This window comes from Pseudomonas sp. YNh, from assembly GCF_037993085.1.
Classification (GTDB): Bacteria; Pseudomonadota; Gammaproteobacteria; order Pseudomonadales; family Pseudomonadaceae; genus Aquipseudomonas; species Aquipseudomonas putida.
Window position 1 is genome coordinate 1 of sequence record NZ_JBBMRJ010000008.1, and the last position, 55,177, is coordinate 55,177.

Below are 55,177 nucleotides of genomic sequence, written 5' to 3' on the forward strand. Positions count from 1 at the left end.
TGGCTTCTTCGAACGCCACCGTGGCACTGTGATGCCTCGGCGGGGGCGAGTCCATCGATTACAAGACCAGAAAAACGTTATGGCGCGATGCGCTTCAGGTCATTCAACAACCCCATCAGCTGCTGCAGCTTCTCTTCACCAAACTGCGCCTGAATCTTCTGGTAGTTGGCCTCCATGCCTTCCTTCATCGAGGCAAAGCACGCCTCCCCTCCTTCGGTCAGGCTGACGAACACCCGTCGCTGGTCCTGCGCGGCCTTCTGCCGCCGCACCAGCCCGTCTCGCTCCAGGCGCCCCAGTACCCCGGTCATGCTCGGCTTGAGGATGCAGGCCAGTTCCGCCAACTGGTAATTCTCCAGCTCGCCGTGCTGCTTGAGGATGCGGATTACCCGCCATTGCTGCTCGGTCAGGTCGTGCTGGTTCAACAGCGGCCTGAAAAATGCCATCGCGGCTTCTCGGGCCTGCAACAGGCTTAGCGTGAGCGAAGGTTGCGTCTTGGTCATGGTCAAACCTGTGGCTTTTTCTCAATTCACGAATTTAAGGGCATGCACGATGGAAAGTGCAATCTGTTCCACGGAAAACCCATTCAAGCCCGGCGCGCGGGCTGCGACCATCCGCTGTAAACAACAACAGCACCCGGGTGAGCCGCCATGGCCATTTCACTGCAATTCTGCCTGCCGCTGGCGGTACTCCCCGGGTGTGAGCTTGGCGTAGCGGTTGAAGAAGCGGCTGAAATAGGCCGGGTCCTTGAAGCCGAGCTGGTAACAGATTTCGTTGGCCGTGCTGCCGGAAAACAACAGCAAACGCTTGGCCTCCTGCATCAGCCGTTCCAGCACCAGGCGCTTGGATGGCAAGTCGGCGATGCGCCGGCACACATCGTTCAGCCGTGCCTCGGTCACGCCAATCTGCTGCGCGTAGCGGGCCAGCGGCCAATGCTCAAGGTAATGCGCTTCGATCAGGGCATTGAAACGGTGGAAGATCTTCAGGTCTTCATGCCGCGCCGGGGTCGATTCCAGCGAGTTGGGGCACAGCCGCAGCAGGCTGATCATGATCAGGCGGGTCAGCGACTGCAACGCCGCCTCGCGACCCGGTTGCTGCGTGGCAAACTCGTCACTCAACGCGTCCAGCCAGCCTTGCAGGCGCTGCGCCTCGGCCTTGTATTCGGCCGGCAGGTTGCCCAGCGCCACACAGGCCGGCTGCACCTGCATGCCCGCCGGCAGCAGGCTGGCGTCGGCTTCGATCAATTGCCACACCAGTTGCTGGCGCACCGTCAGCACATGCCCGTCGCTGTCCGCTTCGGTGACGAACGCGTGCGCCACCGTGGGTGGCGTGAGGAAGAACATCGGCCCGGCCTCGATGTACTGCTGGTCATCCAGATACACCCGTACTGTGCCCGACTTCACGTAATGCACCTGGAAAAACCGGTCATGCCGGTGCACCGGCATGTTGCGCCCGAAAAAGCCCGCCAGGTTGCCCAGCCGGTCGTAATGCACCTCGCTGTCGCTGTAGCGCTGGTCGTAGACCTGGCCAATGTTGATGTTCGGTATCGGATGCCGGTCGCTCATGGCTGCTTGCTCGCAAATCGCTTGACCCTGTTGACGATGGCCCATGGTGCCTTGCCTTGCCGGCAGGCGCCACTGGCCACCCCTTGACCATCGTTAACATATTAACTATAACATTAACACATTAACGAAATCCGCAGGACGGCCACCGCCCTGCACTGCCAGGAGAAGAGCATGAGCCATGCCCTGCATGACGTTGCCAGCGGCACCCTGTTCGGCGTCGCGCTGAACTACCAGGGTTTGCTGCAGCAGCACCAAGCGGCGTTCGTGGAAGCACCGTACAAGCAACTGCCGGTCAAGCCGGTGTTGTTCGTCAAGACCCCGAACACCCGCAACCAGCATGAAGGCCAGGTGGTATTCCCGGCCGGCGTGCAGCGCGTGCAACCCGGCCCGGCGCTGGGAGTGGTGATTGGCAAGGACGCCAGCCGCGTCAGCGTGGCCGATGCCCTGGAGCATGTGGCGGGCTACACCATCGTCAACGAAGTGAGCCTGCCCGAAGACAGCTACTACCGCCCTGCAGTCAAGGCCAAGTGCCGTGATGGTTTTTGCCCGGTCGGCCCTGAACTGGTGCCCGCCAGCCAAGTGGCCAACCCCGATGCCCTGGGCCTGCGCCTGTATGTGAACGGCGAACTGCGCCAGCACAACAACACCGCCAACTGCGTACGCACGGTGGCGCAGCTGATTGCCGAAATCAGCGAGTTCATGACCCTGCACGCCGGCGACATCCTGATCACCGGAACCCCCGAGGGCCGCGTCGATGTACAGCCAGGTGACCGCGTCGACATCGAGATCGACGGCCTGGGCAAGCTGACCAACCACATCGTCGCCGAGTGAGGAATTACCTGTGAAACACGCCCGTATCCAGTTCGACGGCCAGGCCCACGATGTCACGGTCGAAGACGATCACCTGCGCCTTGCCGACGGCCGCCTGGTCCATAAGGACCAGGTCACCTGGCTGCCACCCGCCACCGGCAGCATGTTCGCCCTGGGCCTGAACTACGCCGACCACGCCAGGGAGCTGGCCTTCGCGCCGCCCACCGAACCGTTGGCTTTCATCAAGTCGCCAGGCACCTACACCGGCCACAACCAGGTCACCTGGCGCCCGGACAACGTCGAATACATGCACTACGAGTGCGAGCTGGTGGCGGTGATCGGCAAAGCGGCGAAGAACGTCAAGCGTGAGCACGCCCTGGCCTACGTTGCCGGCTACACCGTGTGCAACGACTACGCCATCCGCGACTACCTGGAAAACTACTACCGCCCCAACCTGCGGGTTAAAAACCGCGATGCCACCACCCCGGTCGGCCCGTGGATCGTCGATGCGGCCGATGTGCCAGACGTCAGCAACCTGAAGCTGCGCACCTGGATCAACGGTGAGCTGAAGCAGGAAGGCACCACCGCGGACATGATCTTCGACATCCCGCACCTCATCGAATACTTCTCCAGCTTCATGACCCTGCAACCGGGCGACATGATCGCCACCGGCACGCCAGAAGGCCTGGCCGATGTGGTGCCGGGTGACGAAGTGGTGGTGGAAGTGGAAGGCGTCGGTCGCCTGGTCAACCGTATCGTCAGCGAAGCTGACTTCTTCAAGAACAACAAGGCATGAGCAGCATGATCAAGCACTGGATCAACGGCCGTGAGGTCGAGAGCAAAGACACCTTCGTCAACTACAACCCCGCCACCGGCGACGCCATCTGCGAAGTCGCCAGCGGCGGCGCCGAGGAAGTGGCCCAGGCTGTGGCTGCGGCCAAGGAAGCCTTCCCCAAGTGGGCCAACACCCCGGCCAAGGAACGTGCCCGGCTGATGCGCAAGCTGGGTGAGCTGATTGAGCAGAACGTGCCGAAACTCGCCGAGCTGGAAACCCTCGACACCGGCCTGCCGATCCACCAGACCAAGAACGTGCTGATCCCGCGTGCCTCGCACAACTTCGACTTTTTCGCCGAAGTGTGCACGCGCATGGACGGCCATACCTACCCGGTCGACGACCAGATGCTCAACTACACCCTGTACCAGCCGGTGGGTGTGTGCGGCCTGGTAAGCCCATGGAACGTGCCGTTCATGACGGCTACCTGGAAGACTGCGCCGTGCCTGGCGCTGGGCAACACCGCCGTGCTGAAGATGAGCGAGCTGTCGCCTCTGACCGCCAACGAACTGGGCCGCCTGGCGGTAGAAGCCGGCATCCCCAACGGCGTGCTGAACGTGATCCAGGGGTACGGCGCTACCGCCGGCGATGCCCTGGTCCGCCACCCCGATGTGCGCGCCATTTCCTTCACCGGCGGTACCGCCACCGGCAAGAAGATCATGCAGACCGCGGGCCTTAAAAAGTACTCGATGGAACTGGGCGGCAAGTCGCCCGTGCTGATCTTCGAAGACGCAGACCTTGAGCGTGCGCTGGACGCCGCGCTGTTCACCATCTTCTCGCTGAACGGCGAGCGCTGCACCGCCGGCAGCCGCATCTTCATCCAGGAAAGCGTGTACCCGCAGTTTGTCGCCGAGTTTGCGGCGCGCGCCAAGCGCCTGATCGTAGGTGACCCGACCGACCCGAAAACCCAGGTCGGTTCGATGATCACCCAGCAGCACTATGACAAGGTCACCGGGTACATCCGCATTGGCATCGAAGAAGGTGCACGCCTGGTCGCCGGGGGCCTGGAGCGCCCGGCCAACCTGCCGGCGCACCTGGCCAAGGGGCAGTTCATCCAGCCCACCGTGTTCGCCGACGTGAACAACAAGATGCGTATTGCCCAGGAAGAAATCTTTGGCCCGGTGGTGTGCCTGATCCCGTTCAAGGACGAAGCCGAGGCGCTGCAACTGGCCAACGACACCGAGTATGGCCTGGCCTCGTACATCTGGACCCAGGACATCGGCAAAGCCCATCGCCTGGCCCGTGGCATCGAGGCCGGCATGGTGTTCATCAACAGCCAGAACGTACGCGACCTGCGCCAGCCGTTCGGCGGCGTGAAAGGTTCCGGTACCGGGCGTGAGGGCGGGCAGTACAGCTTCGAGGTCTTTGCAGAGATCAAGAACGTGTGTATTTCCATGGGTAATCACCACATTCCCCGCTGGGGCATCTAACCCTCTGTGCGGTTTACACCGCCCGTGTAGGAGCGGCCTTGTGCCGCGATGGGGCGCGCAGCGGCCCCTGGATTTCGGCCTCGCCGCAGATATCGCCGGGGCCGCTGTGCGCCCCATCGCGGCACAAGGCCGCTCCTACAAGGGACCGGGTCAGCCCCAAAACAACAACAGCGTCTTATCGGAGACCCCCATGGGCAAACTCGCTCTCACTGCCAAGATTACCCATGTACCGTCCATGTACATGTCCGAGCTGCCAGGCCCGCGCCAAGGCTTTCGCCAGGCGGCCATCGACGGGCATCACGAAATCAGCCGCCGTTGCCGTGAGCTGGGCGTGGACACCATCGTCGTGTTCGACACGCACTGGCTGGTAAACGCCAACTACCACGTGCTGTGCGGGCCGCATTTCGAGGGCGTGTACACCAGCAACGAACTGCCGCACTTCATCAGCAACATGCCCTACGCATTCCCCGGCAACCCCGAGCTGGGCAAGCTGCTGGCCGAGGAGTGCAACCGCTTCAACGTCGAAACCATGGCCCACCACGCCACCACCCTCGCCCCGGAATACGGCACCCTGGTGCCCATGCGCTACATGAACCAGGACCAGCACTTCAAAGTGGTCTCGGTCTCGGCACTGTGCACCTCGCACTACCTGGCCGACAGTGCCCGCCTGGGCTGGGCAATGCGCAAGGCTGTAGAAGACCACTACGACGGCACCGTGGCGTTCCTGGCCAGCGGCTCGCTGTCGCACCGCTTCGCGCAGAACGGCCAGGCGCCGGACTTTGCCACCAAGGTATGGAGCCCGTTCCTCGAAACCCTCGACCACCGTGTGGTGCAAATGTGGCAGGACGGCGAGTGGGAAGCGTTCTGCGGGATGCTGCCGGAGTACGCCGCCAAAGGCCACGGTGAAGGCTTCATGCACGACACGGCAATGCTGCTGGGTGCGCTGGGCTGGTCCGATTACGACGGCAAGGCCGAAGTGGTCACGCCCTACTTCGGCTCTTCCGGCACCGGCCAGATCAACGCGATCTTCCCGGTCACCCCGCAGGACGGTGGTGCCATCCCCGCTGCCCAGGCCGCCAACCCGGCCGCCGTGGTGCCCACCAGCCGCCTGTAACCCACCCGTTCGCGGCTGGTCGCCCTGGCGGGTGGCCAGCCGCCCCTCACCGAGGAGGCCCCCCATGCCACACCTGGTTCTGCTCTACACCCCCGACCTGGAAACCGACGCCGACATCCCCGGCCTGTGCCGCGCCCTGGCCGACACCATGCTCGAACAGCGCGATGCCGAAGGCAAAGCCGTGTTCCCCACTGGCGGTACCCGCGTGCTGGCCTACCCCGCCGCCCATTGCGCGGTGGCCGACGGCAAAGGCGAATACGGCTTTCTGTACGCCAACCTGCGCATGGCTACCGGCCGTAGCGCCGAGGTGCACAAAACAGTGGGCGACAGCTTGCTGGCAGTGTTGAAAGCGCGCCTGGACCCACTGCTGCAACAGCGCCCGATCGGCATCACCGTGCAGATCGACCACAGCACCGCCCAGGTCTACGACGCCAAGCACAGCACCTTGCACCCACTGTTCAACCGCTAGCGCGCCGGCTCAAACCACGCCCTCCCCGACTCATTACAGAACAAGTACAAAAACATGAGCACACTCGAACAAGCCTCGCCGTGCGAGGCAAACGCTGAACGGGCCGACAGTACCCATCGGGCAGTCACCTGGCGGCTGATGCCGCTGCTGCTGGTGTGCTACCTGTTCGCCCACCTGGACCGCATCAACATTGGCTTCGCCAAGATGCAGATGAGCCAGGACCTGCACTTGTCCGACACGGTCTATGGCCTGGGTGCCGGGCTGTTCTTCATTGCCTATGCGCTGTTCGGCGTCCCCAGCAACCTGATGCTCGACCGCGTTGGCCCACGCCGCTGGATCGCCTGCCTGATGGTGGTGTGGGGGCTGTTGTCGACCAGCATGCTGCTGATCGAAAGCAGCAGCGCGTTCTACCTGTTGCGCTTTGCCCTGGGCGCGGCCGAGGCCGGGTTCTTCCCGGGCATTCTGGTTTACCTCAACCGCTGGTACCCGGCCGGGCGCCGCGCCCAGGTCACCGCGCTGTTCGCCATTGCCGTGCCGTTGGCCGGAGTGGTCGGCGGGCCAGTGTCCGGGGCCATCCTGGCCTTCATGCACGACACGGCCGGGCTGCGTGGCTGGCAGTGGATGTTCCTGCTCGAAGGGGCGCCGGTGGTGTTGCTGGGCCTGGTGGTACTGGCCGTTTTGCCGGAGCACTTCGAGCAGGTGAGCTGGCTGGATGAGCAGCAGAAAGCCACGCTGCGCGCGCAATTCGGTGAGGAAGAACAGCGCAAGCCCGTAACCTCGTTCGGCGCCATTTTCGCAAGCCGTGCGCTGTGGCTGTTGGTGGCCGTGTATTGCGCGGTGATGCTGGCGGTGAACACCCTTGCGTTCTGGATGCCCAGCCTGATTCACAGTGCCGGTGTGGCCAGCGACGCCAGTGTCGGCCTGCTCAGCGCTGTGCCGTACGTGGCCGGCTGCGTGTTCATGCTGGCGTGCGGCCGCTCCAGCGACCGCCAACGCGAACGCCGCTGGCACCTGTGCGTACCGCTGCTGATGGCTGCCATCGGCATCGCCATTGCGGCCATTGCCCCCGAGCAGGCGCTGCCGGTAATGGCCGGCCTGGTGCTGGCCGGCATGGGCGCCAGCGCTGCGCTGCCGATGTTCTGGCAACTGCCGCCGGCGTTCCTCAACGCCCGTACCCAGGCCGCCGGCATTGCCCTGATCAGCTCGCTGGGCAGCATCGCCTCGTTCTTCACGCCCTACTTCATCGGCTGGGTGCGCGACACCACCCACAGCACCAGCCTGGCCCTGTACGTACTCGCCGTCTTCATCGCCCTGGGCGGCCTGCTGGTGCTGCGCACCCAGGCTGCCATCGTCAACCCTTGAATCAAGAGACCGCCCCCATGCTAGACAACGCTTTCATCCAGCACGCCGCCGACCGCCTCGACCAGGCCGAACGCTCCCGCGAGCAAGTGCGCCAGTTCTCGCTGGAGCAACCGGCAATCACCATCGAAGACGCCTACGCCATCCAGCGCGCCTGGGTGGCAAAAAAGATCGCCGCCGGGCGCAAGCTGGTGGGCCACAAGATCGGCCTGACCTCGCGCGCCATGCAGGTATCGTCGAACATCACCGAGCCCGACTACGGCGCCTTGCTCGACGACATGCTGTTCGACGAAGGCAGCGACATCCCCTTCGAGCGCTTCATCGTGCCGCGGGTTGAAGTGGAGTTGGCGTTCATCCTCGGCAAGCCGCTGAAGGGCCCGAACATCACCGTGTTTGATGTGCTGGACGCCACCGAGTGGGTGATCCCGGCGCTGGAAATCATTGACGCGCGCATCCAGCAGGTGGACCCGCAAACCCAGGCCACCCGCAAGGTGTTCGACACCATCTCCGACAACGCCGCCAATGCCGGCGTGGTGATGGGCGGGCGGGCCGTGCGCCCCACCGAAATCGACCTGCGCAAAGTGCCGGCGGTGCTCTACCGCAATGGCGTGATCGAGGAATCCGGGGTCAGCGCTGCCGTGCTCAACCACCCGGCCAAAGGCGTTGCCTGGCTGGCCAACAAACTGGCGCCGTACGACGTCACCTTGCAGCCCGGCCAGATCATCCTTGGGGGTTCGTTCACCCGCCCGGTCGCCGCTCGCCCAGGTGACACCTTCCACGTCGACTACGACATGCTCGGCTCCATCGCCTGCCGCTTCGTTTAAGGACCTGCCCATGGACATGCCCATCAACCACTTCAAGCGACGCCTGCACAGCGGTGAACCGCAAATCGGCCTGTGGCTCGGCCTGGCCGATGCCTACTGCGCCGAGCTGGCGGCCAATGCCGGTTTCGACTGGCTGCTGATCGACGGCGAACACGCGCCCAACGACCTGCGCGGCATGCTCGCCCAGTTGCAGGCGGTGGCACCCTACCCCAGCCAGGCAGTGATCCGCCCGGTGATCGGCGATACCGCGCTGATCAAGCAGGTGCTGGATATCGGCGCACAAACCTTGCTGGTGCCGATGGTGGAGACTGCCGAACAGGCGCGGCAACTGGTCAAGGCCATGCATTACCCGCCCAAGGGCATTCGCGGGGTGGGCAGCGCGCTGGCGAGGGCTTCGCGCTGGAATACCGTGCCCGGTTACCTGGACCACGCCGATGAGCAAATGTGCCTGCTGGTGCAGATCGAGAACAAGGAAGGCCTGGCCAACCTGGACGAGATCGTTGCGGTGGAAGGTGTGGATGGCGTGTTCATCGGGCCTGCAGACCTGAGTGCGGCCATGGGGCATCGCGGCAACCCCGGGCACCCGGAGGTGCAGGCGGCGATAGAAGACGCGATCGTGCGCATTGGCAAGGCGGGCAAAGCCGCCGGCATTCTCAGCGCGGACGAGAAACTGGCGCGACGCTACATCGAGCTGGGTGCGGCATTTGTGGCGGTGGGTGTGGATACCACGGTGCTGATGCGCGGGCTGCGCGAGCTGGCGGGGAAGTTCAAGGATACAGTGGTAGTCCCCAGTGCCGGGGGTGGTGTCTACTGAGGCTTCTGGTTGGATGGCACCGGCTTTGCCGGTGTTCGCGGCTAAAGCCGCTCCCACAGGGACCGCGCCGAAGTTGCTACTGGCGCTGGACCTGTGGGAGCGGGTTCACCCGCGAACACCGGCACAGCCGGTGCCATCCAAAGCGATGTTCAGATGTTGATAAGGGCCTTGAGCACGGTCTTGAAAGTCTCCAGCTGCTGTTCACTGAACTGCCCGAACACCTTGTCCTGCTGTTGCCGGGCAATGGTCCACAACGCCTCGGTCTCGTCCACGCCCTTCACCGATAGCCGCACTCGCCCTTCGTCATCGGCAATCAGCCCTTTGCGCTTGAGGTTGGCGACCGCTTCCTCGATCTCCCGCGCCGGCATCGCCACTTCGCGTTGCAGGTCGTTCAGGCTCAGGCCAGCATCGTTCTCCAGCACCATCAGCATGCGTGCCTCGCTGGTGCGCAGGCCGGTGCACAGCTGGCGTGGCTGGTAGTCAGCCTGATAGGCACGCAACGCCTGGGTCATCAGGTAGTACAGGTTGTGCTGCAGGCGGCCCTGGAAGTGGCTGCTCGGTGCCTGCCCCTCTGCGCCTTGGGTCATGCGGGTATGCGGCAGCACCATTGAATAGGCGCCCTGGTGATACAGCAGCGGCGAGCGGCCAAAGTCATCAAAGGCCACTACCTTGCCCACCAGGATCCAGTGATCGCCACCGTCCAGCTGCTGGTACTTTTCACACTCAAAGCGCGCCGCGCAATCGGCGAACAACGGCGCACCGCCAGTGCCGGTCTCGTAGTCGATACCGGCAAAGCGATCTTCCTTCGGGCGGGCAAAGTTGTTGGACAGGTCGATCTGGTCCGCAGCCAGAATGTTCACGGCAAAGTGCGAGGCCTCTTCGAACACTTCATGGCTGGTGGAGCGCTTGTCGATGCTCCACAGGATCAGCGCCGGGTCCAGCGACACCGAGTTGAAGCTGTTGGCGGTAACGCCGACCTTGCGGCCACTGGGGCCGGCGGCAGTCACCACCGTCACGCCGGTGGCGAAGTTGCCCAGGGCGCGGCGGAAGGCACGTGAATCGAAGGTTTCTTTGGACATGCAAGACTCCCGGGCAGGCCTGGCAGCCTGCCCTGTTTGTTGTTGTGCTTGTAGGGGATGGGTGAAAACAAGTGGCGGCTCAGACCATCGCCGGGTCAGGCTCCAGGCCCATCAGCTCGCGGCCGAGGATTTGCGCACACACGTCGTAATCGGTGTAGGCATGGGCACCGGTCATGTGCGAATCGCGGAACAGCCGCTGCAGTTCGTTGCTCTCGAACCAGGCGCCACCACCGGCCGCTTCCATCAGGCGGTCGACGGCCTGGATGCACATCTTCACGGCGTAGCCCTGGTTGGTACGCCAGAACGCCAGCGTGCCACGCGACGGGTATTCGTGACGGGCACTGTGCTCGGCAATTTCGTCCCAGCTCTTTTCCAGCAATGCCCGGGCAGCGGCCACCTGATGGGTCGACTCGGCCAGGCGCATCAGCGCCGGGGTGGCGGCGCCCACGGCAGCACCGGTGTAGGCACGCACGCGGTTGCGGGTTTTCTCGCGGAACACCTCCAGCATGCGCTCGGCAACGCCGAGGCTGACCGTGGAGAAGCCGCTGGCAAAATACGGGCGATACGGGGCGAAGAAAATCTTGCTGTCGGGGTACAAACCAAAGCCCGCCGACTTGCCCTCCATCATGTCCTTGGCCTTCTGGATGCGGTGCTCGGGCACGAAGGCATCACGCACGATCAAGGTCTTGCTGCCGCTGCCGCGCATGCCCACGGCATACCAGTCATCACGGATTTCATAGTCGCTGCGAGGCAGGATGGCGAAGCAGTAATCCTGAGCGCCTTCGGCATTCTTTCGGCGGAAACCGAGAATCGCCCATTCGGCGTGGTCGCAACCGGAACTCCAGCCCATTTCGCCGCTGAACGACACGCCACCCTCAACCTCTTCGGTGCGGCCGAACGGCGCGATACTGCTGCTGGCGGTAGCATCCGGGTCGCTACCCCACACCTCCTGTTGTAGCCTGGGCGAGAACATTGCCATCTGGTGGCTGTGGGTGCACAGCAGGCTCATGGCCCAGGCTGTGCTGGCGCAGGCCCCCGCCAGCAAGGCGATGCACTGGGCGAACTCCGGCAGGGTGATTTCCATGCCGCCGAAGTGTTTGGGCAAGAAAGCGCGGTGCATGCCGATGCTTTTCAGCAAGGCGATATTCTCTGCCGGCACACCGCGGTCCTGCTCTGCACGCATGGCATTGGCGGCAATGGTCGGCAGGACGGACTTCAGGTCTTCCAGCAGGGGGTTTGGCTTTTTCATGAGCGGTCTCTTTCTTATTGGATTCGAAGACGCGATCAGTATGTGAGCGGCGATTGGGTGGCGGAATGCACGTTACGAGGGGAACATTGCACTTTCCATGGCGCCCGGAAATTGCCTTGCGACAAGCATTGACCCGTGCATTTTCGATCACCACAATCCCACCCTCAAGACGCGCGCGGCCCGCCGCGCCCCTGACGGAGTGATGCTGTTGAAAGACCTTTCCCCTTCTGCGGTGCGTGTGTGCGATGCCGCCGTCGGCCACTTCGCCGAGTACGGTTATGACGCCTCTTCGCTGAACGAAATCGCCCAGTTGGCGGGCATGCGCAAGGCATCGCTGTATGCGCATTTCGCCAACAAGGACGCCTTGTTCGTGGAGGTGTTCCAGCGTGCGCTTGTGCAGGAAACGGCCTTTGTCGAGCACGGCTTTGCGCAGGAAGCCCGCGACGGCCTGGCGGCGGGGCACTGGCTGGCCCTGCACCTGGCCGAACGTTATCGCGACTCGGCCGAACTGCGCTTCGTGTTGCGCACGGCGTTCCTGCCCCCGGCGGGCATCAAGCCGATTGTCACTTCGGGCTTTGAACAATACCTGGACGGCATACGCGAAGGGTTCAGCGTGGCCCTGCAAGCTCGCCACGGCTGGGCGCATGAGCAGCACAGCCGCCTGGCGCTGTATGCCGATGCCTACCTGGGCATCATCGACAGCCTGTATGTAGAGCTGATGTACGCAGGCCCCGACGCCTATGAGCGGCGCGCGGCAGCACTGCTGAAAGTGCTGGAAGACTCGCTGTCACTCAACCGCTGACGCCTGGCGCGTCAGGGTTTGATCTTCTTCATTTCACCCAGCAGCTGCATCAGCTGCTGCAGCTTGTCATCGCCAAACTGGGCGAGGATCTTGTCGTAGTTGCGGGTCATCTCCTCGCTCATCGCCAGAAACGCTTGCTGGCCAGCCTCGGTCAGGCTGATGAACACCCGGCGCTGGTCTTCCGGCGACTTGCGCCGCGCCACGATGCCGTCACGCTCCAGGCGCTTGAGCACCCCGCTCATGCTGGGCTTGAGGATACAGGCCAGCTCCGCCAACTGATGGCTTTCCAGCTCGCCTTGCTGGCGCAGGATACGGATTACCCGCCATTGCTGCTCGGTCAGGTCATGGGCATTCAGCGCCGGGCGGAAGAACGCCATGGTGGCTTCGCGCGCCTGCAGCAAGGTCAGGGTCAGGGAGGGTCTTGGTGTGGTCATGCGGGCTCAAGGAGGCTGGAAATAGCAAACCGGCGAGTATGCCAGTGCACAATCATTAATACATTAATAGAATGATTTCTACCCATTTCCAGTCAGCAGGCGGCGTCATGATCACCCTCGAGAGCCCCACCTACTACTCGGCGACCAAGAAGTACAACCTGAGCTTCCCAACCCTGGAACGCGACATCGAGGCCGATGTCGTGGTGATCGGTGGCGGTTTCTCCGGCATTAACACCGCCCTGGAGCTGGCGGAACAAGGCGTGACCAATATCGTCGTGCTCGAGGGCCGTTATCTGGGCTACGGCGGTAGCGGGCGCAACGGCGGGCAGATCATGGCGGGCATCGGCCACGACCTGGAGAAGATCCGCAGCAGCGTCGGTGATCAGGGCGTGAGGGATATTTTCGAAATCAGCGAACTGGGCGCCGGCATCATCAAGGACCGCATCGCCCGCTACGCCATCGACGCAGACTTCTGCCACGGCTATGGCTACATGGGCTTCAACCGCCGCCAGGAACAGACCCTGCGCAAATGGGAGAAGGCCTTCAAGGCGATCAATACCCGCGACGAGATCCGTTTTCTCGGTGGCAGCGAAGTGCGCCAGATCATCGGCAGCAACGCCTACAGCAGCGCCCTGCTGCACATGGGCGGTGGCCATGTGCATTCCCTGAACCTGCTGCTGGGCGAAGCGCAGGCACTGGTCGGCCATGGTGCGCGCATCTTCGAACACAGCCCGGCCCTGGAAGTGACCTACGGCGAGCGCATCACGGTACGCACCGGCCGTGGCTCGGTACGCGCCAGCAAGCTGCTGTGGGCGTGCGACAGCTTCCTCAACGAGCTGGAGCCGCAGTTGCACGCACGCACTATAAATACCTATGCCTTCCAGATGATGACCGAGCCATTGCCGGATGAGCTGATCGAGCGCATCAGCCCGATACGCGGGGCCTACAGCGACATCCGCCCGGTGATCGACTACTACCGGGTCACCCGCGAGAACCGCCTGCTGTTTGGCGCCGCCACGCCCTTCGTCGAGCACTTCCCGCTGGACCTGAAGGCGTGGAACCGCGCGCTGATGCTGAAGATTTTCCCCTACCTGAAAGACGTGCGCATCGACCTGGCCTGGGGCGGCCCGATGGCCACCAGTGCCAACCTGTTTCCGCAGATAGGCACCCTCGACAACCGCCCCAACGCTTTCTATGTGCAGGGCTACTCCGGCTTTGGCGTCACGCCCAGCCACATCATTTGCAAGATACTCGCCGAGGGTATGCAGGAGGGATCGAAGCGCTATGACCTGGTCAGCTCGGTCAAGCATGCGCGCATCCTCGGCAAGGACCATTTCCGCCCGCTGCTGCTCACTGCCGGCAAGACCGTGCACCAGCTGTCGGGCTACTTCAACGGCCGTCGCTGAACCGCCGCCAAGTGACTTGGGGGCCTCATCGCCGGCAAGCCAGCTCCCACAGGTACATCACAGGCCTGAGGATGCGTGAAATACCTGTGGGAGCTGGCTTGCCGGCGATGAGGCCCGCACAAGCAGCACCATCACACTCAAACCATCGCCTGCGCCCGGTAGTCCTTGGGCGAGCGTTCGAACTGTTTCTTGAACGAGCGGCTGAAATGCGCCGAGTCGGTAAACCCCCACTTGTAGGCAATCGAGGTAATCGACTCGCTCCTGAAGAACGGGTTGGCCAGGTCATCCGCACTGCGCTTCAGGCGCGCCCGCTGAATGTAGCGGCACACACTATCGCCCTCCTCCTCGAACAGCCGGTACAGGTGACGCACAGAGATGTTCAGGCGACCGGCCAGGTTGGACGGGGTCAGCCCGGGCTGTGACAGGGACTCGTCGATCACCTGCTGCACGTAGCCCCGCAGGTTGGCCCCGTTCAAGGCCCCAAGGTTGCCCAGCGCTTCGCCATGGCGCTCGAAGCCCGGCTCCAGCAGGGCAATGAAGGCGGTCTGCAGCGCGTCGCCCTGGGCCCCATCACCGCTTACATTGCCGTCCTTGCACAGTTGGTCCATCAGCACATGCAGCATGCGCCCGCAGGCGTTGCTCGAGGAGATCTTGCCAAACATCGGGCCGCTGCCTTGCACATACTTGCGTACCTGCTCACGCGACAGGGCCAGCGAGACATGTTCGATCAACCCACTGGGGGTGATTTCGCAGCGCCCGACCGAATCCATCAGCAGCAGCTCACCCGGCGCCAGGCTGACCTGCATGCCCCCCTGGGACACGGTGGAATGCCCCGCACGCTGGCTGACCAGGAAACAATGCTGGTCATCGTCAAGGGTCGGGTTTTCGCCCAGCCGGCGGATGTTGCCGGCATTGGTTCGCAGGTTGGCCAGCGGCAAGCCGGCACGGGAAAAGGTAGAAATCTCGCCGATGAACAGCGAGTGATTGGACGCAAGTTCCGTCTCGAAACGGCCACAGATCTGTTGCATGGCCGTGGTCCAGCGTTCCAGCCCCTGACGGTTGGATTGTTGAGTATGCATGGCTGCCCTCGACGCAGGATTTGTTCTTATGCGCACATTGTTAACATGTTATCTATGTGCGCACAACTGTCATCATTCGTCGCTAGATACAGCAAGGCGTATGCCAGTTTGCGTCAAAGGTTGGGCAGCAAAGTGTTGAACTGGGCCAGGCTGGCCATCAGGTGCGCCCGCTGTTGCGGGCTGATGGGGATGTAGCGGCGAAACGCCGGCATGCGGTTGACCACTTCGCTACCGCCCATGTGCTCCAGCGTCAGCAGCCATTGGCCGTCGCGCCAGGCCAAGGTCAGGCGCTTGAAATCCAGCGGCATCAGCGCCGCCACCAGTGCGGCCTGCTGCAGCAACCGGTCGCGCAGTCGGGCGAAGCGCGCCCGCTCGCCCTTGCGGTACACACAGGCCAGACCGGTACGGCGTAGTGCACCGGTATGGCGCAGCTCCAGGCTGACCTCGCCCCCTTGCGGAGCAGGCAACTGCAGCTGGAACTCACAGGTGACGATGTGCATCAGCAGGTGGGCCTCGACGCGTTCGTGCACCCTGGCCTGCCAACCCTGGGCCGGGTCGTGGATCACCCCGGCCGCCACCAGGTTCTGCTGCCCCAGGTTGCGCGCCAGGCATGCCAGCGTGGCGCCTGGGCGATACCCGGAAGGCGCCCGGGGCGCCAGCAAGCGTTCACGCAAATTTCTGATCATGCAGCACGTGCTCCACGGCGTGGCCAGGCTCGGCAGCAAACTCTTTCTCGAGCACATCCTCGACCCGCGCCGGCTTGAACGGGTTGACCTTCTGCACGCACAGCGTCCAGAACAATGCATAGGCCGCAGTGGCGCCAAGCATGATGGCGAACGGCACGTAGACATCGGCAGGGTTCATGCCCGGCGGTGTGATGAACGCCATGCCGATGAGGATACCGCTGCTGGAGAATATCTGCGGCAACGGGAACAGCGGCGAGCGGTAGGCACGCGGCAGGTCCGGGCGGCGAATGCGCAATATCACCACCGACAGGGTCACCAGCAGGTAGGCGGTGCTCCAGGCGCACACGGCGGCCAGCACCAGGTGCAGGATGTTGTCCGGGTTACCGCCCAGGTACCAGGCATGCAGGCAAGGGATCAACGCCACCACCAGGATGCACAGCAGCGGTGTCTTGAAGCGCGGGTGCAGGTAGGTGAACACCTTGGGCAACGCGCCGTCCACCGCCATGCCGTAAAGAATGCGTGGCACACCGGCCATCAGCGTGTTGATGGTGGCCGCGCCGGCGAACAGGAACCCGATACCCAGCCACACTGGGCCAATATCACCCATCACCTGCTCGGCGAAGCGCGGGATGGCCATGGGCGTGTCCAGCAGGTGCACGCCACTGGCGGCATCCAGCACCACGTTTTCCACCTGGCGCTTCATCGCCGCTCCGTAGATGAACATGCAGCTGGCCACGCCAAACAGGCCCAGCGCCATGGCACGCGGCAGCACCCAGGCCGAGCGACGCAGTTCGGGGGCAAGCGGCGTGACGAACTCGCAGCCAACGAACATGAACATGGCCATGCCGACCAGCGAGAGGATGGTCATCAGGTCGGTGCCCACCAGCGACACGCCGAACGGGCCGTCCAGTTCCACTGCGGGTGCGGCGATCAGGCCAAGCACGCCGAACACCATCAAGGTGGTCCACATGCCGAAGGTGAGGACCACTTCCGCGCGGCTGAAGGCGCTGACGCCAAAGGCATTGAGCACCGCAAACGCCACCACGAAGCACACCCCCAGCAGCCACGAACCGCCGGCGGATTCCGCCAGGGTATTGAGGTGCTCGAAGTTCACCAGCGCCATCACCCCCGACAGGATGGTTTCGGCGGTACCGGCGAACACATGCACGATCAGGTAGGCCGACAGCGTGCCGGTAATGGCGAAGAAGCGGCCCATGCCACAGTTGATGTAGTCGTATACCGAGCCCGTGGTCGGCAGGATCGACGCAGCCTCGGCAAAGGTGGTGGACTGCGCCAGCATCATCAGTGCGGCGATCACCATGGCCACGGCGAAGGCGCTGCCGCCGATGCCAAAGCCCATGGTCGCGGTGAGGATCACCGGGCTGGCCATGATCAGCCCGACAGTGCTGGCCAGTGCGGTGGGGAAACCGACCGTGCCGCGGTTGAGGTGCTCGGTGAGCTTGTTATTGAGTGACATCGTATGCCCCGGCTTGTTTTTGTGGCGTTGAACGAGTGATTACTGTGCGCTGCCGGTGGCATGGCGTCTTGCCGATGGCTGCCGCCGGGCTTGTTGCTGCCTGCCAGCAATCAGCCCGGCCTACGCTCGCTTTTTTTGTGGGAGCGGCCTTGCGTCGCGATAGGGGCGCGAAGCGGCCCCAGCATTTTCAGCTTCGCCGCCAACATCGCCGGGGCCGCTCTGCGGCCCTATCGCGACACAAGGCCGCTCCCACAAGGCTTACCCAGTGCGGTTGGCAGCCACAGTCATGCACCTGTCACGCAGGCACAAGCACCGCACTGCCCCGCTTATTAAGCTGCAAACTTTGGCCACCTGCCCCGGAGTCTGCATGAGCGACATCACCCTCCTACCTGCCGTCACGGCCTTCCTGGCCCGCGAGCATGGCGTGTTCATCCACGGCCAGCACCTCGCCAGCCAGTCGTCGTCGAACATTGCCGTGGTCAACCCGGCCAACGGCCATACCATCGCCCACATCGCCGACGCCAACCAGGCCGATGTCGACCATGCCGTCAGCTCCTCGCGCCAAGGCTTTACCGCCTGGTCGCACACCAGCCCCGCCGCCCGCGCCGCAGTGCTGTTCAAGCTCGCCGACCTGCTGGAAGCCAACCGCGAAGAACTGGCGCAGCTGGAAACCTTGCAATCCGGCAAGCTCATCGGCATTTCCCGTGCCTTCGAAGTAGAGCAGGCCGCGCACTTCCTGCGCTACTACGCCGGCTGGGCGACCAAGATCACCGGCCAGACCATCACCCCGTCGCTGCCCTCGTTCGCCGGTGAGCGCTACAGCGCCTTCACCCTGCGCGAGCCGATTGGCGTGGTGGTGGGCATCGTGCCGTGGAACTTCGCCACCATGATCGCCATCTGGAAGCTGGCCTCGGCCCTGACAACCGGCTGCAGCATTATCCTCAAACCCAGCGAATTCACCCCGCTGACGCTGCTGCGCATTGCCGAACTGGCCACCGAAGCAGGCCTGCCGGCCGGTGCACTGAACGTGCTGACCGGTGGTGGCCTGGTGGGCAAGGCACTGATCGAGCACGCAGGTACCGACAAGGTCTCGTTCACCGGCTCCGTGCCCACTGGCATCGCCGTAGGCCAGGCTGCCATGGGCGCCAAGCTGACCCGCGCGACACTGGAACTGGGCGGCAAGAACGCGGTGGCCTTCCTGCCCGACGTGGCCGTGGACAAAGCGCTCGATGGCATCATCGAGGCCGGCTTCCTGCACTCGGGGCAAATCTGCGCCGCGGGCGAGCGCTTCTATGTGCACCGGTCGCGCATCGACCCGCTGCTGGACGCCCTGTCCCAGCGCCTGGGCCAACTGAAAATCGGCTCGCCACTGGACGAGGCCACCCAGTTCGGCCCCGTGGCCAACAAGCCGCACCAGCAGAAGCTGGCCGAACTGTTCGCCATCGCCCGCGCCGAAGGCAGCCAGATCATTCACGGCGGCACCCTGGGCGACGGCCCCGGCTGTTTCGTCGAACCCACGGTAGTCCTCGCCCGGTCGGCCAGCGACACCCTGCTCACTCAGGAAACCTTCGGCCCGGTGGCGACCTTCCTGCCTTATGACGACGAAGACGAACTGCTGCACCTGATAAATGCCTCGCCCTACGGCCTCAGTGCCAGCCTGTGGACCAACGACCTGGGCAAGGCCATGCGCATGATCCCGCAAATCCAGGCCGGTACCCTGTGGGTCAACATGCACACCCTGCTCGACCCGGCTGTACCGTTTGGGGGCATCAAGGCTTCCGGCATTGGCCGCGAGTTCGGCTCGGCCTTCATCGATGACTTCACCGAGCTCAAGTCGGTGATGATCCGCTACTGACCGCGCCTGTGGCCAAGGCGTGCAAGCGCCTTGGCAGCCACGAACAAGACCCCGCCCCACCGCACACGCCCTAATAGGCCATCGCCGCCAACCGCGATGGCCCCTCGCCAGAACCGAGGGTGCCCCCGAACAACAAAGGCCCCTGTGAAGGTGGCCGAGAACAAACGAGGGATGTGCAAATGGTCAAACCACAGACGCTGTCCAGCCTGGCCCTGGCAACCTTGCTGGCCAGCCAGGCCGCGCCGGCCGTTGAGCTGTACGCCGACGATGACAGCCACCTGAACGCCGACATGCTGGCGGTATGGGGCATGTTCAACAGCCGCAAGAACTACGACGGCACCACAGGGGGTTCGACCTGGCGTGAAGGCTTTATCAAGTATGGCCTCAGCGGTGACCAGGGCCTGGCCGGCAACGGCACGCTGTACGGCAGCCTGAACTGGGTGAGCTCGGCCACCTGGGGCGATGGCGATGCGGCCGGCAACACCGATGGCTCCGAACGCACCACCAAGATCGAAGACGCCTTCCTCGGCTGGCGCTCGGCCGACCTGTTCCCGGTGCTGGGCAAGGATGGAGTGGACGTTTCCGCCGGCCGCCAGACCATTCGCCTGGGCAGTGGTTTTTTGATCAACGACGACGGCCCGAACCTGGGCAACGGCGTCGCCGACGGTGCGCTGGACCGCGGCGGGGCCTACTACCTGGCCGCCCGCCACGCCTTCGACCGCACCGCAATGCTGCGCCTGGGGGGCAGCGATGGCCTGCATGGCAGCCTGCTGTGGCTGAAATCCGACAACCGCGCCCAGGCCGAAACCGGACTGGCCGCCGGCACGCTGGACTACACCCACGCCTTGGGCACCCTGGGGCTGACCTGGGTTCACGGCATCGACGTCACCGACCAATGGGCCAGCGACTTTCAGAAAGCCCGCGAAGGCATGGACGTGTACAGCGTGCGCGGCGAAGGCAACGCCGGCATCGACAATGCCAGTTTCGCCTTCGAATACGCCTGGCAGGACAAGACCGACGGCCCCGAGCAAGCCTGGTACCTGCAGGCCGGCTACACCTTCGCCGACCTGCCGTGGGCACCGCAGGTTACCTACCGCTACACACGCTACTCAGCAGGCTGGGACGCGCTGTTCAGCGGCCTGTCCAGCGGTTACGGCACCTGGTTCCAGGGTGAAGTCGCTGCCAACTACGCCGGCCCCTTCAACAGCAACACGGGCATCCACCATGTGGGCGTGAAGGCGACACCGCTGGAAAACCTCACAGTCGGGGCGCTGTACTTCGACTTCGACACCGTACGCACCCGCGACAGCCTCAACCTCGATGCGCGGGAGCTGGACCTGTATGTGGAATGGGCAGTCAACGAGCACCTGATCATCAGCCCGCTGGTGGGCCTTTACCAGCCGCGCAAGGACGAGAGCAACGGCGGCAACCAGGTGGGCGGGAATGGTACCAATGTGTATAGCCAGCTGACCGTGGCTGTGCCGTTCTGACGCAACCACCGTAACCAACCTCTGCGGTCAATGTGGGAGCGGGCATGCCCGCGAAGAAGGCGACTCGGTGGCACCGGCTTTGCCGGTGTTCGCGGGCATGCCCGCTCCCACAGGAATCAGTGGCCTTGCGCAAGGGTTTGACCTTGGCCGACTCGGCGAATAATATTCGAAAACCTACCGGTCGGTAGGCGAAAAATCAGCCAGAGAAAACCATGCAAGCCAATCCCTCCCCTCCCATACCCTTCAGCTTCGCCCTGGGCCTAGGCCTGATCGGCGCCCTCGGCCCTTCCGCCGTCGACATGTACCTGTCGAGCCTGCCGGAAATCGCCAGCCACTATCAGGCTAGCTTCACCCGCATACAGCTGACACTGACCTTCTTCCTGCTGGCCATGGGCGCCGGCCAGCTGATCTTCGGCCCCATCGTCGACGCCTATGGCCGGCGCAAGCCGCTGCTGGCCGGACTGCTGCTGTTCATCCTGTGCTCGCTGGGCGCAGCCGCAGCCCCCAGCCTCGGCACCCTGATCATGCTGCGCTTTTTCCAGGGACTGGGCAGTGCGCTGACCCTGGTGGTGATCATGAGCATGGTGCGTGATGTGAGCCAGGGCGTGGCCGCGACCAGACTGTTCGCCCTGCTGATGACCATCGAAGGCGTCGCACCGATCCTGGCACCTGCCCTGGGCGGCGTGATCGACGCACATTTCGGCTGGCGTGCAGTAATGCTGGTACTCGCCGGCATGGGCGTGACGGTGCTGGTCAACAGCCTGCTGAACCTGCCCGAAACCCTGCCGCCCAGCAAACGCGAACCCCTGCGCCTGGGCCACGCCTGCAGCACCTACCTGGCCATCCTCGGCGACCGCCGCTTCCTGCGCCCGACCCTGGCGGTGGCTGCGGTATTCTTCTTCCTGTTCGCCTACATCGGCGGTGCCACCCTGGTGTACCAGGCCCACTACGGCCTGAGCGCCCAGGCCTTCGGCCTGCTGTTTGGCGCCACCGGGGTGTCGATCCTGCTCGGCGCCATGACGGCCAGCCACCTGATCAGCCGGCTGGGCCTCAATACCCTGACTCGGGTGGGCGTGCTGTGCATGGCCGGCGGTGCCTGCATCAGCCTGCTCGGTGCACTGACCGGCCTGGGGCTGCCAGGTGTGGCCGGCGGCATGGTGATAGCCCTGTTCGGCCTGGGGATAGCCGAGTCGACGCTGATGTCGCTGGTGATGGCCTCGCAAGAAAAGGCACTGGGTTCCACCGCAGCGCTGCTGGGCGCCATCCAGCTGTCGGCGTCTGCCGGCGCCGCCCCGCTGGCCGCAGTGGTACTCAACCACGGCCCGACCGCATGGGCCGCGCTGCTGGCCCTATGCACCCTGGTGGTGTGCCTGCTGACCGCCCTCAGCCTGCGCGACACCCCGGCCAGCTTCTCGCTCGCGGGCCATTGAAGCCCTGGCACTGACGGTCAACTCGGCTGGCAGGCAGACACAAGACGACCTACCAGTCGTTAGCGAAACTGGTTGCCTCGAAACCAACAACAAATCCGACGGCAGCCAGCCCTGCGAGACCCGCCATGACCCTCGATACCAGAATTGACTTCATCTACCTGTCCGAGCAGGACATGATCCGTGCCGGCGTCACCGACATGCCGGCCTGTGTCGACACCATGGAAGAAATGTTCGGCCTGCTGTACCAGGGTGACTACCGCATGGCCGGCCCGAACAGCGACTCGCACGGCGCGATGATTACCTTCCCCGAGCACTCGCCATTCCCCAACATGCCCAAGCCCACCGCCGACCGGCGCATGATGGCGATGCCGGCGTACCTCGGCGGCAACTTCCAGACCGCAGGCGCCAAGTGGTACGGCTCGAACATCGCCAACCGTGAGAAAGGCCTGCCCCGCTCGATCCTGATGTTCACCCTCAACGATGCCGACACCGGCGCGCCACTGGCGCACATGTCGGCCAACCTGCTGTCGGCCTACCGCACCGGCGCCATCCCGGGCGTCGGCGCCCGCCACCTGGCGCGCAAGGACGCCAAGGTGATCGGCCTGGCCGGCCCGGGGGTGATGGGCAAGACCACGGTCGCTGCGTTCATGGCCGTCTGCCCGCTGATCGACACCCTCAAGGTCAAGGGCCGTGGCCAGAAGAACCTGGATGCCTTCGTCGCCTGGGTGAAAACCAGCTTCCCGCAAATCACTCATGTCCAGGTGGTGGAAACCCTGGAAGAAGTGGTACGCGGTTCCGACCTGGTCAGCTACTGCAGCTCGGGCGAAGTCGGCGACCCCAGCCAGTACCCGCTGGTGTGCCGCGAGTGGGTCAAGCCTGGCGCGTTCCTGGCCATGCCAGCCCCGTGCAGTATCGACGCCGGCATGGAGCAGGACGACGTGCGCAAGGTGGTGGACAACACCGGCCTCTACGAGGCCTGGTTCGAAGAGCTGCCCAAGCCTGCGCACAACCACGTACCGCTGGTAGGTGTGCGCTTCATGGACATGATTGCCGAAGGCACGCTGGCCGCCGAGCAGGTGGAAGACATCGGCAAGATCATCAGCGGCGACGCACCGGGCCGCCTGCATGACGACGAAATCATCCTGATGTCGGTGGGCGGCATGCCCGTCGAAGACGTGGCCTGGGGCACCGTGGTGTACCGCAAGGCGCTCGAGCAAGGCATCGGCGTAAAGCTCAACCTCTGGGAAACCCCCGTTCTCAGCTGATCCCCCGCAACCGGATAACAAGGCAAAGCCCATGACACAGATCATCAAACTGAAAACCGGCTCCAAATTCGAAGACATGGCCAGCTACTCCCGCCTGGTGGCGGTGGACAACTGGATTCACGTCTCCAACACCGCCGGACGCAACCCGCAGACACAGGTCATTCCAGAGGACGTCATCGAACAGACCCACCAGGTGTTCGCCAACATCGAAACCGCGCTGGCCGCAGTCGATGCCAGCCTGGCCGATGTCATCAACTCACGTGTGTTCATCCAGGACCCTGCCGATGTACCACGGGTCATGGACGTGATCGGCGAGAAGTTCCGCGGCATCGACCCGGCCACCACGGTCACCTGCCCGCCGCTGGGCTCCACCGTTTACAAGGTCGAGCTGGAGGTCACCGCCTACCGCGGTGCAGGGCAAGCGCAAGTGACCCTGATCCGCCTTGGCCAGTGAGGCCGCCGGCTGGCGCTGAACACTCCCCCTGCACGCACAACAAAGAGTAAAGCCATGTCTCCCACGATCGCCCCTGTGCAAACCAGCACCCGCCACCCCGACGCCACTACCGTGGTGATCATCGGTGGCGGCATTATCGGCCTCACCGCCGCACTGAGCCTCGCCGAACGCAACATACCGGTGGTGGTGCTGGAAAAGGGGCGCATCGCTGGCGAGCAGTCGTCGCGCAACCTGGGCTGGGTGCGCAAGACCAACCGCCACGCCCATGACATTCCCCTGGCACTGGCGGCTGATCGGCTGTGGGCCGAGATGCCCGCACGGGTTGGCAGCGACGTTGGCTATCGCCAAGCCGGCATCATGTTCATCGGCCGTAACGACACGCAGATGGGCATGCATGAAGGCTGGCTGAAAAGCGTCGAGGCGCTGGGCCTGGATTCGCGCCTGCTGAGCACGCGGGAAATCGACCGGATGGTGCCGGGTGGTCGGGCGGATTGGGCAGGTGGCATCTTCACCCCCTCCGACGCCCGCGCCGAACCGACCCTGGCCGCCAGCGCCATCGCCCGGGCGGCGATCGCCAAAGGTGCAGTGGTAGTGGAGAACTGCGCGGTGCGCACGCTGGTCACCGCAGCCGGCCGTGTCAGCGGGGTGGTCACCGAGCAAGGTGAAATCCGCTGCGACCAGGTGTTGCTGGCCGGTGGCCTGTGGTCGCGCAAGTTCCTCGGCAACCTGGGCATCAACCTGCCGACCTTGCCGCTGACCTGTTCCGTGCTGCGCACAGAGCCCATGGACGGGCCAACCGACATCGCCGTTGGCGCACCAGATTTTTCCTTCCGCAAGCACAAGGACGGCGGCTACATCATCACCCAGCGCGGCGCGCTGGACGCCTTCCTCACCCTCGATCACCTGCTGCTGGGCAAGCGTTACCTGCCCCAGCTGCGTGCCCAGCGGGACTTTTTGCGCATCAGCTTTGGCAAGTACTTCTTCAAGGACCTGGCCCTGGCCCGGCGCTGGAAGGCCACGGATGTAACCCCCTTCGAGCGTGTACGGGTACAAGACCCGCACGCCAACCCGGCACTCAACGACGAGGCCATGCGCAACCTGAAAGCGGCCTGGCCGGTGTTCGAACAGGCCCGTATCGCCAGCGCCTGGGCCGGCACGATTGACGTCACCCCCGACTCCAACCCGGTCATCGGCCCGGTGGCCAGTATCCCGGGCCTGACCCTGGCCACCGGCTTTTCCGGGCATGGCTTCGGCACCTCGCCTGCTGCTGGCCAGCTGGCGGCAGACCTGGTGGCCCAGGCCACCCCGCTGATCGACCCGTCACCGTACCGCTTCGAGCGTTTCGCCTGACACAAATGGGAGTGGGCAAGCCCGTGCAATACACCGCGCTACCTGCCTGGTGAGGATGTTGCCGGCTACCTGAACTGGTACTCCAACCCCGCCCCCGCATACCACGACCGCCCAGGCGCTGCCTCGTAATAACGCCCGTTGCCGTCGCCGACAATCACCGACCCCACATACTGCCGGTCAAACAGGTTGTCCAGCCGCAGCAGCTGGTGGAACGTCCAGGGCCCCACATGTTGCTCGAACCGGGTCCGCCAGTTGAATACCGCATACGCAGGTGCGGCCTTGGCGTTGTTGCTGTCGTCCACATACACCTTGCTGCGGTACTGCCCTTCAACCCCCATGCTGATGGACGACACCGGCTTCCAGACCAGCTCGCCAAACAGGTTGTTCAGCGGCACACCGGGCAGGCGGTTGCCACTTTCGATGGTCTGGCTGATGTCATCGGCATAGCGGGCATCGGTGCGGGTATACACCAGGGTGGTCTGCCACTGCTCGCTCAAGTCACTTTGCAGGCTCGCCTCAAAGCCGCGTCGTACAGTACGCCCTGCATTGCGATAGCTGGTTCGACCATCCGTAGCGCTGGCAACGACGATTTCGTCATCGGTATGAATCTCATACACCGCCGCATTCAGGCGCGTGCGCTCGCCAAGCCGGTACTTCACACCCATTTCGTACTGCATGCTGGTGGCAGGCTTGAGGCCGAAGTTGAAGCTTTAGGCCAAGCCCGGCGCATAGGCCATCTCGGCCTGGGTGGGGGTTTCGAAACCTTTGCCGACGCTCACGTAACCGCGCAGGTCCGGCGTGAACGCGTACATCACCGACAGTGACGGCGTGGCCTGCTGGTACTTCTTCGAGCCGCTGGAGTCACCGTTGGCCAGGTAATGGTCGTCGACACGCATTTCCATGGTGGTGTAGCGCAACCCCAGCTCGCTGGTCCAGTTGCCGATTTCCCAATGGGCCTGGAGGTACGGGTCCAGGCTGGTTGCGGTGTCTTTCTCGTCACGGCGCAACTCACCTTTCACGCCCAACTGGTCACCGCTGAAATTCTGGTAGCCGCGGCGGTCGTCCTTGCTCTGGTCGTAATCAGCGCCGAGGGTGAAGGTGAGATTGCCGGGCACATCCGCGACCGGCTGTATCCAGCGCAGGGTGCCGCCGTGGAATTCACGATCAAAGTCCACAACCCCGCCGCCACGCTGGCTGTTAGAGGCCACCGTTCTGGGGATGGACAAATACTGCACCACGCTGCGCCGCCCTGCATACAGGTTGAACTGCAGCGTGGCATCGCCAAAGTAGCGCTCGTAGTTCATGCCTAGCTGCTGGTGGTCGATGCTCTTGCGGGTGTTGTAGGTTTCGGCCACTGCCGCTGTGGAGCGTGGGTCATGGTTGTAGGCATCCCAGGTCTGTCCCAGCGGGTCCTGTGTGTTGTTCTGCTCCAGGCTGCTGTAGATCAGCGCCATGCGCGAGTCTTCATCGGGCTTGAAATTGACCTTGGCGAAGGTCTGGTCACGGCGCGCGGCACTGTGGTCGCGATAGCCATCGGTATCCAGGCGCGAGGCATCCAGCACGAAACCTGCGGTGTCGTTGCCGCCCTCTGCCGACAGGTGGTTCTTGTTGAAGCCGTCGCTGCCAAAGGTGGTTTCGGCACCCACGCGTGCAGGCCCCTGCCCGTCGCGGGTAAACATCTGGATCACGCCACCGGCGTTGCTGCCGTACAGCGTCGCTGCCGGGCCGCGCAGCACTTCGATCCGGTCGGCCACGTCCAGGTTCAGCGTGGCGGCCTGCCCTTGCCCGTCGGGCGTACTGGCCGGTATGCCGTCACTCAGCAGCTTTATGCCGCGCACGCCAAAGGCCGAGCGAGCACCGTAACCCCGCGAGGAAATCTGCAGGTCTTGCGCGTAGTTCTGCCGGTTCTGCACCACCAGCCCAGGTACTTTGCTGAGCACTTCCGACAGGTTGACGCCAAGCTGGCCATCCGTGCCGTGGGACAGGTCAACGGTATCCACCGAAAACGGCAGGTCGAATGTGCTGGTGGGCGCATAGACGCCGGTCACCACCAGCGGGTCCATGATGACTATATCGGGTGAATTGGCCTTGGCACCGCCATTGGCGCTCATGCCACCTGCAAACAGCAGGACCAGGCTTGGAGATGAAGGAAAACGAGAAAGAAATCGATACATGCGCAGCTTCCAGAAATTGCCGGTATTACACCAGACCAGCAGCGGCAGCGCGAACGCAGGATTTTTCCTGGCAAGCAGTTGCGAATTTACTTACGCTGAAATACTGTATACGCATACAGCAAAACAAGGAATTTCCTGTGTCCAGCACCGCCTCCGCTACCCCGAGCAGCTATGAACAGTTGGGTGTACGCATCCAGAAGATCATCAACAGCCCCACCGCCCAGCGCAGCCGTGCGGCGCTGATCTTTCGCCTGGAGCAGGAAAGCCCGGATGACTGGGAAACCTTGCTCGAGGAAATCGCCGAGAACGACAACGTCACCCTCGCCCACCGTGACGACGGCGGCGTGCAGGTTTTCTGGACCGTACCAAAGGAAGACTGACCGCGCATGAGAGTTTCGCTTTTCGCGGCAGCCTGCCTGTTACTGACCACTCCACTTGTACAAGCCGACGCCCCGCGCACCTTCCAGGAGGCCAAGAAGGTCGCCTGGAAGCTCTATGCGCCGCAATCGACCGAATTCTATTGCGGCTGCAAATACAAGGGTAACAAGGTCGACCTGGCGTCCTGCGGCTATGCCCCGCGCAAGAATGCCCAGCGCGCTTCGCGCATCGAGTGGGAACACATCGTACCGGCCTGGCAGATCGGCCATCAGCGCCAATGTTGGCAAAGCGGCGGGCGCAAGCAGTGCTCGCAGCATGACGAGGTGTACAAACGCGCCGAAGCCGACCTGCACAACCTGGTGCCGAGCATCGGCGAGGTCAACGGCGACCGTAGCAACTTCAGTTTCGGCTGGCTGCCAGAACAGCGCGGCCAGTATGGCAGTTGCCTGACCCAGGTCGACTTCAAGGCCAAGAAGGTGATGCCACGCCCGTCGATCCGCGGCATGATCGCCCGCACCTACTTCTATATGAGCAAGCAGTACAACCTGCGCCTGTCCAGGCAGGACCGCCAGTTGTACGAGGCCTGGAACAAGACCTACCCGCCGCAGGCATGGGAGCGGCAACGCAACCAGCAGGTAGCCTGTGTGATGGGACGAGGTAACGAGTTTGTGGGCCCGGTCAACCTCAAGGCGTGCGGTTGAGCATTAGGCCAGTGCTTGCAAATAGGCGCTGGCTTCCCGGTAACGGGCCAGCCGCGCCAGGTCCGCGGGGCCAGGGCAGGGAATGCGGGAAAGGTCACTGTTGTCGGCCAGGTCGGCCAGCTTGACGGTGCGCGCCAGCGGATCATCGCCCAGGCGTGCCACGAAGTCCTGGTAGGGCTCGCCCTCACGGCGGCTGAGCGCCAGCAAGGCTGCAAGGATTTTCAGCGCAAACCCCTCGCGCGCCAGGTCGGACAACGTCAGCGGGGTGTCCTCGATCACATCGTGAAGCACTGCGACAATCCGTTGCTCGGGCGTGGACACCCGCATCATCACGCGTAGCGGGTGGAGAATGTACGCCACCCCACCCTTGTCGTATTGCCCTTCATGCGCTCTGGCGGCCACGGCAATGGCCCGCTCCAGTGTAGACATGAGGCCCCTCCCCGTTCGGCATCTTCCACCCAAGCATAGCCAAACTTGTGTGAACAATGTCTAACTCACGCCTGACAAAGCTACACACACCCGGTTGGCGCGGCCTTATGAAGGCAAATGTTGTGGGAGCGGGCATGCCCGCTAACATCGGCAACGCCGGTGCCATACACCGCGCCGGGTTCTTCGCGGGCATGCCCGCTCCCACAGGTGCCGCGAAGGCTCCGGGCTCCCACCCCACTGCTGCAGTTCTAGCGGGCTGCGCCGTGCTGGATCACAACCGAATCGGTGCCGAGCTTGGCCATCACTTCGTCCTTGCGCGCTTGCGCTTCTTCACGGGTAGGGAACGGCCCCAGCAGCACCACCGGCTTGCCGTTGCGGTATTCCACCGAAGACGGGATGCCCTTTTCGATCAGCCGCGCGGTCATGTCGCTCAGCGCGCCCATGTTGGCGCCCTGGATCACTTCAACATCCCAGCCTTCTGGTGCCGGCTGCCCAGCCAGTGCATCGGCACGGCGCTGCAGGTCGGCGCCACCGCACACTTCGCGGATGCGCAGGTTGTTGCCGTTGTCGTCGACGATGATGTCGTACTGGCCGTCGCGCTTGATGGCCACGTAGCTGCGGTAGGCTTCGTACTGCCCGGCGTCGTCCTTGCCGCGGACCTGGCCGCAGATGGTGCCCTGGGTGTCGATCCGCACGTTGCCGAACTTGGCGGTCTTGGGGTTGTGCAGGTGTTCGGCCACCTGCTTGTGCACGCCTTCGACCTCGTTCTCACAGCCCGCCAGGGCGAGCACTGCCATTACCACAGCCAGTTTGCGCACGCGTGTACCTCCAGTTTCGAAGGCGCGGATTCTAGCACGCCGGGGTATGCCCCGAACCGCGACCAAACGTTACACGCTAATTCACGCGCACATGAAAAAAGGGCGATCATTTCTGATCGCCCTTTCTCGATTTGGTAGGCACAATTGGACTCGAACCAACGACCCCCACCATGTCAAGGTGGTGCTCTAACCAACTGAGCTATGTGCCTGTCGTGTGGTGCGCATATTAGTGATGCAATGCGTACCTGTAAAGCTTTTTTTTGAGAAAAATCAAAAACTTTCGACTATGAGCGCTGCCTGCCCATACCGCGGTTTCGACGCCCGCGAAATGGACAATGAAAAAAGGGATGACCCTTTCGGATCACCCCTTCTTCGATTTGGTAGGCACAATTGGACTCGAACCAACGACCCCCACCATGTCAAGGTGGTGCTCTAACCAACTGAGCTATGTGCCTGTCGTGTGGTGCGCATTCTACGCATTAGAAAAACCATGTCAACACTTTTTTTCGAGCTAACCTACTGAATCTTAAACTCTTTATATAGAGAGGCGCCGGCAGGTCCGCCGTAAAGGATTTTCACCAGACGACTAGCGGGTGTTTATTATTATTGATAGCATCGGTACATTCGTTAAAAATATAAAACACGAGGTTCCTGCAGCATGGCTAACACCCCCTACCCCCAGTCCTACTACGCCGCCTCGGCCAACCCGGTGCCGCCACGTCCGGCGCTGCAGGGTGAGGTGGAAACCGATGTGTGCATCATCGGCGCCGGCTACACCGGCCTTTCCAGCGCCCTGTTCCTGCTGGAGAACGGCTTCAAGGTGAGCATCGTCGAAGCGGCCAAGGTCGGCTTCGGCGCATCGGGCCGCAACGGCGGCCAGATCGTCAACAGCTACAGCCGCGACATCGACGTCATCGAACGCACCGTCGGTCCCAAGCAAGCGCAACTGCTGGGCCACATGGCCTTCGAAGGCGGGCGCATCATTCGTGAGCGCGTGGCCAAGTACAACATCCAGTGCGACCTGAAAGACGGTGGCGTGTTCGCCGCCATCACCAGCAAGCAGATGGGTCACCTGGAGTCGCAAAAGCGCCTGTGGGAACGCTTCGGTCACAACCAGCTCGAGCTGATGGACCAGAAGCGCATCCGTGAAGTGGTCGCGTGCGACAGCTATATCGGCGGCATGCTGGACATGAGCGGCGGCCACATCCATCCACTGAACCTGGCCCTGGGTGAAGCTGCTGCGGTCGAGTCGCTGGGCGGCATCATCTATGAGCAAACCCCGGCAATCCGCATCGAGCGCGGTGCCAACCCGGTCGTGCACACCCCACAAGGCAAGGTGCGCGCCAAGTTCATCATCGTCGCCGGCAACGCCTACCTTGGCAACCTGGTGCCGGAACTGGCCGCCAAGTCCATGCCATGCGGCACCCAGGTGATCACCACCGAACCGCTGGGCGAAGAGCTGGCGCGCACCCTGCTGCCGCAGGACTACTGCGTCGAGGACTGCAACTACCTGCTCGACTACTACCGCCTGACCAGCGACAAGCGCCTGATCTTCGGCGGTGGCGTGGTGTACGGCGCGCGTGACCCGGCCAACATCGAGGCGATCATTCGTCCGAAGATGATCAAGGCCTTCCCGCAGCTGAAGAACGTGAAGATCGACTACGCCTGGACCGGCAACTTCCTGCTGACGCTGTCGCGCCTGCCCCAGGTTGGCCGTATCGGCGACAACATCTACTACTCGCAGGGATGCTCGGGCCACGGCGTGACCTACACCCACCTGGCGGGCAAAGTGCTGGCCGAGGCCCTGCGCGGCCAGGCTGAGCGTTTCGACGCCTTCGCCGGCCTGCCGCACTACCCGTTCCCGGGTGGCCAGATGCTGCGTGTGCCGTTCAGCGCCATTGGCGCCTGGTACTACAGCCTGCGCGATCGCCTGGGCTTCTGATGTAAGCAGGCCTGGCGCTATCGCCGGCAAGCCAGCTCCCTCAGATACCGCACAGGCGTCGAACCCAGTGCGCTACCTGTGGGAGCTGGCACCGCTATTTGTTCAGGCTGCTGATAGCCTGCTTCGCCGCAATTTCCTGCCCCGCCCGCGCCAGATCATCCGCAGCCTGTAACCACCGCTGGCGGTCCACCTGGGCCGGCAACTGCCGCGGTGGCTGCACCAGCACCGCCCAACTCCCCTGCTTCGCCCACGCCGATGCAAAGTCATCGAACGCCATCACCTGCCGCCGGTGCATGCCCGAGCGCAGCAGTACACGCTGCTTGTAGCGGTCATAGCCGATCAGCACCGCATAACGTGGCTCACCCCACCAGGCCGAACCCTCCTCGTAACGCAGCAACACCGGGTTGCCCGCCGCCACCTGGGCCAGCAGTGCGTCCAGTTGTTTGTCCAACGGGTACACCACCATGCCATAGTCCCGCGCCACGCGAGGGATGCCAGTGTCCAGCGCTTCGGCGCCTTGTGGCAGGTTCAACGGTTTGTCCAGCAAGCCCGGGGTGATGGGTGCGCCCTGTTGCGACAGCACCGCTGCCAGCGCCATGGCACCGCTGTGGTTGGCGTTGCCACGGTAGAACGGCACGCTGCTGATCTCAACCCGCTGCGGCAGGCCTTTGAGGTTGGCAGGCGGTGCGCTGGCACAGCCGGCCAAGGTGGCCGCCATCAGACAGGCGACCAACAGCCGCCGGGGGGCAGCTTTGATGGAATGTTGCTGCATGGACACTCGCTTGTTCCAACGCCAGGCAGGCAGCGCCCGGCTCTGGCCACCGATCATAGGTCCGACAGCGGCGCGGGTATAGTCCGACAGCGGCTTGGAGCGAATCGGACTCAGAGATAGACCTTTGTTCGATGGAACGTCACAGGCGAAGGGCTAGACTAAAGCAGTGTCTGGAAGGCAGCGCTGGCCAATCGAGCGCTTGCCGTAGAGATGGAGGCACAGATGAGCCTGACCATGGCAATTTTCATGCTGGTAGGCATGTGGCTAAGCGTTGCAGCCGCCATGCTGTGGGGCGTACTGCGCATCGTGCGGCGCCATTCCCACCACCACCTGCCACCGCAGGCCCCTGCCAAGCCGCAACCTGTGCGCCGGGCACGGCGGCCAGCCGGGGTGCATTAAGACTTCATAAAACGCGAACGGGGCGCAATGCGCCCCGCCTTTTGCATCAACCTTCTTTACATCAACCTTCAGCCGCCTCACGCTTCAATCGCGCCCGGCGAGCAAAAATGTTGAGCATCTCGATCACGGTCGAGAACGCCATGGCCGCATACACATACCCCTTCGGTACATGAGCGCCAAAACCTTCGGCGATCAGCGTCATGCCGATCATGATCAGGAAGCCCAAGGCCAGCATGACCACCGTCGGGTTGTCATTGATGAAGTTGGCCAGCGGGTCGGCGGCCACCATCATGACGATGACTGCCGTGATCACGGCAATGATCATGATCGGCAAGTGCTCGGTCATGCCCACAGCGGTGATGATGCTGTCGACCGAGAAGACGATGTCCAGCAGCAGGATCTGGAAGATTGCCGCAGCGAAGCCCAGGGTAATGGTCGAACCGACTTTGGCTTCTTCTTTCGCACCGTGCGGGTCAACGCTTTCGTGGATTTCCTTGGTCGCCTTCCACAGCAGGAACAGGCCACCGGCAATCAGGATCACATCCTTCCAGGAGAAGGCGTTTCCGAACACTTCGAACACCGGGTCGGTCAGCTGTACGATCCAGGCCACCGTGCTGAGCAAGGCCAGGCGCATGACCAACGCCATGCTGATACCGATACGTCGTGCCTTGGAACGGTACTCCACGGGCAGTTTGTTGGTCAGGATGGAGATGAAGATCAGGTTGTCGATGCCCAGTACAACTTCCATGGCGACCAGCGTAGCCAGGGCAACCCAGGCGGTGGGGCTAGCGGCGAGTTCCAGCAAGTATTCCATTGTTCAAATCCTGCAGCGGCGGTTTAGGGTCAGATTTCCTGGGTGTCTTTTTTCTTGTCGGCATCTTCAGGCTTTTGCCCTTCGCCGCCGATGGCCTCGTTCAACGCCTGCTGAGCGGCCTTGTTGGTGTCGTCAATCGCCTGCTTGGCCGACTGTGCGGCCTGGTCGAGCATCTGCTGGGCGGATTTCTCAGCCTGGTCGCAGCCTGCCAGGGTGAACAGGGCCAACGCCAGCACCAATGGGGTACCGATGGATTTGAGTTGCAGCATGGTGTCCTCGCTTGAAATGTCCCGTCGGCGCATGGCGCCTGATGCGGTGCATTCTAAAGACGCTGATAGTTCAGGAAAATTCGTATTTTCATGGCGTATACTTCGGTTTTTACGAATCGGGACGACCGACGGTGCTCAACTATCGCCAGCTGCATTACTTCTGGGCCGTGGCCAAGACGGGCAGCATTACCCGCGCCAGCGAACAACTGAACCTTACACCGCAGACCATCAGCGGGCAGATCAGCCTGTTCGAGCAAACCTACGGCCTTGAATTGTTTCAGCGCGCCGGCCGGCAGCTGGAGCTGACCGAGACCGGCCGCCAGGCGCTGGTATATGCAGAGCAGATGTTCCAGATTGGCGGCGAGCTCGAAGCCATGCTGCGCGCAGGCCCGCAGGAGCAGATCCTGTTCCGCGTGGGGGTGGCCGACGTGGTGCCCAAATCCATCGTCTACCGCCTGCTGGCACCTACCATGGAGCTGGATGAAGTGCTGCGCATCAACTGCCGCGAAGACAAACTTGAGCGGTTGCTGGCCGACCTGGCCATCCAGCGCCTGGACTTGGTGATTTCCGACAGCCCGATGCCCGGCAACCTGGACATAAAGGGCTATAGCCAGAAGCTGGGTGAGTGCGGGCTGAGCTTCTTCGCCACGCCGGCGCTGGCACAGCGCCTGGAGGGCCCCTTCCCGGCCTGCCTGCAGGACGCCCCGTTGCTGGTTCCCGGCCAGGAGACCGTGGTGCGCAGCCGCCTGTTACGTTGGCTGAGTGAGCAACAGGTGCAGCCACGTATCGTGGGCGAATTCGATGACAGTGCCCTGATGCAGGCGTTCGGCCAGTCGGGCAGCGGCATTTTCGTTGCCCCCAGCGTGATCGCCGAAGAAGTATGCCGCCAGTATGGCGTGACGCTGATCGGCCAGACCGAGGCCGTGCACGAGTCGTTCTATGCCATTTCGGTGGAACGCAAGGTCAAGCACCCGGGGATCGTGGCGATTACCGAGGGGGCGCGTCGGGAGTTGTTTCATTGGTGATTGCGGCGGCCTGTTCGCAGGTTTACCCGCGAACAGGCCGCAACAGCCCCACAAGTACTCTATGGTAAAGTCGCGCCCTTTCCAGATTTCGAGATACCGCTGCACATGACCCCCCTTCTCCGCCTCCTCAACCGCACCAGCCTGGTGACGCAGATCGTCATCGGCCTGCTCGCCGGCATCGCCCTTGCCCTGCTCGCGCCGGCCATCGCCCGCGACATGGCCTTCCTTGGCAAGGTGTTCGTCAGCGCCCTGAAAGCCGTGGCGCCCGTACTGGTGTTCGTCCTGGTCATGGCGTCTATCGCCAACCACCGCCACGGCCAGGAAACCCACATCCGCCCGATCCTCTGGCTGTACCTGCTGGGCACCTTCGCCGCAGCGGTGGTGGCTGTAGTTGCCAGCATGCTGTTCCCGTCCAATCTGGTGCTGAGCACTGGCGAGGCAACGTTGAGCGCGCCAGGCGGCATCACCGAGGTGATGCAGAACCTGCTGCTGAGCGCGGTCGACAACCCGGTCAACGCCCTGCTCAACGCCAACTTCATCGGCGTGCTGACCTGGGCCATCGGCTTGGGCGTGGCCCTGCGCAATGCGGGCGAAACCACGCGTACCGTGGTCGAAGACTTGTCCAATGGCGTGACCCTGATCGTGCGCGTGGTCATCCGCTTCGCCCCGCTGGGCATTTTTGGCCTGGTCAGCTCCACGCTTGCCCAGTCTGGCCTCGACGCGCTGCTCGGCTACCTGCACCTGCTGGCTGTGCTGATCGGCTGCATGCTGTTCGTGGCGCTGGTGATGAACCCGCTGATCGTGTTCTGGAAAATCCGCCGCAACCCCTACCCACTGACCCTGCTGTGCCTGCGCGAAAGCGGCATTACCGCGTTCTTCACCCGCAGCTCGGCGGCCAACATCCCGGTCAACCTGGCACTGTCGGAGCGCCTTGGCCTGCATGAAGACACCTATTCGGTGTCGATCCCGCTGGGCGCAACCATCAACATGGCCGGCGCGGCCATCACCATCACCGTGCTGACCCTGGCTGCGGTGCATACCCTGGGTATCCCGGTGGACCTGCCAACGGCGGTGCTGCTCAGCGTGGTGGCGGCGGTGTGCGCCTGCGGTGCTTCGGGCGTGGCCGGGGGCTCGCTGCTGCTGATTCCACTGGCGTGCAGCCTGTTCGGCGTCCCCAGCGAAATTGCCATGCAGGTGGTGGCGGTGGGCTTCATTATTGGTGTGTTGCAGGACTCGGCCGAGACGGCGCTGAATTCGTCGACCGATGTGCTGTTCACAGCGGCGGCTTGCCAAGCCGAAGAGCGGCGTAGCGCTTGAAGGCCAAGGGGCCGCTGTGCGGCCCCTTGCAGGCAAGCAATGATGCCAGTGATTGCTTAAGCCAGGCGCATTACCTAGGCTAGTGGCCTTTCCCCAGTAATGAGACAGGGCCATGTCAGAACACGAAACCGCAGGTGAAGGCCGCTTCAACAGCGTTGAGATCCGCATTCTCGGTTCGCTGATCGAAAAGCAGGCCACCAGCCCGGAAAGCTACCCGCTCACCCTCAATGCCCTGCTCCTGGCCTGCAACCAGAAGACCAGCCGCGAGCCGGTGATGAACCTGACCCAAGGCCAGGTCGGCCAGGCCTTGCGCGCCCTTGAAGGGCAGGACATGACCCGCCTGCAGATGGGCAGCCGTGCCGACCGCTGGGAACAAAGGGTGGACAAGGCACTGGAGCTGGTGCCAGCGCAGCTGATACTGATGGGCCTGATGTTCCTGCGTGGCCCGCAAACCCTCAACGAACTGCTTACCCGCAGCAACCGCCTGCACGACTTCGACGACACCGAGCAGATCCAGCACCAACTGGAACGCCTGATCTCGCGCGGTCTGGCATTGCACCTGCCACGCCAGGCCGGCCAGCGCGAAGACCGCTACACCCACGCCCTGGGCGACCCGGCTGAAATCGAAGTAATCCTCGCTGCACGCCAGCAGGAAGGTGGCGCGCGCAGCAGTGGCGGCAGTGTCTCGGAAGACCGCATCGAAGCCCTTGAAGCCCGCATCGCGGCGCTGGAGGCGCGCCTGGCCGAGCTGGAAGGCTGAGCCTTTACGGCTCGCGGTCGGGGAAGTTTCGGCAGCTCTTGCGTTCGGCCAGCTCCCGGTCACTGGGGCGCTGGTCGACGAACACGGTGCGGCCGTCGGCGTAGATTTCCAGGTAGCCCCAGTGCAGGTCCTGCTCTTGCTGACCGGGCTTTGGGGGAACTAACCACCAGGGTTCGCGGCTGATCAGGGTCATGGGTGTGATTCCTGAGGGGATCTGCACTAATCATAGACACCCTCAGCCTTCGAAGGCCCTATCGCCGGCAAGCCAGCTCCCACAGGTACACCAGAGTTTCGAATTCTGGGATCACCTGTGGGTGCAAGCTTGCCGGCGACAGGGCCAGTGCAGGCTTATGCCGGAGCCGAAGTACGGATCAGGTGATCGAAGGCTGCCAGCGAAGCCTTGGCCCCTTCACCCACAGCAATCACGATCTGCTTGTACGGCACGGTAGTCACGTCACCGGCGGCAAACACGCCCGGGATGCTGGTCTGGCCCTTGGCATCGACGATGATCTCGCCACGCGGCGACAGCTCGACGGTGCCCTTCAGCCAATCAGTGTTCGGCAGAAGGCCGATCTGCACGAAGATGCCTTCCAGCGCCACGTCGTGCGTTTCATCCGTAGTGCGATCCTTGTAGCGCAGGCCGGTCACTTTCTCACCATTGCCCAGCACTTCGGTGGTCAGCGCGCTGGTGATCACTTTCACGTTCGGCAGGCTGTGCAGCTTGCGTTGCAACACTGCATCGGCACGCAGCTGGCTGTCGAATTCGATCAGCGTCACCTGGGCGACGATGCCGGCCAGGTCGATGGCCGCTTCCACGCCCGAGTTGCCGCCGCCGATCACCGCCACGCGCTTGCCTTTGAACAGCGGGCCGTCACAGTGCGGGCAGTAAGCCACGCCACGGCCGCGGTATTCCTGCTCGCCCGGCACGTTCATTTCGCGCCAGCGGGCGCCGGTGGCCAGGATCACGGTCTTGGCCTTGAGCGAGGCACCGCCGGCCAGGCGTACTTCATGCAGGCCGCCATCGGTGGCCGGAATCAGCGCTTCGCCGCGCTGCAGGTTCATGATGTCCACGTCGTATTGCTTGACGTGTTCTTCCAGTGCCGTGGCCAGTTTCGGCCCTTCGGTTTCCTGCACCGAGATGAAGTTTTCGATGGCCAGGGTATCGAGCACCTGGCCGCCGAAGCGCTCGGCAGCAACACCGGTGCGGATGCCTTTACGTGCGGCGTAGATGGCCGCTGCCGCGCCGGCCGGGCCACCACCGACCACCAGTACATCGAAAGCGTCCTTGGCGTTGATCTTCTCGGCCTGGCGAGCACCGGCACTGGTGTCGATCTTGCCGAGGATTTCTTCCAGGCCCATGCGGCCCTGGCCGAACACTTCGCCGTTCAGGTAGACGCTTGGCACCGCCATGATCTTGCGCGATTCCACTTCGTCCTGGAACAGCGCACCGTCGATGGCCACATGGCGCACATTAGGGTTGAGCACTGCCATCAGGTTCAGCGCCTGGACCACGTCCGGGCAGTTCTGGCACGACAGCGAGAAGTAGGTTTCGAAGGTGAACTCGCCTTCCAGCGCCTGGATCTGCTCGATCACTTCGGCACTGGCCTTGGACGGGTGGCCGCCGACTTGCAGCAGCGCCAGCACCAGCGAAGTGAATTCGTGGCCCATGGGTATGCCGGCGAAGCGCAGGCTGATATCGCTACCCGGGCGGTTCAGCGAGAACGACGGGCGACGGGCATCGGTACCGTCCGCGCTGAAGGTAATGAGGTTCGACAAACCGGCAATTTCCACCAGCAGGTCGTGCAATTCGCGGGACTTCGCGCCGTCGTCGAGGGAGGCTACGATCTCGATCGGCTGGGTGACCCGCTCCAGGTAGGTTTTCAGTTGCGATTTAAGCGTGGCGTCCAACATACGGGCGATTCCTTTTTTCAAAACTCGGATACAAAAACGCCCAGGCGATGTCGCCCGGGCGTTTGACGGGGCGGTAGGTATTTCAGCTTTGGCGGCTGCTTACCGCCCGCGTTATGGGCATGACCTTAGATCTTGCCTACCAGGTCCAGCGATGGCGCCAGAGTGGCTTCGCCTTCTTTCCACTTGGCCGGGCACACTTCGCCTGGGTGGGCGGCAACGTACTGGGCAGCCTTCACTTTACGCAGCAGTTCGGCAGCATCGCGGCCTACACCACCGTCGTTCAGTTCGACGATCTTGATCTGGCCTTCCGGGTTGATCACGAAGGTACCGCGATCGGCCAGGCCGGCTTCTTCGATCAGCACGTCGAAGTTGCGCGAAATGACGTGGGTCGGGTCACCGATCAGTGGGTACTGGATCTTGCCGATGGTGTCCGAGGTGTCGTGCCAGGCTTTGTGGGTGAAGTGGGTGTCGGTGGACACGCCGTAGATTTCCACACCCAGTTTCTGGAACTCGGCGTAGTTGTCGGCAAGGTCGCCCAGCTCGGTCGGGCAGACGAAGGTGAAGTCAGCCGGGTAGAAGAACACGACAGACCACTTGCCTTTCAGGTCGGCTTCGCTGACCTGGACGAACTCGCCCTTGTGGTAGGCGGTGGCGTTGAACGGTTTGACTTGGCTGTTGATGATTGGCATGAGAGACGCTCCTTCATGGGGTTGGAATCAGTTGATGGATAGAATCCTAACTAATCATCCCGCTGAAGGCTCATTGGCAAAGCTCATGCTTGTGATTGGTTTTGGCTATAACCCGGGTTAATTAATAGAAGGGAATGGGCTGAGCAAAGGATTGCGAACGCAGTAGCTGCACGAGGAGCGCTTTTTGTGGGAGCGGCCTTGCGTCGCGAAAGGGCCGCATAGCGGCCCCAGCAATCTGTACACCCCGCGCTGAATCCTGGGGCCGCTGCGCGGCCCTATCGCGACGCAAGGCCGCTCCCACAGAAAGGAGCGTCAGCGGGTGACTGTACGCATGGTCACGAACTCTTCGGCCGCCGTCGGGTGCACGCCGATGGTCTCGTCGAATTGCTGCTTGGTCGCACCGGCTTTCAAGGCAATGCCCAGGCCCTGGATGATCTCGCCAGCGTCAGGGCCAACCATGTGGCAACCCAGCACCTTGTCAGTCTCGGCATCCACCACCAATTTCATCAGGGTCTTTTCCTGAATGTCGGTCAGGGTCAGCTTCATGGCGCGGAAGCGGCTTTCGAACACCTGCACCTTGTGCCCGGCCTCCAGCGCCTGCTCCTCGGTGAGGCCAACAGTACCGATAGGCGGCTGGCTGAACACCGCCGTCGGGATGTTCTGGTAGTCCACCGGGCGGTACTGCTCCGGCTTGAACAGGCGCCGCGCCACGGCCATGCCTTCGGCCAGGGCCACCGGGGTAAGCTGCACACGGCCGATCACATCGCCAATGGCCAGGATCGAAGGCGCAGTCGTCTGGTACTGCTCGTCGACACGAATGTAACCACGCGCATCCAGCTCGACGCCGGTGTTTTCCAGGCCCAGGTTGTCCAGCATCGGGCGCCGCCCTGTGGCGTAGAACACACAGTCTGCAACCAGCTCGCGGCCATCCTTGAGGGTGGCCTTGAGGCTGCCATCTTCAAGCTTGTCGATACGCTGGATATCGGCATTGAACTGCAGGTCGAGGCCGCGCTTTTCCAGCTCTTCCTTCAGGTGTGTGCGCACCGAGCCATCGAAGCCGCGCAGGAACAGGTCGCCACGGTACAGCAGCGTGGTGTCGGCCCCCAGGCCCTGGAAGATGCCAGCGAACTCGACGGCGATATAACCTCCACCCACTACCAGCACCCGGCGAGGCAGGTCCTTGAGGTAGAAGGCTTCGTTGGAGGTGATCGCCAGTTCCTTGCCCGGGATGTCCGGGATCTGCGGCCAGCCACCGGTCGCGATGAGGATGTGCTCCGCGGTGTAGCGCTGGCCTTCCACCTCCACTTCATTGGCGCCGGTCAGGCGTGCGTGGCCTTGCAGCAGGGTGACGCCACTGTTGACCAGCAGGTTGCGGTAGATGCCGTTGAGGCGCTCGATCTCGCGGTTCTTGTTGGCAATCAGGGTGCCCCAGTCGAAGTGCCCTTCTTCCAGGGTCCAGCCGAAACCTGCGGCTTGTTCCAGTTCGTCCGCGACATGCGCGCCGTACACCAGCAGCTTTTTCGGCACACAGCCGACGTTGACGCAGGTCCCCCCCAGGTAGCGGCTTTCGGCCACCGCCACTTTCGCGCCAAAGCCCGCGGCAAAGCGCGCTGCGCGCACACCGCCGGACCCGGCACCAATCACGAACAGATCAAAATCGTAGGCCATGTATTCACTCTCCTCGGCAGGCGCCCAGCATAACGCCGTTGGCCGCCGCAAACAAAAAAGCCACCCCGAAGGGTGGCTCTCGTACCAGCTGGGCCAATCAGTAAGCCTTGCCAGCCTTGTAGAAGTTCTCGAAGCAGAAGTTGGTCGCCTCGATGTAGCCTTCGGCACCACCGCAGTCGAAACGCTTGCCCCTGAACTTGTAGGCAATCACGTTACCTTCGGCCGCTTGCTTCATCAGCGCGTCGGTGATCTGGATCTCGCCACCCTTGCCCGGCTCGGTCTGCTCGATCTTCTCGAAGATATCCGGGGTCAGGATGTAGCGGCCGATGATGGCCAGGTTCGACGGCGCATCTTCAGGCTTGGGCTTCTCGACCATCGAGTCCACACGGAAGATACCGTCACGGATCTCTTCGCCGGCGATGACGCCATATTTGTTGGTTTCCTGCGGGTCGACTTCCTGGATCGCGACGATCGAGCAGCGGTATTGCTTGAACAGCTTGACCATCTGCGCCAGCACACCGTCACCGTCAAGGTTGACGCACAGGTCGTCCGCCAGCACCACTGCAAACGGCTCGTCGCCAATCAGCGGGCGGCCGGTGAGAATCGCGTGGCCCAGGCCTTTCATTTCGGTCTGGCGGGTGTAGGAGAACGAGCACTCGTCGAGCAGGCGACGGATACCCACCAGGTATTTTTCCTTGTCGGTGCCCTTGATCTGGTTTTCCAGCTCGTAGCTGATGTCGAAGTGGTCTTCCAGGGCGCGCTTGCCGCGACCGGTCACGATGGAGATTTCGTTCAGACCGGCGTCCAATGCTTCTTCAACGCCATACTGGATCAGTGGCTTGTTGACCACCGGCAGCATTTCCTTGGGCATGGCTTTGGTAGCGGGCAGGAAGCGAGTGCCGTAGCCGGCCGCCGGGAACAAGCATTTTTTGATCATATACGTCCTTAACAAAGGCTAGGCCTGTGGAATTCGGCGCAGTCTAATCAGGCGGCACTTACCTTACAATGCCCCTGATAGCGACCGATGCCATCATAGAGATAACCCAGTGTAGATAGTTCCGGGGGATCGTAAATATTACCGTCATACATGACGGGCGGATGACAGCAAAATCAGGGTGCCTGTACCGGCCCTTTCGCGGGTAAACCCGCTCCCACAGGTACCGCATCAGGCTTGAGCTCTGCACAGATCTGTGGGAGCGGGTTCGCCCGCGAAGAGGCCGGCACAGGCGCTGCATCAGCTACCGGTGCCCTGCCCGATCAGCACCCCATCTACCTTCTGACCATACAGGTTCACGCCGTCATTGGCATGGAACTTCACCCGCGTCTTCTCGATGGAGCCCTCCACCAGTCGCGGGTCCTGCGGCCGTTCATGGCGGTTGACCCACGCGGCAACGTCCCAGGCCTGCTGATCGCTGAGGCTGCCCGGCTTGCCCAGCGGCATGTTGTACTTGATGAACGACGCCGCCGTGTTGATGCGGTGCATGCCAGCGCCCCAGTTGTAGGAGTCCTTGCCCCACAGCGGCGGCATCACGTAATCACCGGCCACCTTCTGCCCTTGGCCGTTGTCGCCATGGCAAATCGCGCATTGCTCGTCGTACACCTGCTGGCCCCGCTTGAAGTCATAGCCGCCCTCGGGCTGCGGCACCTCCGGGTAACCATGCCCGGCAATCTCGACGCCAGTGGGCGCCTTGGTCGACAGCCAGTACGCATAGGTCGCCAGTGCCGTCATCTGCGGGCTATCGGCGGCAGGTGGCTTGCCGTTCATGCTGAACTGGAAGCACCCCTGGATGCGCTCCGCGTAGGTATTCACCTTGTCGTTCTTCTTGCGGTACGCGGGGTACATCGGGTACGCGCCCCACATCGGCGCGGAATGCGCCAGGCGCCCCTGGTCGAGGTGGCAGTTACTGCAATTCATGCCGTTGCCTACGGCCTCGGGCATCAGCCGGCGGGTATCGACGAACAGGGCATGGCCCTCATGCACCATCTTGCCAAAGGCATTGTCGGGCAACTCGCTTTCGGCGGGCGGCACAAACTGCGGCGCGGCCTGCACGCCGGGTACCTTCAGCTGCGACTGGTCTTCCATGGCGATCGGGGCGGCCTGGACGCTGCTCATGGCCACCAGTAAAAAGGCTGGAATCAAGGGTTTCATGGCGTGACCTCCTGGCTGGCGGAGCGGGCGAAGAACTCGGCGACAGCCTTGATCTCGTCATCGGTCATGGCCTTGGCCACGCCGACCATCAGCTGGTTGGGGTCATTGCTGCGGCTGCCCTCGCGCCAGGCATTGAGCTGCGCCACCAGGTAACTGGCAGGCTGGCCGGCCAAAGGCGGGAAGTGTTCGCCAACCCCGCCGCCGCCAGGGCCATGGCATTGCACGCAGCCCGGTATCTGCCGGTTCCAGTCGCCGTACAGGGCCATGCGGGTGGTCGGGTCATCGGCAATCTGCTGGCGCCACAGGTTGCCGGCGGGGTCTGCCGGCAAGCTGGCCAGGTAGGCACTCACCGCCTTGATTTCATCTTCGCTCAAGGCCTTGGCGAGCGGTTCCATCACCGGCTGCTTGCGGCTGCCATTGCGCCAGTCATGCAGTTGCTTGCTGAGGTAACCAGCCGGTAGCCCGGCCAAGCGCGGAAAGCCGGCGGCGGCAATGCCCTTGCCGTCGGGGCCATGGCACCCGAGGCAAGCCATGGCAGCGGGGTTTGCCCCACCCTGGGTGAAGACTTTCTGGCCATCGGCGGCATGCGCCATGGGCCAGGCCAGGATCAGCAGGCTGCCGATCACGACGCGTCTCAACGGTGTCATCACGAATCTCCCTTTCTTTTGTTATATGTTTAGGCTTAAAACATATAAGCAAAGACAGGAAGGTCCGTTGCCTCAGATCAATGCCCGGAGATGCATTGGGTGGCCGCGGTGCGGACATCGCCCAGGCGCAGGGGGAAGTTGTTCAGCCGCTCACGCAGCTTGATGCTGCTGCCGCTGCCTCGCTTGTCGATGTCCACCAGTGCCGCCGGCCCTACCCCCGAGCTGATCTTCTGCGGCACGATCAGGCGCAGGCCGTCACCACGCGGCTCTTCCACCAGCGGATCGCGCGTGTCGGCCAGCTTCTGCTTGATGCAGTCGGCATATTCACGCGGGGTCTTGCCAGAAATCACATCCAGCGTTTCGTGCGATTGCTCCAGCTCCGAAACGCTGACACAACCGCCCAGCGCCGCCACAGACACCACCGCCACCATCCACTTCATTTAGAGCACCTCAGCCTTCAAGAATCCTGTTCGACCGCAGCCAGGCGGTTTTGCTCCCTGCATTGGCAGATTTATCGGGGCCTGGCCATCGAGCGCGCCAGTGTAACGGCACATCGTGGTATCTTTTGCCTTTACAGATCCAAACCTTGCGGAGCATCACATGAAATTCGTACACCAGCGCGAGCACCTCAACGAGGACGACATCGTCGTTATCGAATGCTCCCAGCGCTGCAACATCCGCCTGATGAACGACGCCAATTTCCGCAGCTTCAAGAACGGCGGCCGTCACACCTACCATGGCGGCCAGTTCGTTGACTTCCCGGCCAAGATCACGGTACCCAGCACCGGCTTCTGGAACATCACCATCGACACCGTGACCACCCGCCCGATCTCGGTTACGCGCAAGCCCACCTTGAGCCACAAGATCAAGATCATCCGTCGCTCGTCGTCGAAACTCAGATAAGACTGCCATGACCCAGAACATCAAGTACGTCATCAAATACAAGCTCGACGGCCAGCGCCGCTGGGATTTCGCCGTCATGCCCGACGCGTCGCAGGAACAGGCACTCGATGCCCTGCGCAAGATCCACGGCGACGACGCCGACAAGATCAGCGATATTCAGGTGAGCAAGGCACTGTAAGGCTGCGCGCCAAGGAGAACTGCATGAGCAACTGGCCCGACCGTCGTATCCTCGATCTGCTGGGCATCGAGTTGCCCATCCTCCAGGCGCCCATGGCCGGCGCCAGCGGGTCGGCGATGGCCGTCGCCGTGGCCAACGCCGGAGGGCTTGGCGCCCTGCCCTGCGCCATGCTCACAGGCGAACAAGTACGGGGCGAGATCGCAGCCTTTCGAAACGCTTGCCCGGGCCGCCCGCTGAACCTGAACTTCTTCTGCCACCAGCCGCCAGCGCCCGATGCCGAGCGCGATGCCCGCTGGAAGCAGGCCCTTAAGCCTTATTACAACGAAACGGGTGCTGATTTCACGGCCCCCACGCCAGTGTCCAATCGTGCGCCGTTCGACGAACAAAGCTGCAAGCTGATCGAGCAACTGCGCCCGGAGGTGGTGAGCTTCCACTTCGGCCTGCCCAAGGCTGACCTGCTGCAACGGGTGAAGGCCAGTGGTGCCAAGGTACTGTCCAGCGCCACTACGGTAGAAGAAGCGGTCTGGCTGGAACGCAATGGCTGTGACGCAATCATCGCCATGGGGTATGAAGCCGGCGGCCATCGGGGCATGTTCCTCAGCGACGACATTACCAGCCAGATCGGCACCTTCGCCCTTGTGCCGCAGGTGGTGGACGCGGTCAGCGTGCCGGTGATTGCCGCAGGCGGTATCGGCGACCACCGTGGCCTGGTGGCGGCGCTGGCACTGGGCGCTTCGGCAGTGCAGATCGGCACGGCTTACCTGTTCTGCCCCGAGGCCAAGGTTTCGTCGGCGCATCGCCTGGCGCTGGACAGCGCGCCCGCGAGCGACACGGCGTTGACCAACCTTTTTACCGGCCGCCCGGCGCGCGGCATCAACAACCGCATCATGCGCGAGCTGGGGCCGATGAGCGACCTGGCACCGCGCTTCCCGCTGGCGGGTGGAGCGTTGATGCCATTGCGGGCGATCACCGATCCGCAAGGTAACAGTGACTTCAGTAACCTGTGGTCGGGGCAGGCGTTGCGGCTGGGGCGGCACGTACCTGCGGGGGAGCTGACCCGGGATATCGCCGAAAAGGCACTGGCCCTGGTTAATCGTTAGGCATCTTCATATACAGGTTCGGCCTCTTCGCAGCACAAGGCTGCTCCTGTAGGAGCAGCCTTGTGCTGCGAAGAGGCCGAGCCTGCAAATGCATCACCCAGCCCCTTCCCGGCAAATGGCCTATCGCTATATAGTTCAGCACATAACGATAACCCCAAGGAGCTGTCTGCATGCGTATCCGCCCATCCCACCTGGCCGTCACCGCCCTGGCCACCCTCTTCGCCTTCAACACTGCCTGGGCCGATGAGGTTCAGGTCGCGGTCGCAGCCAACTTCACAGCCCCGATCCAGGCCATCGCAAAAGACTTTGAAAAAGACACCGGCCACAAACTGGTCGCAGCCTACGGCGCCACTGGGCAGTTCTACGCACAGATCAAGAACGGCGCACCGTTCGAAGTGTTCCTCGCCGCTGACGACAGCACCCCGAAGAAGCTTGAAGAAGAAAAGGAAATCGTCCCTGGGTCGCGCTTCACCTACGCCATCGGCACCCTGGCCCTGTGGTCGGCAAAGGAAGGCTACGTAGATGCCAAGGGTGACGTACTGAAGAAAAACGATTACAAACACCTGTCCATCGCCAACCCGAAAGCGGCACCTTACGGCCTGGCCGCCACCCAGGTGCTGGACAAGCTGAAGCTCACCGAAGCCACCAAAGGCAAGATCGTCGAAGGCCAGAACATCACCCAGGCCTTCCAGTTCGTCTCCACCGGCAATGCCGAGCTGGGCTTCGTCGCCCTGTCGCAGATCTACAAGGACGGCAAGGTAACCAACGGCTCCGCCTGGATCGTGCCGTCCAACCTGCACGACCCAATCCGCCAGGACGCGGTGATCCTCAACAAAGGCAAGGACAATGCGGCCGCCAAAGCGCTGGTCGAATACCTCAAAGGCCCGAAAGCCGCTGCGGTGATCAAGTCCTACGGCTATGAACTCTGATGCCACTGGACGCCAGTGACCTGGGTGCAATCTGGCTGACCGTCAAACTGGCCAGCCTGACCACCCTGATCCTGCTGGTTATCGGCACCCCCATCGCCTGGTGGCTGGCGCGTACGCGCTCATGGCTACGAGGGCCGGTGGGTGCGGTGGTGGCTCTGCCGCTGGTATTGCCACCCACGGTGATCGGCTTTTACCTGCTGATCGCCCTCGGGCCGCACGGCTGGCTCGGCCAGGCTACCCAGGCGCTGGGCCTGGGCAGCGTGGTGTTCAGCTTCACGGGCCTGGTGATCGGTTCGACGGTGTATTCCATGCCATTCGTGGTGCAGCCGCTGCAGAATGCATTTGGCGCGATCGGCCAGCGCCCGCTGGAAGTCGCCGCCACTTTGCGCGCCAGCCCATGGGACACTTTCGTTCATGTGGTGCTGCCGCTGGCCCGCCCCGGTTTCCTCACCGCCAGCATCCTCGGCTTCGCCCATACCGTGGGCGAGTTTGGCGTGGTGCTGATGATCGGTGGCAACATCCCCGACAAGACCCGCGTGGTCTCGGTGCAAATCTTCGATCACGTCGAGGCCATGGAGTATTCGCAAGCCCACTGGCTGGCCGGTGCCATGCTGGTGTTTTCCTTCCTGGTGCTGCTCCTGCTGTACGCCGGACGCCGCGGCAAAGCTGGCTGGAGCTGAAATGACAGCATCGATAGTGGCGCGCCTGAACCTGGCGCGCGACGACTTTACCCTGGACGTTGACCTGCACCTGCCCGGGCGCGGCATCAGCGCGCTGTTCGGCCACTCGGGCTCCGGCAAGACCAGCTGCCTTCGCTGCCTGGCCGGTCTGGAACGGGCCGCCAGCGCCTACATCGAGGTTAACGGCGAAGTCTGGGAAGACAGCGGCCGCGGCCACTTCCTGGCCCCGCACCTGCGGCCAGTGGGCTACGTGTTCCAGGAGGCCAGCCTGTTCCCGCACCTGTCGGTGCGCGGCAATCTGGAATTCGGCTGGCGCCGGGTGGCGGCGGCTGAACGCAAGGTGAGCCTGGACCACGCCTGCCAGTTGCTGGGCATCGGCCACTTGCTGGAACGCCGCCCCGCGACGTTGTCTGGCGGCGAGGCGCAGCGGGTGGGCATTGCCCGTGCCCTGCTCAGCAGCCCACGCCTGCTGTTGATGGACGAGCCGCTGGCGGCCCTCGACGGGCCGCGCAAGCGTGAGATCCTGCCTTACCTTGAGCGCCTGCACGATGAACTGGACATTCCGCTGGTGTATGTCAGCCACGCCCAGGATGAAGTGGCGCGGCTGGCCGACCACCTGGTGTTGCTGGAGCAAGGCCTGGTGGTCGCCAGCGGCCCGATTGGCGAAACCCTGGCCCGCCTCGACCTGTCGCTGGCCCAGGGCGAGGACGCTGGCGTGGTGTTCGAAGGCCTGGTGGTCGGCCACGACCCGCACTACGACCTGCTCGACCTGCGCCTGCCCGGCGGCTCAGGGCCGGTGCTGCGCATCGCCCACCCGGCCCACGTGATGGGCAGCACCTTGCGCGTCAAGGTGCAGGCCCGTGACGTCAGCCTGGCGCTGGCGGCCGACAGCACATCGAGCATCCTCAACCGCTTGCCGGTGCAGGTGCGCGAAAGCCGCCCGGCCGACAACCCTGCCCATGTGCTGGTCAGCCTGGATGCCGCCGGCAATGCCTTGCTCGCGCGCATCACGCGCTTTTCGGCAGACCAGCTCGGCCTGCACCCGGGCCAACTGCTGTTCGCCCAGATAAAGTCGGTGGCGTTACTGGGCTGAGCATCCTGCGCGCGGGTGTTGTCCATTGATCAATGACCTGATCGAGGCCTGCCCGCCATGCTCGACTGCCCCCTGCCGCGCAGCTTGCACTACGTTGACGACAGCCAGCCGGGCCTGACCCGGCGACGCTGGCGCGACCGCTTCATTTACCTGGATGCCGATGGCCAGCGGGTGCGCGACAGCGCCACCCTTGCGCGCATAGCCGCGCTGGTGATTCCGCCTGCCTACACAGATGTGTGGATCTGCACCGACCCGCAGGGCCATTTGCAGGCAACCGGTCGCGATGCCCGTGGCCGCAAGCAGTACCGCTACCACACGCAGTGGCGCGAACTGCGCGACCAGCACAAGTACGGGCGCATGCTGGCCTTCGCCGAGGCTTTGCCAAAACTGCGCGCGCAACTGGAAACCCACCTGGCACGGCCAGGCCTGGACCGGGAAAAGGTCATGGCATTGGTCGTGAGCCTGCTGGACCACACCTTGATCCGCATCGGCAACCAGCGCTACCTGCGCGACAACCAGTCCTACGGGCTGACCACCCTGCGCAACCGCCATGTTCAGGTCAAGGGCAGCAGTATCCGTTTCCAGTTCCGCGGCAAGCGGGGTGTCGAGCACGACGTCACCCTCACCGACCGGCGCCTGGCCAACCTGCTCAAACGCTGCATGGAACTGCCCGGCCAAGCGCTGTTCCAGTACCTGGATGAAAACGGCCAGCGCCACAGCATCGGCTCCAGCGAGGTCAACCAGTTCCTGCAGGAGCTGACCGGCGCCGACTTCACTGCCAAGGACTACCGCACCTGGGCCGGCAGCAGCCTGGCCCTGAACCTGCTCAGGCCCTTGGCCTGGGAGCCCGAGACCGAGGCAAAGCGCCAGGTCGCTGCCATCGTCCGCCAGGTGGCTACACGGCTGGGCAACACGCCCGCAGTCTGCAGGCGCTGCTACATTCACCCGGCCGTACTTGAACACTATGCCCTGGGGCGGCTGGGCAACTTGCCGAAGCGCCGTATGCGCAAGGGCCTGGACCCTGAAGAAGTGGCATTGTTGCTATTTCTTCAGGCACTTGAGGAACAGGATGGCCATTAAGCCTGTCTATTCAGGCGATGATGCGAAGAAATTTCCCATTGGCCGCCAAGCCCCCTATTCTTGCCATCGAGCACCTTGGCCGACAAACCGCTGGCGGTTTGTTTCGGCACCTGCAACTGAAGATACGCAACAGAATTTGTCTGTCGGGGAATTACTATCCGCCGAAAGCGTCTTTAATGAGAAGGAAGAGGGACACGCTCCCACCGCCGCGGCAACTGGCCCAGCGGTTTTTTACATCACCAAGGAGAACTACATGCTGATACTCACCCGCAAGGTTGGCGAAAGCATCGTCATCAACGATGACATCAAAGTCACCATTCTGGGCGTCAAAGGGATGCAGGTGAGGATCGGGATCGATGCACCGAAAGATGTCCAGGTCCATCGCGAAGAAATTTTCAAACGCATCCAGGCCGGTAGCCCAGCCCCGGAAAAGCACGACGACTCACACTGAGCCTACCCTCTCAAGCGTGCAAGGACGCGCTCGACCGCCAGCCTCAGGTGCCCAGTAGCTGACGCACCTTGGCGATCATCTCGTCCATGTCGAACGGCTTGTCGAATATTGCGGCGAACAGGGCCGGGCATCCTTGGCTGGCCTGCGCGCCGCTCATCAGAATGACCGGCAACTCGCACAGCGTCGGGTCTTCGCGCATGGCACGTACCAGTTCCTCACCGTTGAGCAGCGGCATCATGTAGTCGGTGATCACCAGCTCAACGCGTTTCTCCCTCAACGCCTCCAGCGCCTTGCTGCCGTTGCTCGCCTTTTCCACCAGATAGCCTCCGTCCTCCAGCGCAAAACCGAGGATATCGGCAATCAGGTATTCGTCATCTACGATCAGGATGGTGTTCATTGGCTCATCCGTCACCCACTCCCCTGCGGTGTCGGCGTACCCGAGAGCACACCGCAGGCACCTTCGAATGCCCTGCGCAGGGTAATGCCCTGCGGCCCGATCAGCAGCTCGTGCAAGGCAGGGTCGTGGTGACTGTCACGCACTTTGAGGATCGACAGCATGCGCCGTAGTTGCGAATCCAGCTCGACGAAGCGCATCAGCATCAGGTTGTCGACAATGCTCGACAGGTCCGGGGCCGGGGCGCTGATCTCGGAGCCGAAGATGTCGCGCATTTCCCAGGTCAGCATCACGCTCACATCACGCGCACGCAGCTCGCCAGCGATGGCACGGAAAAACGCATTGAGCCGCGTCGGGTCGACAGCGAGGCGACTGAACGCCCCGAGGCTGTCAATCAATACGCGTTTGCTGCCATGGGCCTCCACACGCTCAAGCAGGCGCGCACCGATCTGGTCCAGCAGCCCCTCGGTAGTCGGTTGCCAGCACAACTGCAGGCTACCCTCCTGCTCCATGGCTGCAAAGTCGTAACCGAGCGATGCGGCCTTGTTGCGCAGGCGGTCGGGCGTTTCGTAAAAGCCGAAGTGCAACCCCGGTGCCTGCTTGGTGCTGGCGCCAAGAAAGGCCAGCCCCAGTGAAGTCTTGCCGATACCCGACGGCCCGATCAACAGACTGACCGAACCCATGGCCAAGCCGCCATCGAGCATCTCATCGAGGGATGGCACACCGCTGCCGACGCGCGCCGGAGTGGCACTGCCCATCTGGCTGGGGTGGCTGAACAACGCCTCCAGGCGCGGGTAGACGTGCATGCCGCTTTCATCGATAAGGCATTCGTGGCGCCCCGACAACGCCCCACTGCCGCGGGTCTTGCGCAACTGGATATGGCGCACGGCGCGGCTGCCCACCAGTTGCTCACCCAGCTCGATCACCCCGTCGACCATGGTGTGCTCCGGGCTGCCCTCGTCCAGCCGTGCGCTGGTAAGCAGCAGCACGGTGCAGCCGGCAAAGGCCGCATGGCCCTGCAGCTCGGAGACAAACTTCTTGGTATCCAGCGCGGTTTCGGCGCGCACCCGGGCATTGAGCACGCCATCGACAATCAACAGGCTGGCCTGCTGCCGGGCGATTTCCTGGCGCAGCAGCCGCACCACGGCATCCAGCCCTTCCTGCTCAAGGGTGTCGAAGGCACTGACGAACTGGATCTGGTCGCCGACCAGCGTCGGGTCGAAAAAGTCCAGGGTGGACAGGTACTGGAACAGCCGTTCATGCGACTCGCTCAGCAAGGTGGCGACCAGCACCCGGCCGCCCGTACGCACGTGCCCACAGGCCAACTGATTGGCCAGGATGGTCTTGCCGGCACCCGGCGGGCCTTGAATGATGTAGGAGGCGCCGGCTACCAGGCCGCCCTTCAGCAGCGCATCGAGCCCTTCGATACCTGTCACCAACCGCCTGAGTGCCTGCGCCATGATGCTTACCTGTCGAATGGGCTGTTGGTCTTGTCCTGATACGTTGGCAAGTAAAGCTGCATGGAAGTTCCCTGGCCGAGCTCACTGGCGACACAAATGGCGCCACCGCTCTGCCTGGCAAAACCATACACCTGGCTAAGGCCCAGGCCAGTGCCCTTGCCAAAGGGCTTGGTGGTGAAGAATGGCTCGAAGATGCGCGGCAATACTTCTGGTGCAATCCCTTCGCCGCTGTCTTCCACCACAAAGCGCACGAAGCTGCCTTGCAGCCCTTCCACCTCGCCAGCCAACTCGACCACCTCGGCCGTCAGGCCTATCCGGCCCTCCCCGGCGATGGCATCGCGGGCATTGAACAGCAGGTTCAGCAGCACCATCTGCAACTGCCCGGCATCCACTTCGATCAACGGCAAGCCCGCTTGCAACTGCACCTGCAGTTCAATCGAGCTGGGCAGTGCGTGCTCCAACAGGCCACGGGTGGCGGCGACAAGGTCTTGCGGTGCGACGCACGCCACATCGAGGCGGCGGTGACGGGCAAAGCTGAGCAGCTGCTGGGTCAGTTCGGTGCCCCGCTGCCCCGCATCGAGAATGTGCTGCAGCATGCGCTGGATACGCGCCGGGTCCTGACTGGCCAGCGCCAGGCGCGCCGAGCTGATGATGATGGTCAGCATGTTGTTGAAGTCATGCGCCAGCCCCCCGGTCAATTGGCCCAAGGCTTCCAGCTTCTGCGCCTGGAACAGCTGGGCGCGCACGGCGTCCAGTTGCGCCGCCGACTCGCGACGGTCGGTGATGTCTCGCGTGACCTTGGCCAGGCCGATGATCTGGCCCTGGTCATCGCGGATCACGTCCAGCGCCGCCAGCGCCCAGAACTGTGTGCCATCCTTGCGCACCCGCCAGCCCTCATCCTGCGCCACACCCTGCTCCAGCGCCTGGCGCAGCAAGCGCTCGGGGCGGCCGTCGGCACAATCCTGGGGGGTGAAGAATAGCGAGAAATGCTGGCCGATCACTTCATCGGCGCGGTAGCCCTTGATCCGTTGCGCGCCGGCATTCCACGACACCACATGGCCGGTCGGGTCGAGCATATAGATGGCGTAATCCACCACCGACTGCACCAGCTGTTCATAGCGCTGGGCAGGTATGGCAGGGTGATCGAGACAGTCAGCTGAAACCATGAAAACTCCACTGGCACAGCAGGAGGGACGATGTGAGCTTAGCCGAGGGTAACCGCCAACGGCACCCTGTGGCTACCAATGGTCAGCGTTCAGGCTCGACCAACGCAGGGCTGATACGGCGTGGCATGGCAACTTTCAGCAGCCACAGGCCAACCAGCATGATCCCCCCGCCGCCAGCCAGAGCCATCCACCGCTGCGGCTGTGGGTGCTCGGCATCGAAACCGAGCATCAACAGGTAGCCACCCAGGCTGATCAGGCTGAGGTAAAGAAACGCCCCCAACACGATCACCAGCGCAAACAGCAGCCGCCAGAGCAGCCGTGGGCGCACTACACGCTCGCTAGCGTCGGACTGAGCCATCGCCGCATACTCTTGGATCCAATAAAGGGGGCAACAGTGGCGTAATGACAGCAAGGTGTCAATTATCCAGTGGTTCGACCCTTCATTCTGTTGATCATAGGTGCTGCAGTTGACTCAACTATAACAATGGGTTATAAAGCGCGCTTGATTGCAAAGCCCTTCTGCTTAGAAGCGAGCTGGTCGTTGCGGCCCTTTCAAGCGTGCGAGTGTGGTGGAATTGGTATACACAGCAGACTTAAAATCTGTCGGCGTGAGCCTTGCGGGTTCGAGTCCCGCCACTCGCACCAAACTTCGTTGAAAAGGCGCCCTTGCGGCGCCTTTTTGCTGCCTGCCAGCAATATCTTGCGCAGCTGCTAGAGTGGAACGTGTCCCCGTCCACTGGAACGCCACCATGCGCTACTCCCTGTTCGATGGCCAACGCGACATCATTATCCTGATCGCCCGCGTACTGCTGATGATCCTGTTCGTGTTGTCTGGCTGGGCCAAGCTCACCGGCTTTGATGGCACGGTTGGCTACATGACGTCGTTAGGCGCCCCTGCCCCCATGCTGGCGGCTGCAATTGCCGTAATCATGGAGTTTGTCGTCGCCATCCTGCTGATCCTGGGCTTCTACACCCGTCCGCTGGCGTTTCTGTTCGCGCTGTTCGTGCTGGGCACCGCGCTGCTGGGCCACCCGTTCTGGAACATGGTCGACCCCGAACGCAGCGCCAACATGACCCAGTTTTTGAAAAACATGGGCATCATGGGCGGCCTGCTGTTGCTGGCCGTGAGCGGCCCAGGGCGTTTTTCGGTGGACGGGCGCTGAGTCAGTCGTCTTCGCAGTCATCGAACCAGGCTGGGTGATCACGCTCCTCGTCATCGAGGTCATCCAGCGTTTCCTCGTCTTCTTCCACTTCATCCTCGGCGCCTTGGGCATCCGCCTCGGGCTCCATGTCGTCGTAGAGAAATTCATGGTCAAGCAGGTGATCGTGCTCGGGTTCGTGCAGGTCGTCTTCGTCGTGCATGCTGGCTCCTGGGGTGATGGCAGGCCTGTATAGGCGTATCAGGTTCCGAGGTCAATGTGTTGCCGCTTAATCCTGGGTTAACCGGCCACGCGCAGCCTGCAGTCTCTCCCTTCAAACGTCTTTTGCCCGCCTTTCATGGCGGGCTTTTTTATGGCTTTGGGAGCATGACAGCCTCATGACCTGAGCTTCACGAAATACTGACAACCGGGTTGGCACACTGGCCCCGCTCCGTACGTTTTTGCAGCCCGC

At 63.0% G+C, this 55,177-nt stretch carries 58 protein-coding genes, 3 tRNA genes and 1 pseudogene; 33 read left to right on the top strand and 29 right to left on the bottom strand.

All coding sequences use genetic code 11. From position 1 onward, the window contains the following. Positions 1-77: 77 nt before the first annotated feature. Together hpaR (WF331_RS10155) and hpaA are read right to left on the bottom strand one after the other, a co-directional pair. Positions 78-500 (bottom strand): homoprotocatechuate degradation operon regulator HpaR, encoded by a 423-nt coding sequence (hpaR, locus tag WF331_RS10155; RefSeq protein ID WP_016499002.1) that lies wholly within the window; start codon positions 498-500, stop codon positions 78-80. Positions 501-656: 156 nt separating this feature from the next. After that, positions 657-1,562, bottom strand: coding sequence for a 4-hydroxyphenylacetate catabolism regulatory protein HpaA (gene hpaA / locus WF331_RS10160; RefSeq protein ID WP_016499001.1), 906 nt, complete (start codon positions 1,560-1,562; stop codon positions 657-659). Positions 1,563-1,733: 171 nt separating this feature from the next. On the opposite strand from hpaA, the gene WF331_RS10165 reads away from it, so the two are divergent. From WF331_RS10165 to hpaI, 8 genes are all read left to right on the top strand, one after another. Next, on the top strand, positions 1,734-2,393 hold the full coding sequence (locus tag WF331_RS10165; protein ID WP_084967395.1) for a fumarylacetoacetate hydrolase family protein: 660 nt from the start codon (positions 1,734-1,736) through the stop codon (positions 2,391-2,393). A 10-nt stretch (positions 2,394-2,403) separates the two neighbouring features. Next, positions 2,404-3,168, top strand: a complete 765-nt coding sequence (locus tag WF331_RS10170) for a fumarylacetoacetate hydrolase family protein (protein ID WP_340622865.1) — start codon at positions 2,404-2,406, stop codon at positions 3,166-3,168. A gap of 5 nt (positions 3,169-3,173) precedes the next feature. Further along, positions 3,174-4,634 (top strand): 5-carboxymethyl-2-hydroxymuconate semialdehyde dehydrogenase, encoded by a 1,461-nt coding sequence (gene hpaE / locus WF331_RS10175; protein ID WP_041167996.1) that lies wholly within the window; start codon positions 3,174-3,176, stop codon positions 4,632-4,634. 190 nt (positions 4,635-4,824) lie between these two features. Continuing rightward, the gene (gene hpaD / locus WF331_RS10180) at positions 4,825-5,748 is read left to right on the top strand and encodes a 3,4-dihydroxyphenylacetate 2,3-dioxygenase (RefSeq protein ID WP_016498997.1); all 924 of its coding nucleotides are present in this window, start codon (positions 4,825-4,827) and stop codon (positions 5,746-5,748) included. A gap of 64 nt (positions 5,749-5,812) precedes the next feature. Beyond that, complete coding sequence (locus WF331_RS10185; protein WP_016498996.1) at positions 5,813-6,217, top strand: 5-carboxymethyl-2-hydroxymuconate Delta-isomerase; 405 nt, start codon at positions 5,813-5,815, stop codon at positions 6,215-6,217. Between the two features lie 54 nt (positions 6,218-6,271). Next, a complete protein-coding gene (locus tag WF331_RS10190; protein WP_340622866.1) occupies positions 6,272-7,579 on the top strand; it encodes an MFS transporter in 1,308 nt (435 codons plus the stop codon). Between the two features lie 17 nt (positions 7,580-7,596). Further along, positions 7,597-8,400, top strand: a complete 804-nt coding sequence (hpaH, locus tag WF331_RS10195; protein ID WP_049274708.1) for a 2-oxo-hept-4-ene-1,7-dioate hydratase — start codon at positions 7,597-7,599, stop codon at positions 8,398-8,400. Between the two features lie 10 nt (positions 8,401-8,410). Beyond that, positions 8,411-9,214, top strand: coding sequence for a 4-hydroxy-2-oxoheptanedioate aldolase (gene hpaI, locus WF331_RS10200; protein WP_016498993.1), 804 nt, complete (start codon positions 8,411-8,413; stop codon positions 9,212-9,214). 149 nt (positions 9,215-9,363) lie between these two features. Here hpaI and WF331_RS10205 read toward each other — a convergent pair whose 3' ends face one another. After that, complete coding sequence (locus WF331_RS10205; RefSeq protein ID WP_016498992.1) at positions 9,364-10,293, bottom strand: p-hydroxyphenylacetate 3-hydroxylase reductase component; 930 nt, start codon at positions 10,291-10,293, stop codon at positions 9,364-9,366. Positions 10,294-10,372: 79 nt separating this feature from the next. Further along, positions 10,373-11,542 (bottom strand): p-hydroxyphenylacetate 3-hydroxylase oxygenase component, encoded by a 1,170-nt coding sequence (locus tag WF331_RS10210; protein WP_340622867.1) that lies wholly within the window; start codon positions 11,540-11,542, stop codon positions 10,373-10,375. A gap of 202 nt (positions 11,543-11,744) precedes the next feature. Between WF331_RS10210 and WF331_RS10215 the strand changes: the two genes are divergently transcribed. Then, positions 11,745-12,344 carry a TetR/AcrR family transcriptional regulator gene (locus WF331_RS10215; protein ID WP_016498990.1) on the top strand — a complete coding sequence of 200 codons (600 nt, stop codon included), beginning with the start codon at positions 11,745-11,747 and terminating at the stop codon, positions 12,342-12,344. Positions 12,345-12,355: 11 nt separating this feature from the next. On the opposite strand, the gene hpaR (WF331_RS10220) is transcribed toward WF331_RS10215, so the two are convergent. After that, a complete protein-coding gene (gene hpaR / locus WF331_RS10220; RefSeq protein ID WP_016498989.1) occupies positions 12,356-12,778 on the bottom strand; it encodes a homoprotocatechuate degradation operon regulator HpaR in 423 nt (140 codons plus the stop codon). 107 nt (positions 12,779-12,885) lie between these two features. Between hpaR (WF331_RS10220) and WF331_RS10225 the strand changes: the two genes are divergently transcribed. Beyond that, positions 12,886-14,184 carry an NAD(P)/FAD-dependent oxidoreductase gene (locus WF331_RS10225; RefSeq protein WP_340622868.1) on the top strand — a complete coding sequence of 433 codons (1,299 nt, stop codon included), beginning with the start codon at positions 12,886-12,888 and terminating at the stop codon, positions 14,182-14,184. A gap of 137 nt (positions 14,185-14,321) precedes the next feature. Here WF331_RS10225 and feaR read toward each other — a convergent pair whose 3' ends face one another. From feaR to WF331_RS10240, 3 genes are all read right to left on the bottom strand, one after another. Then, positions 14,322-15,263: a transcriptional regulator FeaR gene (gene feaR, locus WF331_RS10230; RefSeq protein ID WP_340622869.1), complete on the bottom strand. Its 942-nt coding sequence runs from the start codon at positions 15,261-15,263 to the stop codon at positions 14,322-14,324. Positions 15,264-15,376: 113 nt separating this feature from the next. Continuing rightward, complete coding sequence (locus WF331_RS10235) at positions 15,377-15,949, bottom strand: DUF3156 family protein (protein WP_016498986.1); 573 nt, start codon at positions 15,947-15,949, stop codon at positions 15,377-15,379. After that, entirely contained in the window at positions 15,930-17,426 is a 1,497-nt protein-coding gene (locus WF331_RS10240; protein ID WP_016498985.1) for an APC family permease, read from the bottom strand. The genes WF331_RS10235 and WF331_RS10240 overlap by 20 nt, the downstream gene beginning before the upstream one ends. A gap of 367 nt (positions 17,427-17,793) precedes the next feature. Here WF331_RS10240 and WF331_RS10245 point away from each other — a divergent pair, with 367 nt between their 5' ends. The 6 genes from WF331_RS10245 (at position 17,794) to WF331_RS10270 (ending at position 25,270) form a co-directional block, all read left to right on the top strand. Then, positions 17,794-19,281, top strand: a complete 1,488-nt coding sequence (locus tag WF331_RS10245) for an aldehyde dehydrogenase family protein (protein WP_340622870.1) — start codon at positions 17,794-17,796, stop codon at positions 19,279-19,281. Between the two features lie 179 nt (positions 19,282-19,460). Then, positions 19,461-20,771, top strand: coding sequence for an alginate export family protein (locus WF331_RS10250; RefSeq protein WP_340622871.1), 1,311 nt, complete (start codon positions 19,461-19,463; stop codon positions 20,769-20,771). Between the two features lie 212 nt (positions 20,772-20,983). Continuing rightward, a complete protein-coding gene (locus WF331_RS10255) occupies positions 20,984-22,201 on the top strand; it encodes a multidrug effflux MFS transporter (RefSeq protein ID WP_340622872.1) in 1,218 nt (405 codons plus the stop codon). Positions 22,202-22,326: 125 nt separating this feature from the next. After that, positions 22,327-23,466 (top strand): tyramine oxidase subunit B, encoded by a 1,140-nt coding sequence (locus WF331_RS10260; RefSeq protein ID WP_340622873.1) that lies wholly within the window; start codon positions 22,327-22,329, stop codon positions 23,464-23,466. A gap of 31 nt (positions 23,467-23,497) precedes the next feature. After that, entirely contained in the window at positions 23,498-23,920 is a 423-nt protein-coding gene (locus WF331_RS10265; RefSeq protein ID WP_016498980.1) for a RidA family protein, read from the top strand. Positions 23,921-23,974: 54 nt separating this feature from the next. Continuing rightward, positions 23,975-25,270, top strand: a complete 1,296-nt coding sequence (locus tag WF331_RS10270; protein ID WP_197863346.1) for an NAD(P)/FAD-dependent oxidoreductase — start codon at positions 23,975-23,977, stop codon at positions 25,268-25,270. Positions 25,271-25,335: 65 nt separating this feature from the next. Here WF331_RS10270 and WF331_RS10275 read toward each other — a convergent pair. After that, a pseudogene (locus tag WF331_RS10275) lies at positions 25,336-27,381 on the bottom strand (TonB-dependent receptor family protein). 200 nt (positions 27,382-27,581) lie between these two features. Here WF331_RS10275 and WF331_RS10280 point away from each other — a divergent pair. Continuing rightward, positions 27,582-27,824, top strand: a complete 243-nt coding sequence (locus WF331_RS10280) for a DUF1654 domain-containing protein (protein ID WP_016498977.1) — start codon at positions 27,582-27,584, stop codon at positions 27,822-27,824. A 6-nt stretch (positions 27,825-27,830) separates the two neighbouring features. After that, positions 27,831-28,523 (top strand): endonuclease, encoded by a 693-nt coding sequence (locus WF331_RS10285; protein WP_016498976.1) that lies wholly within the window; start codon positions 27,831-27,833, stop codon positions 28,521-28,523. Positions 28,524-28,526: 3 nt separating this feature from the next. Here WF331_RS10285 and WF331_RS10290 read toward each other — a convergent pair whose 3' ends face one another. The 4 genes from WF331_RS10290 to WF331_RS10305 all read right to left on the bottom strand — a co-directional run bounded on the left by WF331_RS10290 (position 28,527) and on the right by WF331_RS10305 (position 30,225). Continuing rightward, complete coding sequence (locus WF331_RS10290; RefSeq protein ID WP_016498975.1) at positions 28,527-28,952, bottom strand: bifunctional (p)ppGpp synthetase/guanosine-3',5'-bis(diphosphate) 3'-pyrophosphohydrolase; 426 nt, start codon at positions 28,950-28,952, stop codon at positions 28,527-28,529. A gap of 248 nt (positions 28,953-29,200) precedes the next feature. Then, positions 29,201-29,770: an SPOR domain-containing protein gene (locus tag WF331_RS10295; protein ID WP_016498974.1), complete on the bottom strand. Its 570-nt coding sequence runs from the start codon at positions 29,768-29,770 to the stop codon at positions 29,201-29,203. A gap of 132 nt (positions 29,771-29,902) precedes the next feature. After that, a tRNA-Val gene (locus WF331_RS10300) sits at positions 29,903-29,979 on the bottom strand. A 169-nt stretch (positions 29,980-30,148) separates the two neighbouring features. Further along, a tRNA-Val gene (locus WF331_RS10305) sits at positions 30,149-30,225 on the bottom strand. 203 nt (positions 30,226-30,428) lie between these two features. On the opposite strand from WF331_RS10305, the gene WF331_RS10310 reads away from it, so the two are divergent. Next, positions 30,429-31,712 carry an NAD(P)/FAD-dependent oxidoreductase gene (locus tag WF331_RS10310; protein WP_016498973.1) on the top strand — a complete coding sequence of 428 codons (1,284 nt, stop codon included), beginning with the start codon at positions 30,429-30,431 and terminating at the stop codon, positions 31,710-31,712. 94 nt (positions 31,713-31,806) lie between these two features. Here WF331_RS10310 and WF331_RS10315 read toward each other — a convergent pair whose 3' ends face one another. After that, entirely contained in the window at positions 31,807-32,541 is a 735-nt protein-coding gene (locus WF331_RS10315) for a peptidase C39 family protein (protein WP_016498972.1), read from the bottom strand. Positions 32,542-32,706: 165 nt separating this feature from the next. Here WF331_RS10315 and WF331_RS10320 point away from each other — a divergent pair, with 165 nt between their 5' ends. Further along, a complete protein-coding gene (locus WF331_RS10320) occupies positions 32,707-32,883 on the top strand; it encodes a hypothetical protein (RefSeq protein ID WP_016498971.1) in 177 nt (58 codons plus the stop codon). Positions 32,884-32,944: 61 nt separating this feature from the next. Here WF331_RS10320 and WF331_RS10325 read toward each other — a convergent pair whose 3' ends face one another. Together WF331_RS10325 and WF331_RS10330 are read right to left on the bottom strand one after the other, a co-directional pair. Further along, complete coding sequence (locus WF331_RS10325; protein WP_016498970.1) at positions 32,945-33,697, bottom strand: TerC family protein; 753 nt, start codon at positions 33,695-33,697, stop codon at positions 32,945-32,947. A 29-nt stretch (positions 33,698-33,726) separates the two neighbouring features. Next, positions 33,727-33,966, bottom strand: coding sequence for a hypothetical protein (locus WF331_RS10330; protein WP_019473606.1), 240 nt, complete (start codon positions 33,964-33,966; stop codon positions 33,727-33,729). Positions 33,967-34,097: 131 nt separating this feature from the next. On the opposite strand from WF331_RS10330, the gene nhaR reads away from it, so the two are divergent. The 3 genes from nhaR to WF331_RS10345 all read left to right on the top strand — a co-directional run bounded on the left by nhaR (position 34,098) and on the right by WF331_RS10345 (position 37,068). Continuing rightward, positions 34,098-34,991 carry a transcriptional activator NhaR gene (gene nhaR, locus WF331_RS10335; protein ID WP_016498968.1) on the top strand — a complete coding sequence of 298 codons (894 nt, stop codon included), beginning with the start codon at positions 34,098-34,100 and terminating at the stop codon, positions 34,989-34,991. Positions 34,992-35,096: 105 nt separating this feature from the next. Next, a complete protein-coding gene (gene sstT, locus WF331_RS10340) occupies positions 35,097-36,308 on the top strand; it encodes a serine/threonine transporter SstT (protein ID WP_059395915.1) in 1,212 nt (403 codons plus the stop codon). A 112-nt stretch (positions 36,309-36,420) separates the two neighbouring features. Then, positions 36,421-37,068: a YceH family protein gene (locus WF331_RS10345; protein WP_016498966.1), complete on the top strand. Its 648-nt coding sequence runs from the start codon at positions 36,421-36,423 to the stop codon at positions 37,066-37,068. A gap of 4 nt (positions 37,069-37,072) precedes the next feature. On the opposite strand, the gene WF331_RS10350 is transcribed toward WF331_RS10345, so the two are convergent. The 8 genes from WF331_RS10350 to WF331_RS10385 form a co-directional block, all read right to left on the bottom strand. After that, positions 37,073-37,261, bottom strand: a complete 189-nt coding sequence (locus WF331_RS10350) for a hypothetical protein (RefSeq protein ID WP_016498965.1) — start codon at positions 37,259-37,261, stop codon at positions 37,073-37,075. Positions 37,262-37,416: 155 nt separating this feature from the next. After that, positions 37,417-38,979 (bottom strand): alkyl hydroperoxide reductase subunit F, encoded by a 1,563-nt coding sequence (gene ahpF, locus WF331_RS10355; RefSeq protein WP_016498964.1) that lies wholly within the window; start codon positions 38,977-38,979, stop codon positions 37,417-37,419. A 125-nt stretch (positions 38,980-39,104) separates the two neighbouring features. Beyond that, positions 39,105-39,668, bottom strand: coding sequence for an alkyl hydroperoxide reductase subunit C (ahpC, locus tag WF331_RS10360; protein ID WP_004375926.1), 564 nt, complete (start codon positions 39,666-39,668; stop codon positions 39,105-39,107). A 312-nt stretch (positions 39,669-39,980) separates the two neighbouring features. Continuing rightward, a complete protein-coding gene (gene gorA / locus WF331_RS10365) occupies positions 39,981-41,336 on the bottom strand; it encodes a glutathione-disulfide reductase (RefSeq protein ID WP_016498963.1) in 1,356 nt (451 codons plus the stop codon). A gap of 97 nt (positions 41,337-41,433) precedes the next feature. Beyond that, the gene (gene galU, locus WF331_RS10370) at positions 41,434-42,273 is read right to left on the bottom strand and encodes a UTP--glucose-1-phosphate uridylyltransferase GalU (protein WP_284396408.1); all 840 of its coding nucleotides are present in this window, start codon (positions 42,271-42,273) and stop codon (positions 41,434-41,436) included. Positions 42,274-42,570: 297 nt separating this feature from the next. After that, positions 42,571-43,485: a c-type cytochrome gene (locus WF331_RS10375; RefSeq protein ID WP_340622874.1), complete on the bottom strand. Its 915-nt coding sequence runs from the start codon at positions 43,483-43,485 to the stop codon at positions 42,571-42,573. Continuing rightward, positions 43,482-44,132, bottom strand: a complete 651-nt coding sequence (locus WF331_RS10380) for a c-type cytochrome (protein ID WP_016498961.1) — start codon at positions 44,130-44,132, stop codon at positions 43,482-43,484. Before WF331_RS10380 ends, WF331_RS10375 begins: the two co-directional genes overlap by 4 nt. A gap of 77 nt (positions 44,133-44,209) precedes the next feature. Then, positions 44,210-44,572 (bottom strand): hypothetical protein, encoded by a 363-nt coding sequence (locus WF331_RS10385; protein ID WP_016498960.1) that lies wholly within the window; start codon positions 44,570-44,572, stop codon positions 44,210-44,212. 160 nt (positions 44,573-44,732) lie between these two features. On the opposite strand from WF331_RS10385, the gene WF331_RS10390 reads away from it, so the two are divergent. The 8 genes from WF331_RS10390 to csrA all read left to right on the top strand — a co-directional run bounded on the left by WF331_RS10390 (position 44,733) and on the right by csrA (position 50,546). Then, positions 44,733-45,035, top strand: a complete 303-nt coding sequence (locus WF331_RS10390; protein WP_016487931.1) for a DUF1883 domain-containing protein — start codon at positions 44,733-44,735, stop codon at positions 45,033-45,035. Between the two features lie 7 nt (positions 45,036-45,042). Continuing rightward, positions 45,043-45,213, top strand: coding sequence for a hypothetical protein (locus WF331_RS10395; protein WP_016498959.1), 171 nt, complete (start codon positions 45,043-45,045; stop codon positions 45,211-45,213). A 23-nt stretch (positions 45,214-45,236) separates the two neighbouring features. After that, positions 45,237-46,313 (top strand): NAD(P)H-dependent flavin oxidoreductase, encoded by a 1,077-nt coding sequence (locus WF331_RS10400; RefSeq protein ID WP_016498958.1) that lies wholly within the window; start codon positions 45,237-45,239, stop codon positions 46,311-46,313. A 170-nt stretch (positions 46,314-46,483) separates the two neighbouring features. Next, positions 46,484-47,242, top strand: coding sequence for a molybdate ABC transporter substrate-binding protein (gene modA, locus WF331_RS10405; protein WP_174370151.1), 759 nt, complete (start codon positions 46,484-46,486; stop codon positions 47,240-47,242). Next, the gene (gene modB / locus WF331_RS10410; protein ID WP_284396401.1) at positions 47,242-47,922 is read left to right on the top strand and encodes a molybdate ABC transporter permease subunit; all 681 of its coding nucleotides are present in this window, start codon (positions 47,242-47,244) and stop codon (positions 47,920-47,922) included. Before modA ends, modB begins: the two co-directional genes overlap by 1 nt. 1 nt (position 47,923) lies before the next feature. Continuing rightward, positions 47,924-49,015 (top strand): molybdenum ABC transporter ATP-binding protein, encoded by a 1,092-nt coding sequence (gene modC / locus WF331_RS10415; RefSeq protein WP_049276975.1) that lies wholly within the window; start codon positions 47,924-47,926, stop codon positions 49,013-49,015. A 57-nt stretch (positions 49,016-49,072) separates the two neighbouring features. Continuing rightward, positions 49,073-50,095, top strand: a complete 1,023-nt coding sequence (locus tag WF331_RS10420) for a DNA topoisomerase IB (RefSeq protein WP_016498955.1) — start codon at positions 49,073-49,075, stop codon at positions 50,093-50,095. Between the two features lie 253 nt (positions 50,096-50,348). After that, entirely contained in the window at positions 50,349-50,546 is a 198-nt protein-coding gene (gene csrA / locus WF331_RS10425) for a carbon storage regulator CsrA (protein ID WP_004375914.1), read from the top strand. Positions 50,547-50,589: 43 nt separating this feature from the next. On the opposite strand, the gene WF331_RS10430 is transcribed toward csrA, so the two are convergent. The 4 genes from WF331_RS10430 to WF331_RS10445 all read right to left on the bottom strand — a co-directional run bounded on the left by WF331_RS10430 (position 50,590) and on the right by WF331_RS10445 (position 53,924). Then, positions 50,590-50,943, bottom strand: coding sequence for a response regulator (locus tag WF331_RS10430; RefSeq protein WP_340622875.1), 354 nt, complete (start codon positions 50,941-50,943; stop codon positions 50,590-50,592). Between the two features lie 11 nt (positions 50,944-50,954). Next, positions 50,955-52,400, bottom strand: coding sequence for an ATPase domain-containing protein (locus WF331_RS10435; RefSeq protein WP_284396397.1), 1,446 nt, complete (start codon positions 52,398-52,400; stop codon positions 50,955-50,957). A gap of 5 nt (positions 52,401-52,405) precedes the next feature. Next, positions 52,406-53,566: a two-component system sensor histidine kinase NtrB gene (locus WF331_RS10440; RefSeq protein ID WP_340622876.1), complete on the bottom strand. Its 1,161-nt coding sequence runs from the start codon at positions 53,564-53,566 to the stop codon at positions 52,406-52,408. Between the two features lie 82 nt (positions 53,567-53,648). Next, entirely contained in the window at positions 53,649-53,924 is a 276-nt protein-coding gene (locus tag WF331_RS10445; RefSeq protein ID WP_016498951.1) for a hypothetical protein, read from the bottom strand. A gap of 202 nt (positions 53,925-54,126) precedes the next feature. Here WF331_RS10445 and WF331_RS10450 point away from each other — a divergent pair. Together WF331_RS10450 and WF331_RS10455 are read left to right on the top strand one after the other, a co-directional pair. Next, a tRNA-Leu gene (locus WF331_RS10450) sits at positions 54,127-54,211 on the top strand. Positions 54,212-54,315: 104 nt separating this feature from the next. After that, a complete protein-coding gene (locus WF331_RS10455; RefSeq protein ID WP_340622877.1) occupies positions 54,316-54,729 on the top strand; it encodes a DoxX family protein in 414 nt (137 codons plus the stop codon). 1 nt (position 54,730) lies between these two features. On the opposite strand, the gene WF331_RS10460 is transcribed toward WF331_RS10455, so the two are convergent. After that, entirely contained in the window at positions 54,731-54,928 is a 198-nt protein-coding gene (locus tag WF331_RS10460; RefSeq protein ID WP_063425561.1) for a hypothetical protein, read from the bottom strand. Between the last annotated feature and the right edge of the window lie 249 nt (positions 54,929-55,177).

Coding starts and splice junctions, on each gene's coding strand:
- hpaR (WP_016499002.1), bottom strand. CDS start 500: ATGACCAAGACGCAACCTTCGCTCACGCTAAGCCTGTTGCAGGCCCGA.
- hpaA (WP_016499001.1), bottom strand. CDS start 1,562: ATGAGCGACCGGCATCCGATACCGAACATCAACATTGGCCAGGTCTAC.
- WF331_RS10165 (WP_084967395.1), top strand. CDS start 1,734: ATGAGCCATGCCCTGCATGACGTTGCCAGCGGCACCCTGTTCGGCGTC.
- hpaE (WP_041167996.1), top strand. CDS start 3,174: ATGATCAAGCACTGGATCAACGGCCGTGAGGTCGAGAGCAAAGACACC.
- hpaD (WP_016498997.1), top strand. CDS start 4,825: ATGGGCAAACTCGCTCTCACTGCCAAGATTACCCATGTACCGTCCATG.
- WF331_RS10185 (WP_016498996.1), top strand. CDS start 5,813: ATGCCACACCTGGTTCTGCTCTACACCCCCGACCTGGAAACCGACGCC.
- WF331_RS10190 (WP_340622866.1), top strand. CDS start 6,272: ATGAGCACACTCGAACAAGCCTCGCCGTGCGAGGCAAACGCTGAACGG.
- hpaH (WP_049274708.1), top strand. CDS start 7,597: ATGCTAGACAACGCTTTCATCCAGCACGCCGCCGACCGCCTCGACCAG.
- hpaI (WP_016498993.1), top strand. CDS start 8,411: ATGGACATGCCCATCAACCACTTCAAGCGACGCCTGCACAGCGGTGAA.
- WF331_RS10205 (WP_016498992.1), bottom strand. CDS start 10,293: ATGTCCAAAGAAACCTTCGATTCACGTGCCTTCCGCCGCGCCCTGGGC.
- WF331_RS10210 (WP_340622867.1), bottom strand. CDS start 11,542: ATGAAAAAGCCAAACCCCCTGCTGGAAGACCTGAAGTCCGTCCTGCCG.
- WF331_RS10215 (WP_016498990.1), top strand. CDS start 11,745: ATGCTGTTGAAAGACCTTTCCCCTTCTGCGGTGCGTGTGTGCGATGCC.
- hpaR (WP_016498989.1), bottom strand. CDS start 12,778: ATGACCACACCAAGACCCTCCCTGACCCTGACCTTGCTGCAGGCGCGC.
- WF331_RS10225 (WP_340622868.1), top strand. CDS start 12,886: ATGATCACCCTCGAGAGCCCCACCTACTACTCGGCGACCAAGAAGTAC.
- feaR (WP_340622869.1), bottom strand. CDS start 15,263: ATGCATACTCAACAATCCAACCGTCAGGGGCTGGAACGCTGGACCACG.
- WF331_RS10235 (WP_016498986.1), bottom strand. CDS start 15,949: ATGATCAGAAATTTGCGTGAACGCTTGCTGGCGCCCCGGGCGCCTTCC.
- WF331_RS10240 (WP_016498985.1), bottom strand. CDS start 17,426: ATGTCACTCAATAACAAGCTCACCGAGCACCTCAACCGCGGCACGGTC.
- WF331_RS10245 (WP_340622870.1), top strand. CDS start 17,794: ATGAGCGACATCACCCTCCTACCTGCCGTCACGGCCTTCCTGGCCCGC.
- WF331_RS10250 (WP_340622871.1), top strand. CDS start 19,461: ATGGTCAAACCACAGACGCTGTCCAGCCTGGCCCTGGCAACCTTGCTG.
- WF331_RS10255 (WP_340622872.1), top strand. CDS start 20,984: ATGCAAGCCAATCCCTCCCCTCCCATACCCTTCAGCTTCGCCCTGGGC.
- WF331_RS10260 (WP_340622873.1), top strand. CDS start 22,327: ATGACCCTCGATACCAGAATTGACTTCATCTACCTGTCCGAGCAGGAC.
- WF331_RS10265 (WP_016498980.1), top strand. CDS start 23,498: ATGACACAGATCATCAAACTGAAAACCGGCTCCAAATTCGAAGACATG.
- WF331_RS10270 (WP_197863346.1), top strand. CDS start 23,975: ATGTCTCCCACGATCGCCCCTGTGCAAACCAGCACCCGCCACCCCGAC.
- WF331_RS10285 (WP_016498976.1), top strand. CDS start 27,831: ATGAGAGTTTCGCTTTTCGCGGCAGCCTGCCTGTTACTGACCACTCCA.
- WF331_RS10290 (WP_016498975.1), bottom strand. CDS start 28,952: ATGTCTACACTGGAGCGGGCCATTGCCGTGGCCGCCAGAGCGCATGAA.
- WF331_RS10310 (WP_016498973.1), top strand. CDS start 30,429: ATGGCTAACACCCCCTACCCCCAGTCCTACTACGCCGCCTCGGCCAAC.
- WF331_RS10315 (WP_016498972.1), bottom strand. CDS start 32,541: ATGATCGGTGGCCAGAGCCGGGCGCTGCCTGCCTGGCGTTGGAACAAG.
- WF331_RS10320 (WP_016498971.1), top strand. CDS start 32,707: ATGAGCCTGACCATGGCAATTTTCATGCTGGTAGGCATGTGGCTAAGC.
- WF331_RS10325 (WP_016498970.1), bottom strand. CDS start 33,697: ATGGAATACTTGCTGGAACTCGCCGCTAGCCCCACCGCCTGGGTTGCC.
- WF331_RS10330 (WP_019473606.1), bottom strand. CDS start 33,966: ATGCTGCAACTCAAATCCATCGGTACCCCATTGGTGCTGGCGTTGGCC.
- sstT (WP_059395915.1), top strand. CDS start 35,097: ATGACCCCCCTTCTCCGCCTCCTCAACCGCACCAGCCTGGTGACGCAG.
- WF331_RS10345 (WP_016498966.1), top strand. CDS start 36,421: ATGTCAGAACACGAAACCGCAGGTGAAGGCCGCTTCAACAGCGTTGAG.
- WF331_RS10350 (WP_016498965.1), bottom strand. CDS start 37,261: ATGACCCTGATCAGCCGCGAACCCTGGTGGTTAGTTCCCCCAAAGCCC.
- ahpF (WP_016498964.1), bottom strand. CDS start 38,979: ATGTTGGACGCCACGCTTAAATCGCAACTGAAAACCTACCTGGAGCGG.
- ahpC (WP_004375926.1), bottom strand. CDS start 39,668: ATGCCAATCATCAACAGCCAAGTCAAACCGTTCAACGCCACCGCCTAC.
- gorA (WP_016498963.1), bottom strand. CDS start 41,336: ATGGCCTACGATTTTGATCTGTTCGTGATTGGTGCCGGGTCCGGCGGT.
- galU (WP_284396408.1), bottom strand. CDS start 42,273: ATGATCAAAAAATGCTTGTTCCCGGCGGCCGGCTACGGCACTCGCTTC.
- WF331_RS10375 (WP_340622874.1), bottom strand. CDS start 43,485: ATGAAACCCTTGATTCCAGCCTTTTTACTGGTGGCCATGAGCAGCGTC.
- WF331_RS10380 (WP_016498961.1), bottom strand. CDS start 44,132: ATGACACCGTTGAGACGCGTCGTGATCGGCAGCCTGCTGATCCTGGCC.
- WF331_RS10385 (WP_016498960.1), bottom strand. CDS start 44,572: ATGAAGTGGATGGTGGCGGTGGTGTCTGTGGCGGCGCTGGGCGGTTGT.
- WF331_RS10390 (WP_016487931.1), top strand. CDS start 44,733: ATGAAATTCGTACACCAGCGCGAGCACCTCAACGAGGACGACATCGTC.
- WF331_RS10395 (WP_016498959.1), top strand. CDS start 45,043: ATGACCCAGAACATCAAGTACGTCATCAAATACAAGCTCGACGGCCAG.
- WF331_RS10400 (WP_016498958.1), top strand. CDS start 45,237: ATGAGCAACTGGCCCGACCGTCGTATCCTCGATCTGCTGGGCATCGAG.
- modA (WP_174370151.1), top strand. CDS start 46,484: ATGCGTATCCGCCCATCCCACCTGGCCGTCACCGCCCTGGCCACCCTC.
- modB (WP_284396401.1), top strand. CDS start 47,242: ATGCCACTGGACGCCAGTGACCTGGGTGCAATCTGGCTGACCGTCAAA.
- modC (WP_049276975.1), top strand. CDS start 47,924: ATGACAGCATCGATAGTGGCGCGCCTGAACCTGGCGCGCGACGACTTT.
- WF331_RS10420 (WP_016498955.1), top strand. CDS start 49,073: ATGCTCGACTGCCCCCTGCCGCGCAGCTTGCACTACGTTGACGACAGC.
- csrA (WP_004375914.1), top strand. CDS start 50,349: ATGCTGATACTCACCCGCAAGGTTGGCGAAAGCATCGTCATCAACGAT.
- WF331_RS10430 (WP_340622875.1), bottom strand. CDS start 50,943: ATGAACACCATCCTGATCGTAGATGACGAATACCTGATTGCCGATATC.
- WF331_RS10435 (WP_284396397.1), bottom strand. CDS start 52,400: ATGGCGCAGGCACTCAGGCGGTTGGTGACAGGTATCGAAGGGCTCGAT.
- WF331_RS10440 (WP_340622876.1), bottom strand. CDS start 53,566: ATGGTTTCAGCTGACTGTCTCGATCACCCTGCCATACCTGCCCAGCGC.
- WF331_RS10445 (WP_016498951.1), bottom strand. CDS start 53,924: ATGGCTCAGTCCGACGCTAGCGAGCGTGTAGTGCGCCCACGGCTGCTC.
- WF331_RS10455 (WP_340622877.1), top strand. CDS start 54,316: ATGCGCTACTCCCTGTTCGATGGCCAACGCGACATCATTATCCTGATC.
- WF331_RS10460 (WP_063425561.1), bottom strand. CDS start 54,928: ATGCACGACGAAGACGACCTGCACGAACCCGAGCACGATCACCTGCTT.